Raw genomic sequence first — 57,671 nt, 5'->3', positions numbered from 1 at the left:
TCAAAATCGCCAAGGGGCAACTAGAGAAAGTAATCAAAATGGTTCATGAAGATGTATATTGCATTGATGTGCTTCACCAATCACAAGCAATTCAAAAAGCCTTAAAGGAAGTAGATCACCTCATGCTTGAAAACCATTTACAAAAATGTGCAGCAGATGCAATCAACAAAGGTAAAAAGGATGAAGCTCTAAAGGAAATAATGCAAGTTTTTAAGAAATATCAATGAAAGGAATTTTAATTATTGTTATTTTATTCTTTGCCATTACCGTATCAGGACTTTTGTACTTTGTGGTTAATAAAAACGGTACAAAAGCTCAAGAGAACTCAAAAACAAAAGTTCAAGAACGCAATCGAAGCACACAAGATCTTGTTGTTGCTCCGCAAACGCCAACAAATAAAGTAGTTATAAAAAGCGCAACTCTTAAGAAAGATGGATTTCTTGCGCTTCGTGAAATGCAAGGAGACACACTGAGTCAAATTGTTGAGATAAGTGCTTTCCTAAAAGCAGGAACACATACTGATGTAGAGATTCCGCTTGGCAACGTCGATATAAAGAATAAAGAATTAATTGTAATGGTTTATGAAGATCAGGAAAACGATCAGGTTTTTAATGATCTTGAAATTCCGGTAGTTAATGAGAAAGGCTCATTGATTGCAAGGTATGTAAGATCTGGTGAACCCCTTCCAGGAAATCTGGTTGAAGGAAACACATCAGATATGCCTGCACACAGTATGGAAGGAATGGTAACTGTAAAGTACACAGACAATGGATTTACACCAGATAAGATAGAAATTAATGAAGGAGGCATGGTTGAGTTTCAAAATGAAAGCAGTATGAATATGTGGGTTGCCTCAGCCAATCACCCGGGACATGAAAAGCTTCCAACATTTGATCAGTTTAGAGCGTTCACAAAAGGATCTGTCTATCGATATATATTCAAAAAGACAGGTGCATGGGAGTACCACGATCACTTAAATCCAAGTTCGGGAGGAGTAGTAGTCGTAAATTAAATCAAGAAATGTAGGAAATAATAACTTTTGCTATGCAATTATCTAAACACATATATATAATCGCCTCCTTTGTTTTCGTAATAATCGTGTTGGGATTGGCTTTTTTCTCAGATAGAATAGTACCCACCAGTAAGTCAACTGTTAGGCAAAATCAAGCGACAGAAAAACTGTATGTAGCACTAGAGGATGAGGGTGCAATCGCTATAATTGATACAAAAGATAACTCACTTCTTGGTAAGATCGATCTTACTTATAAGAATGGAGAGATGGAAGTCGGTTATTCAGCGCATAATGTGCAAGTAGCTCCAGATGGAAAAAGTGTTTGGGTAACGGCAAACTTTATGGGTCTTGGAGGACATGAAGAAGAAAATGATTCCACTGAAAATGATGAAACAGAAGAAGTAATTTCAGATCAAGTAATTGTGATTGATCCACAAAAAGACTCGATAGTAAAACGCATAGATATAGGAACTGACCAACATCTTGCGCATATTGTTGTAACCAGGGACGGGAAAACTGCTTTTACTACCGCACAGGAACCAGGACTAGTATATAAAATAAGCGGAATAACATACAAAGTTGAGAAAACCATCCCACTTACAAAAGACGCACAACCACATGGACTCCGTCTTTCTACTGATGATACAAAAGCATATGTTGCATTTATTGGCGGAAAAGGGATTGGTGTGGTTGATACCAGAACAAATGAAGTAACAACTATCCTGCTTTCCGGAAGCGCGGTACAAACAGCGGTTATTCCTAACACCAACTATATAGCCGCTTCTGTTTACGACACAAAGCAGATGGCATTTTATGATACAGACACAGGAGAGGTTTTCTATATAAGTTTACCATCTGAATCCGAAGGCGCAATACAGTCATATGCCACACCAGATGGTCGGTATTTGTATGTTGCAGATCAGGGCTATTACTTTGGCAAGCCAACTAGCGATTATGTATATGTCATCGATATTCAAGAAAAGCGTGTTACCAGTAATATTCAAGCGGGTGTTGCACCGCATGGTGTCGTTGTTTCACCTGATGGGAAAAGAGCATATATTACCAATCTTTTAAGTGATGATGTTTCAGTTATTGATACTGCCACTAATAAAGAGATTGCCAAAATAAAGGTTGGCAAAATGCCAAATGGTATTAGTTTGTGGTCAAATCAGTCGGGAGGAACACCCTAATATGGAAACAAAAACATTTCAGGTTAAGGGAATGCACTGCGCATCATGTGCAAATATCATTAAAAGAAAACTTGAAAAGCTCGATGGTGTTTCAACGTGCGCTGTTAATTTCGGTACAGAAAAGGCAGAAGTAGCATTTGACGCAACAAAAGTTGATTTGCCTCAAATGAATGAGCAAGTTAGTAAGCTTGGATATACGCTCAACGATACTGAAGTTGGCAAATCTTCCGAGTATCCACAAATTACTTCAGAAAATCAGGCGAAAGACCAGAAGCTTAAAGAACTTGAAGAAATGAGACAGAAAACAGCTTTTGTCATGCCGATTGCTGCAGTGGTTTTTCTTCTAATGCTTTGGGAAATTCTTGCACATAGTGTGGCATTCCTTCCCACCTTCCCTCTTTCGATGGATGCGTTCAACAGAGCATCATTTATACTGGCGACTCCTGTCATGTTTTGGATAGGAAGACCATTTATAAATGGTGTTGTACGTTTTATTAAATATAGAGCTGCAAATATGGATACATTGGTCGGAATTGGTACACTAGTTGCGTATTTCTATAGTAGTATCATGCTTCTTTTTCCTGAAATAAAGTCACTCTTAAACGCTCCTGAAGGACTATATTATGATGTTACCATTGTTGTTATCGGGTTCATCACATTAGGTAAATACCTTGAAGCAAAATCAAAACTAAAGACTGGTGAGGCAATTGAAAAACTCTTAGGACTTGCGGCAAAATTTGCAGTTGTAGTCCGTGATGGAGAAGAAATAGAGCTTCCAATTGGGCAGGTTGTTGTCGGAGACACCATAATTGTCAAACCAGGTCAAAAAATTCCGGTTGATGGAGAGATTAGTTCTGGTAAATCCTCAATTGATGAATCTATGATTACTGGTGAACCCATACCGGTAGATAAAACTGTTGGGGACACAGTAATTGGAGCCACAATTAACAAACATGGTGCGTTTCAGATGAGGGCAACCCAGGTTGGTGGGCAGACAGTACTATCCCAAATTATCAAAATGGTTGAGTCAGCACAGGGTTCTAAAGCACCGATAGAAAGAATAGCTGATCAAGTATCAGGAATATTTGTGCCGATTGTTCTGGTCTTTGCAGTAGTCATGCTTTTTCTATGGACTATTGTAGGTTCTCAATTTATGCCTTTTTCGCAAAGTCTCTCACTTGGCCTAATTAGTTTTGTCGGTATTCTTGTTATTGCCTGTCCGTGTGCGATGGGTCTTGCCACACCTACTGCTGTTATTGTTGGAGTTGGCAAAGCAGCACAGAATGGAATTCTTATCAAAAATGCAGAAAGTCTTGAAAAATTCCAGAGTGTTAACTTTGTTGTCATGGATAAAACAGGGACAATAACAAATGGAACGCCCTCAGTGACTGACATAAAGGTGACTTCGAATATAGCACAGAAAAAGATATTACAGCTGCTTGCGTCATTAGAGAAACAATCAGAACATCCATTAGCCCAGGCAGTAGTAGGAAGAGCTAAAGATGAGAGGATTAATTTCTTATCTGTTTCTAATTTTAAAGCGTTGGAAGGAAAAGGTCTTGAAGGAACGATTACTGGAACTCATTACTTTGCCGGAAATCTTAAACTAGCAGATGACCTGGGATTAACGGTAGACACTAATCATATCAAAAAATTAACTTCACAAGGAAAAACACCAGTAATTTTTGCAACTAAAAAAACAATTCTTGCGTATATTGCGATTGCCGATACTATTAAAGATGATGCGCAGGAAGCGGTAGCTGCCCTTCATAAGCTGGGTATCAAAGTTGCCATGTTAACAGGAGATAACAGACGTACTGCAGAGTACATTGCGAAACAGGTAGGAATCGATCGGGTGATTGCTGAAGTGCTCCCTGGGGATAAGGCTAATGAAGTCAAGAAGCTACAGGACGAAGGGTATAAAGTAGCAATGGTTGGAGATGGTATAAATGATGCGCCAGCTTTGGCAACTGCGGATGTAGGAGTTGCTATGGGAACAGGAACAGATGTAGCTATCGAATCTGCTGGTATTACCCTACTTGGCGGTCACATTTCCAAACTACCCAAAGCCATAAGGCTTGCTCGCACAACAATGAAAGTAATCAAACAGAACCTTTTCTGGGCCTTCTTTTATAATGTTGTAGGAATCCCAGTAGCAGCGGGAGCGCTATACCCATTCATTGGTATTATGCTTAATCCTGCAATCGCTGGTGCAGCAATGGCTTTTAGCAGTGTTTCAGTTGTAACCAATTCACTTCTCTTGAAAAGGTATAAAATATGAAAATGAATAAGATTATTTTAATAGGTTTCGTCTTGATAGCTATTGTTGGATTTTTCGTACTATTTCGACAGGAGGGCAATAATTCACCAAAGAAAGAAACTGAAAATGTATCAAAAGAGATAACTCAGGTTGATGAAATAACTCATGGACATGGTTTAGCGGTTGATGTTGCTGATCCAAGTAGAGTATATATTGCGACTCATCATGGTTTGCTCGTTCTGACCAATGATAAAGAGTTAAATAGAGTGGGAACTACTCAAGATGACTATATGGGATTTACCCCTCATCCGAGCGATCCTAAAGTGCTTTTTAGTAGTGGACACCCTAGCACAGGAGGTAATATTGGCTTTCAAAAATCCGTAGACGGGGGGTTCACTTGGAATAAAGTATCAGATGGTATACAAGGTCCGGCTGATTTCCATGCAATGACAATAAGCCCAGCAAATTCTAATCTTGTTTATGGTTGGTATAACGGTATGTTGCAGCGAAGCATAGATCAAGGTAAGACATGGGAAGTTGCATCAACTAGCACCTATCCAATTATTAATCTTGCTGCTGATCCTAAAGATGAGAGCATAGTCTATGCAGCAACTCCACAGGGGTTGATGATCAGTGTAAATAAAGGAGCTGATTGGAGTACATTATTGGATGGATTTGTATCGGTCGTGACTATTCATCCCCAGGATTCACAAAAGTTATTATCTTTTTCTGAAATGAATGGACTAGCTCGGAGTAATGATAGTGGTAAAAATTGGGAAAAATTGAGCGAAACATTTAATGATGAAACACCATTATTTATAGCTTTTAATAAACAAAGTCCTGAAATGTTATATACATTAACTGAGAAAAATAGTATTTATAAAAGTTTAGATGGTGGTAACTCATGGAACAAAGTTCGGTAATTGTTATTTATGAACCTAAGAAATATAGGAATTTTGGCTCTTTTAGTCATTATAGCTGTTGGAGGATTGATTCTGTGGCGAAAGACCAATTTCTCTTCTTCCAATCAACAAGCAAATAATTCTCAAAATATAGAGAAAAAAGAGTATAAAGTAAGGGAAGGAAAAGTAATAGTATTGGGAAGACAGAACAAGAAAGAAATAACCGCAATCGACTTATCTGCAAAAGAAGGAGAATTTACTATTAAATTTACTCCTCATAATATTACTCTGATACCTGATAAAAAACAAATTTGGCTAACAGCAACTGCACCTGAAGAACAGTTTCAAGCAATAAGTAAGGAAAGTCTCGAACATATTCATTTATTGATGACTTCCGATCAAATATTTGTTGTTGATACTCAGACACATAATGTTGCAAAGAGATTAAACATAGGCATGCAGTTAGGGTTGACTGACTTGATAATTTCACCAGATGGTAAATACGCTTATACTTCAGCAGAAACTGGTAACGCGATATATAAAATTAACACAAGTACCTATAAAGTTGATTTAATACAACTGCCTCCCGAAAGTAAACCTCACCAACTTGCTCTATCTGCTGAGGGAACAAAACTTTATGCGAGAAACCAGACAAATAATAAAATGTTTCTTATTTCAATAAGCACTAATGAAGTTAAAAACCAAAATAACAATGAAGAAACAAAAAGCCTTAGATGGTCGAGCCATTAAATAAGTTGTTATGAATAGAAAGTTAATAATTTTAGCTGTTATATTAATCTTTGGAATAGGAGCATTTATTCTATGGCAAAGACAAAGCTTCCCTGTCTCAAATCAGCAAATAGGCATTTCGCAAAATATAAATACAGAGCGTGATCAATTGCTAGAAAATGATAGTGACAAGGATCGATCCTTTATTGAGGGTTTACGAAAGAGAGAGTTTAATGGTGGAGAAATAAAAATTGAAGAAGTGCTTCCTAATGAATCTAACTTTACTCCATATATCATTTCTTACACATCTGATAACCTTAAGATTTATGCAGCTATGAATATACCCGAAGGGATCGGACCTTTTCCTGTAATTCTTCTCAATCACGGTTACTATGACACTCAAACGTTTCAGACTGGAGATGGAACAAATGGAATGGCAACTATACTGGCAAACAATGGCTACATAACTTTGGCATCAGACTATCGGGGACATGGAAAGTCTGAAGGACAAGGTGGAGGGCATCAACCGGAATACGCCATAGACGTACTCAATTTACTCGCATCGGTCAAGAATATTGAAAAAGGAGATGCAAACCGAGTAGGTATGTGGGGGCATAGTATGGGTGGAGAAACTTCATTGCGAACTGTTGAAGCTACTGATGCAATTAAAGCTTTAGTTCTCTGGGCACCAACACTTGGTGGTGGTCATTCTTCGGATAACTCTCTCATGAGTAATCTTACAAAGAATAAAACTCCAATAAGTCTTCATCAAGGCCTATCTGACACAGAAGTTGATCCTGAGACAAGTATTATACTTTCAGACGCATTAAAAAAAGAAGGAAAGCAACTTGAGTACTTTGAATATGAAGGACAAGATCATAACTTTAGGAATTTAGGGTGGGATTTAATCTCGGAGAGAACCTTGGACTTTTATAACAAGCATCTGAAGTAGTGATTATTAATCTAACCTGCTACAATATGTAGTATGAAACCTTCTCTTGGTGAGCTTGAGCAGCAGATAATGGATATTGTATGGGAGTGCAAAAATTGTTCAGCACGAGATGTACTTAATAAACTTGAGACAGATAAAAAGCTTGCATACACTACAGTTGCAACAATTCTACAAAGACTCTTCGATAAAGGTCTCCTAACTCGAAAAGAAAATACTGCTGGGCATATTTACTCTCCTAAGATTTCAAAAGGAAAATATACTAAAAATGTAGCTCAATCGTTCTTAAAGAACTTCATTAGCTCTTTTGGTGATACTGCAATCGCTTCATTTGCGGATAGTATTGATAAACTGCCGGAAAAAAAGAGAAAGTATTTTTTAGAAGTTCTTGACGAGTATGATAAAAATAAATAAAAATCTTGCCTTATTTTCAGGGTTATTTCTTTTATTGGGAACGCTTTTATTTTACACGCTTCAAAAGTTTTCTCCGCTTTTAGGTCACGTTACATATTACTGTCAGTCATTACTAATAGAGGCAAATATGGTTCCAATTCCCTATTATCTCAGTATTATTCCTTTTGCGTTCCTTTTTATTATTTTAACGATCTCAATCATAAAATTTTTGATTTTATATATCAAAGTACAATTTCTGAAATATAAATTAGGAGGTAATGTCTTTGCTAACCAAAAGATCGATAAACTTATCATGCACCTTGGGTTGCAAGATAAGGTAAGCTTAGTAAAATCAAGTAAACACTTCGCATTTTGTCTAGGAATCAGAACTACTAAAATTTACATATCAACTGGTTTATTATCTCAACTGTCAGTAAAAGAAGTTGAGGCAGTACTTCTGCATGAACAATACCACTTAGAGAACAGGGATACATTTACTATGATAGTTGCCTCAGTCGCTCATTCGCTCTTCCCCTTCTTCCCACTTGTAGGTGATCTCATCACAAAATACAGAATTGATCGGGAGATCGCTGCTGACCAATATGCCGTTAAAAGGCTGGGTAATCATTACGCACTTATATCCGCCCTCAAAAAACTACTTGCTTTCCCAACTGTTCAGTCAGTGCCTGTTGCTGCAATTGCCGATCATGATACTCTAGAGCCAAGAATTTACTCATTAGTGGATAAACCATTTGTTAAAAAACAGTTTAAATTAAAACATCTACTAATCACAGTATTTTCTTCACTTATTCTTGCAACAATCTTTGTTGTGCCGGTACACGCTAAAGAGCTTCATCACGAAGAACATGATGTTATGATGTTGTGCGCAGATGGGGCGTGTATGAATTCATGCGCAAGTGAAAAAAGTTTAAATAAGTTTTATTCTGAAATACCAAATACTGAAGTAAATCAACCAAACGCATCACAACCATATACCCCAACACATTAGTAGCCTCTAATATTTTTTACCCTTGACATTCCTAAAGTAATACTACTACAATATGTAGTAGGTAGTTATTAGCTATATTATGGCTGAACAAACAGAAAATAAATACATAACGTTACGAGTTCCAAAGTTGAATAAAACACAACTATTGTTGATAGCTGCTTTAATGGTTGCATCCTTCCTAATTGGGTCTCTTTGGACAAAGATGCAGTACTTAGAAAAAGGTGGGGCTTTAGCAAAAGGAGCAACTGCAAACGCACAAGGTGCAGCACAGCAAGTCCCGCCTCAACAAGCTCCTCCGGAGGACACCACTCCAAAACAAGTTTCAATTGATGATGATCCTGTACTTGGTGATAAAAATGCAAAGGTTACTCTAATAGACTTTACAGATTATGAATGTCCATTCTGTAAACGATATTATGATGAGACATTCTCACAAATTAAAAAAGAATACATCGATACAGGTAAAGTAAAGTATGTTGTTCGAGATTTACCATTAAGCTTCCACGCAAATGCTCATAAAGAAGCACAGGCTGCTGAGTGTGCAAGAGAACAAGGAGGAGATGAAGCATACTTCAAATACCATGATGCAATATTTACCAAAACAACCTCAAATGGAACAGGGCTAGCACTTGATCAGTTATCAGTTATCGCGAATGATCTAGGGCTAGATGGCTCAGTTTTGCAATCATGTCTTGACTCAGATAAATATAAAGCCGAGGTAGATAAAGATTTGGCAGATGCTGCAGCTGTAGGTGCAACTGGCACACCAACATTTTTTATAGGTAAATCAACTTCTGATGGGGTTATTACTGGTACGCCGCTTGTGGGTGCTATGCCGTTTGCAACATTTAAAGCAGAAATAGATAAACAATTACAATAAATTATGAACTTGTGGGCAATATTTTTAACAGGACTTTTTACAGGTGGTCTTACTTGCCTTGCTGTGCAAGGAGGTCTTCTAGCCACAACAATTGCGCAGCGTGAAGAAGAAAAATTAAAAGAAAAAACCAAAAATTCTGGTAACGCATTACCTATCATTTCTTTTCTCATTGCGAAGGTAATTGCTTATACCATTCTTGGCTTCTTGCTTGGCTGGCTTGGTTCAGTTGTTCAGTTATCACTTACAGCGAAAATTATAATGACGGTTGCAGTTGCAGTCTTTATGATCGGGACGGCATTGAATCTTTTAAATGTACACCCGATATTCAGATACTTTATTATCCAGCCACCTAAGTTTCTAACAAAACTCGTGAGGAACCAGTCAAAAAGTAATAGCATTTTTGCACCTGCTATGCTTGGAGCGTTTACTGTGTTTATTCCCTGCGGGACGACACAGGCAATGATGGCGTTAGCGATTGCATCCGGTAACCCAGTATATGGAGCTGCAATACTTGCTGCTTTTACACTGGGAACTTCTCCAGTCTTTTTTACACTTGGGTATCTCGCAACGAGGCTCGGGGATGCAATGCATAAACGGTTTTTAAAAGTAGCAGCGTATGCACTTATTCTTCTTGCTGTATATAATCTTAATGGAGCGATAGCATTAACTGGAAGTAATCTGACACTCGATAATGTGTGGTCAAATTTCTATTGCACATTCACCTTTTGCGAAGGAGATTTTTCTCCTACTGCTCAGGCAGCAGTTGCCGTAACTGATGCAACAATTACTATTGATAACAATGGATATAATCCCAACAACATAAATGTTAAGGCTGGTTCCAAAGTAACTCTACGGTTAGTAAATAATGGTGGAGGTGGATGTGCACAGGCGTTTACTCTACCGAAGTACAATATCCAAAAAATCGTCACAAATGGAAACACTGATACGGTCACCTTTACCGCACCAAATGAACCAGGCACACAAATACCGTTCATGTGCAGTATGGGAATGTATAGAGGAACAATTAACGTAATATAAAACATATGCAAAAAGTAAAACTAAATATATTTGGTATGCATTGTACAAGCTGCGCTATGAATATAGATGGTGAGCTTGAGGATACTGAAGGGGTTAAAGAAGCAAAAACAAACTATGCAAAGCAGCAAACTGAGGTTACCTTTGATCCAGAGAAAATTTCAATAGATAAGATTATTTCTATAATTAAAAAACTTGATGATAGCTATGATGCAGAAATCAGTAAGGATTATGACAACTGAGAAGAGAGTAATTGGTGGAATAGCACTTTTAACAATATCTATACTAATTGGTGGAGTTTTCTTTTTATCAAAAGGTAGCGAATCATCTGTCCCTCCTGACCAGGTAGTAGCAAACAACGGGTTGCACTGGCATCCAAAGCTTACGATTATTATTAAAGGTCTGAAACAAGAACTTCCAGCTAATATTGGACTTGGAGCAGTGCATCAAAAGATTCATACTCACGATACAGATGCAAAAGATGGTGTGGTACATATAGAAGCGCAGGGAGTAGTTACGAAAGATGATACAAAACTTGGCAATTTCTTTAAAATTTGGGGGGAGGACTTTAACTCAACAACAATTTTAGATAAGAAAAACGGTCAAGATGGAACAGTTAAAATGCTTGTCAATGGAAAGGAAAATACTGATTTTGAAAATTACATGATGAAGGAGGGTGATAATATTGAAATTCGTTATGAATAATATGCAAAAAGTTCTAGCCGCGATTATTATTGGGATTGTGCTTGTGGGGGCAGGAATATACTTGTATTCAAATACTCAGAAGCAAAGAGAAAGTTCGAGTAAGACAGGAGAATATTCAAAAGAGGTAAATAATTATCCTGAAGCAAAAGCATCAAGAGTTGTTGAGCTAAAAAATGGTGATACCTATGATTTGACAGCAAGCATAGTCAAAAAAAATATTAATGGCACTGAAGTCAAAATGCTTGCGTATAATGGCTCAATTCCTGGTCCTTTAATTAAAGTAGACCAAGGCTCAGAAATTACTCTCAATTTTAAAAATGACACTGATGTTGATACAGCACTCCACTCACACGGAGTAAGGCTTGATAATCAATTTGATGGCGTAGTGGACGTTACCCAAGAAGCAATTAAAGTCGGTGAATCATTTACTTATAAAATAAAGTTTCCTGATGAAGGAATATATTGGTATCATCCACATCTTCGAGAAGACTATGCTCAAGAGCTGGGGTTATATGGTAATTATGTTGTGACACCAAATCAGTCAGATTATTGGGCAGAGGTTGATCGGGAAGAAGCACTGTTTCTTGATGATATTCTCATTCAAAATGGCAAAATAGCCTCTTTTAGTAAATCAGGAGCAAATCACACCCTGATGGGAAGATATGGAAATACCATGCTTATTAATGGTGATGACAAGTACAAACTATCTATAAAACAAGGTGAACGAGTCCGCTTATATCTTACGAATGCTGCCAATACCAGAGTATTTAACTTTTCAATTCCAAACACTCGAATGAGATTAGTAGGTGCAGATAACGGGAAATATGAAAAAGAAGAATGGGTGGACACAGTTGTAATAGGACCATCTGAGCGCTCAATAGTTGAAATCTGGTTTGAACAGTCAGGAGATTTCCAGATAGTTAATAAAACACCTGAAAAGACGTATACACTGGGCACAGTAGCTGTTGCTACTACTCCAGTTACCACATCTTATCTTCTTGTTCCAAGAGTAAATCAAGATTTTATCAACTCTCTTACAGCCCTTCGACCACTCTTTACAAAGCCTGCAGATAAAACACTCAATATGACGTTATCAATGATGGGGAATATGATGCAGCAAAATGAAAATAATGAAGGTATGCATAATATGCATGGTGGATCAATGATGAGTAATGAAGAAATGCCATTAAATGACGGGACGGTTCAGAAGATTGAGTGGGAAGATGATATGGGTCAGATGAATGTGATGTCTGATACAAAAATGATTAACTGGAAACTTGTTGATACAGAAACTAGGCAGGAGAATATGGATATAAAATGGCAGTTTAAAAAAGGTGACAAAATAAAACTCAAACTTATCAATGATCCAAAAGCACCACATCCAATGCAGCACCCTATTCATGTTCATGGACAACGTTTCTTAGTACTTAATACCAATGGTGTACCTAATCAAAATTTAGTCTGGAAAGACACAGTTCTTATCCAAACTGGTGATACTGTAGAGCTACTTGTCGAGATGGATAATCCGGGTGACTGGGTGCTTCACTGTCATATACCTGAGCATATGGAAGCGGGAATGATGTCACAGTTTGAAGTAATCTAAATTGTGGAGGAGGTGTAAATAATCTGAATAATAAAAAACTCCAAACATCTTGGCCTGTTTGGATCGTAGTCTTGACAATGGGAGCTTTTCTATTTTTTCAAAGATCTATTGATGTTTCGGTACTATTACTATTAACAATAGTTCTTCTATGCCCGATTATGATGACGTTTACAATAGGTGAAAAGAGGTATAAGCCAAATATTAAAAGGAAAGAGATCAAGGTATGACGAGGGAACACGAACATAATGTCGAACCAATAAGAGGAAGCATTTTTGTTTTAACTCTAAAACTTGCACTTATACTGTTTATTATAGACTCTCTTTACAGCCTTATATTTTATCTCCTTAATTTAGGCTTTGGTATTCCTTTTGATTTCCATCACCACATTTCAGTAATGCTCTTTATCACACAAATAGGAAAGATCATATTAGAAATTTTTCTCATTACTTATGTGATTTTGCAGTGGGCCAATAATACCTATTTTCTTACAGATAAGCATTTAATACAAAGAACTGGAATACTTAGCACAGAAGAAGATGTATTTCATTTCGAAAACATTAGATCTATTACAACACACCAGTCTTTATTAGGAAAGATTTTTAACTACGGAGATGTTATATTAAAAACAAGTGCTTCAGGAGGGTATCAAGGTGAAGTTACCCTGACAGGAATCTCTAATCCATATAAATACGAAAACGCTCTCAAAAAATCCTTTTGACTGTGTACTACAATAAGTAGTACAAATATATTATGCAGCTGAGAAATAGTTATGAGTAACAAAACATATTCCTGTCCAATGCATCCTGAAGTCAGAAAAGACAAACCTGGTGTTTGTCCTAAATGTGGTATGGCACTTGTTGAAGTAAAGAATGATAAACATGGAATGCATGAAAGCCATATGAGTCATGAGCACACAATGAAACCCATTGATGATATGTCCTTTTGGGAAAAAATAAAGATGAGCATGACTATGACAATGGGTATGGATCACACAGGAAAAGCAGGACGTGAGATGGCAAAGCTCATGGAAGAGGATATACGAAATAAGTTCTTTTTCTCGTTCATTTTAACGATCCCTATCCTTGCATATTCAATGGGTAGAATGCTGTTTAATTGGAACCTACCCTCACCAATTCCCATTCCCTGGCTTCTCTTTTTGCTAACAACACCGGTTTTCTTTTATGGTGGCTGGTTATTCTTGTATTCTTCTTACTATGAATTGAAAACCCGACGGCTAGGAATGTCTGTGCTTATCGCGGTGGGTATAACAGCAGCGTATGGTTTCAGTGTGATACTCACCCTGCTTGGGAGTCATGAAACATTCTATGAAGCAGCAGCAATGCTTATTACATTCGTCCTCTTTGGACATTGGATGGAGATGAAATCACGTCGTGGTACGACAGACGCTCTCCAAGCTTTGTTTAATTTAGTTCCACCCCAGGCAAGACTCCTTAGAAATGGAAAAGAGGAGTTGGTTTCAACTTCTGAGGTAAAAATCGGAGATATATTAGTATTAAAACCTGGTGATAAAGTGCCTGTTGATGGTGAAATTATTGAAGGTGAAACGGCAATTGATGAATCCCTCGTTACAGGAGAATCTATACCTGTTGCTAAAAGTAGTGGAGATCAGGTTATTGGGGGATCTATCAATCAATCAGGGTCAGTTCAGTTCAAAGCAACAAAAGTAGGAGAAGATACTGCTCTTTCACAAATAGCAAAAATGGTTGAAACAGCACAGAACTCCAAAGCTCCTGGACAAAAAATCGCCGATAAATTCGCTGGTTATTTGGTAATTCTTGCCGTAGGAAGCGGTCTACTTACTTTTGCCGTCTGGTATTTTATAGCAGGACAGCCTTTACTCTTTGCACTTACTTTTGCAATATCTGCTGTCGTAATCGCCTGTCCTGATGCATTAGGACTTGCAACACCTACTGCTGTTGCAGTTGGGACAGGACTTGGAGCAAAGCACAACATTCTTATTAAAGATGCTCCCACTCTTGAGCAGGTATCAAAAATTCAAGCCGTCGTGCTTGATAAAACGGGAACGTTAACAGAGGGTAAGCCTAAAATTACAAGCATGAGTAGTGTTAAGGGCTTCAGTGATAAAGAGGCTTTGCAACTTATTGGAGCTGCAGAAGCAAAGTCGAGCCATCCACTTGCAAATGCAGTTCTTGAAGAAATGAAGAGTAAAAAGATTAAGCTTCCAACCAGAATTGAAAAATTTGAGAATCTTTCAGGTTTAGGAGTACGGGCAGTCATTGAAGGAAAAAAGGTATTAGTGGGTACGGTAAAGCTCATGAGAGAAAATAATGTTGATGTTACACCACTTGATACTAAAATACAGTCATTTTTAAAAAGTGGACAAACAATCATGGTTCTTGCCGTGAACGGACAAGTAAAAGCCGTTGTTGGTGCAGCTGACCCTATTAAAGAAAATGCCAAAAAAGCAGTTGATCGGATGAATGAGCTAGGTATCGAAACAGCTATGATTACAGGAGATAATGAAACCACAGCTCTTGCAGTAGCGAAAAAACTTGGAATAAAGCGAGTGTTTGCGGATGTAATGCCAGAGGATAAAGCTTCTTATGTTAAGAAATTACAAAAAGAAGGAAAATTTGTCGCAATGGTTGGAGATGGCGTGAATGATGCCCCAGCACTTGCTCAAGCAGATATAGGAATCGCTATTGGTGCGGGGACTGATGTTGCAATAGAAACTGCAAGGGTCGTTCTTATGAAGTCAGATCCGGCTGATGTTATCAGGGCGATTAGGCTTTCAAAAGCAACGGTAAGGAAAATGAAACAAAATCTCTTTTGGGCATCAATTTATAACGTCTTAGCTATACCTGTTGCTGCAGGTGTTCTATACCCTGCATTTAATATTTCACTAAGACCCGAAATTTCAGCACTCTTGATGAGTGTCTCTTCAATTATCGTTGCAACAAATGCAGTTCTATTGAAGAGGTCAGAAAAAGACCTTATAACTGTATAATTTAGATTAATCCTCATAGTATTTTGCGTCTGGACTTCCCTTAATTGTTGCGGTACCTTGTTCCCTGATATGAACTACCAGAATAACTTGTTACAGCAAGCAGTTCTACCGCAAGTACAGACCGTTGAATATTGTCTCTATGCCCGAAAATCAACTGAGGATGATGAACGGCAAGCCATGTCAATTGACTCTCAAATCAAAGAAATGAATGACATGGCGATAAAAGAAGGACTATTTATCAAAGAGATTCGCAAAGAAAGTCATTCAGCCAAACTTTCGGGGCAGCGACCAGTCTTTAATCAGCTCCTCAATGATCTTCGTAATGGAATGTTCACAGGGATTTTAACATGGGCTCCAGATAGATTATCAAGGAATGCAGGAGATTTAGGAATGCTTGTAGATATGATGGATGGCGGAAAACTCATCCACATTAAAACATTCACGCAAGCATTCTCAAACAGCCCAAGTGATAAGTTTTTACTTATGATCCTTTGCTCTCAAGCCAAACTTGAGAATGACCAGAAAGGAATAAATGTAAAAAGAGGTATCAGAGCGAAATGTAACATGGGATGGAGACCGGGAATGCCGCCAATCGGTTATTTCAATAGAGCCATGGCTGGCATAAAAGATATTATTCCTGATCCTGAAAGAGCACCATTTGTGACAGAAATGTTTGAAAGGGTTGCGAAAAATGGTGATAGCGGAAGAACTCTCAAGAAGTGGCTCGATTCTTGTTTAACAACCAGAGCAGGAAAGAAAGTAACACTCAGTCAAATTTACTTGATGCTTAAAAACCCGTTCTATTATGGAGAATTTGAGTATCCTATCGGAAGTGGTAATTGGTACAAAGGGTCACATAAACCACTAATTAGCAAAGAGCTATTTGATCAAGTACAAAAACAGCTTGTAGCTCCAAAGAAAGCAAAATGGGGTAGCAAAACCTTTACCTTCAAAGAACTGTTCAAATGTGCGAGTTGCGGTTCACTGGTTATTGGTGAAGATAGATACAGAAAGCGAAAATATGGAGAACCACGCTATCACATTTACTATCACTGTACGAGGCAGAAAAAGTATGGTTGCCCGGAACCATATCTCACAGAGGAAAAGCTAGTAAAGCAAATATTACGATACCTAAACTTCATGTATATGGCGCATCCGCAGATATTTACTTTTAAGTTATTTATAAAAGAAAGTATGGAATCTTACAAGAAAATGCGAGATGAGATTTTGTGGGCGCAAGACATTAACCCTGAAAACAAGCCTGTTCACTTTATGGATTATGCGAACTACATTTTCAGAAATGGAACGATGCTGGAAAAACGAGAAGTAACGAATATATTAAATCGGCAACTCTATATCCACAACGAAACTGTTACCTCAGTACCGTTAATTTAAAACTATTTCTATCGCTTCTTTTGCAACTTTTTCCAGGAAACAGCAACAACTCCAAGAATTAAAAGACCACCAGTTACTAACATAAAATTTATATTAGGATTTGAAGGCTGTCTTTCACTACCTTCGGAGGATGATAAGTCCTGAGTGTTCCCACTCGGTGAATATCCCGTACCTAAAACAGCTAAATCTTCAGAAGTAAGTGCATCGGATACTTCTTTATTTCCCATACAGGCATTTGTTTTAAGATTACCGGAGTCCATCTTAAGAAAAAGGAGATACTTTTTATCTTCCTCAAACGAAAAATCAACAGATGTTACTGCTCCTTGAGATTCTTGTCCGCTTACCTGAATCTGAGAAGGTCCACCATGACCTTTAAAATATAGTTCCACATTAACTATAGCTGAAGTATCAGAAATGCTTGCTACACGGCCTAACACAACTATATCTGCCTGTTCTTTGTATTCAGCAAGTGATGTAGGAGGAGCACAAGAGGCAAAAGCAGTGCGAGGGGAAAAAGAAAATAAAGAAGGAATTACAATTAAGAGGATCAATAGTACATTTCTGAGACGCATATAGTTATATAAGGATTATAGCAAAATGAGGGGTTAGAATCCTTATTCTCTGGGTTAAGTAGGACATATATGAATCCAGCCTTGATATTGGAATTTTAAGAGTATTTTGCCGGTCCGAATGTTTCCCGTCTTGAAGGGGCTTTTAGCAAGCCCCTTCAAGCTAAATAGAGAATACGGTCACCTAGGGGTGCCCGTCTTAGCTGCCCGGCAAGGATTCGAACCTCGATTATACGGTTCAGAGCCGCATGTCCTACCATTAGACGACCGGGCAATGGAGGATTAACTAAATCACCAACCAGATTATACTTCAAAATATGCTTTAGGTCATGCCTTGCATGACATGTCCTACCACTTGCGTGAGAATACTCACTGAGTTTCACTGAGACGACCGGGCAATGGAGGATTAACTAAATCACCAACCAGATTATACTTCAAAATATGCTTTAGGTCATGCCTTGCATGACATGTCCTACCACTTGCGTGAGAATACTCACTGAGTTTCACTGAGACGACCGGGCAATGGAGGATTAACTAAATCACCAACCAGATTATACTTCAAAATATGCTTTAGGTCATGCCTTGCATGACATGTCCTACCACTTGCGTGAGAATACTCACTGAGTTTCACTGAGACGACCGGGCATTGAAAGTTTTCAGAAGTATTATAACAAAATATCAAAAAGATGATGAAAAATCATCTGTAACCCGAGTATTTAGAGCATGTTGTATTTAAACACTGGCGTCCTAATATTGTAGTTTTAATTCCAGGTGTATCTGAACAGTAAGCAGTTCCATTGGGAACACTATTTTCAAGCTCTGCCCTCACACGCTGACCGATTTCTATACATCCATATTCGATAGGAACTACAACAGTTTTAATAACGACTTCTCTTGCCATGCAGAGAATTATATCAAAATATGTTAGAAAAGGCACATGCCAAACAAATACAAAAGAATCTAATAACTTACAGTTAGTTCTCCTTTTTCCACTTCATTTGAATAAATCGAATAGGGAATTTCGTTTAGTATTTTTTCCCTTTTTCCATCGCTACTCATTTCACTTCTTTCTAAAGTGACAATAAAATTTCCTTGTCCGACACGGTGGAGATACGAGATATTGTCAAGAGATCCTTCTTGTAATACTGTATTAACATCCAAATATTTTACATAGAAATTAGCATTTACTAAATTTGCCGGAAGGTTTTCTATTGTCACATTTACTCTATTATCTGTATTTGGATTACCAACTTGATAAGTTAATTCGTGTGATGAAGAATTTAAAAAATCTTCTATTTTTACTTTATCAATATCTTTTACTCGTTTGTATTCCAAATACCTATTTATATTAAAGGAGCGAAAATCTGGATTTTCATATTCGTTTTCCAGATCATTGATTTTATAAAATAAAATTGACATAGCTTGATAGCGGTCGCTTAAATTGTCACCCGATGCATTATCTGCCAAGATATTTTTGACTTGATAGGCAAATGAAGAGGAATCGGCAGAAAGCTGAGCGAGATAGACATAATCGACGCCCTGATGTGTTTTTGATTTTGAACAAAAATATATTAGCTTGTCAAAATTCACCAAGTTAATACATATTAAAGTTGCAAAAGTTACTACTACACTTAAACGGAGAAACTTTTCCTCTTTTGCTTTCTTTAAGTAAGAAATTACGTATATTACCAGTATGATGAATAACCACACTACAAGTGTATAACCGTAAAGTCTTTTTTGTGTGAAACCCCAATTATAGGTGTAATCATAAACACTTTTTAAAGCCATGACATTTAAGAAAAACATTTGCAGTATAAGTATGTACGAGGTTAGTTGATTCCATGTTTTTCTTGCTTTATCTGCATAGATCAAAAGAAATGAAACGAGTGAAACAAAACACAATTGCCCAAATATCTCTCTGGCATATTTGGAATTGGTATATCCCATGTCCAGTAAATCTTGGCTTGACGATAGGTATAATTTGATTTGAGTAGCAAAAAAGATACATAAAACAATGATGACGGTTACTTTGGGAATAATGAAACGGATGGTGGGTGTTAATTTAAACAAAAGGGTTTCTAGTATTTTTCCGCTTTTACTTGCAAAACGAACTGCCCTTGGCACGAAAATTACAAAAAATATTACAAGCAGTGTTCGAATTATATAGACAAATAAGTTATCGACAAAGATTAACTTTGTTAGGCGATTGTCAAATAGTTTCAGTACTAAGTTATTAAACATAGGATTTGCCATCATAAGCGCCGGGGTGATGATGAATAAGATGATTAAACTAAGAAGTACAGAAAAAAAGTATATATTGCGTTTGTCGTTTTTGGAAACAAATAAATTTACTTTGGTACTTAGTAAATTTATAAATACTACGAAAGGCGAAAGAAGTGTCGAGACAAGTGATTTAGGTTTTTTGTTTTCTAAAACCAACTCAGACATTGCATAAAGTAATGCCGACAAGTTTATAAAGGTTAGAAAACCATTTGAGCGAGACACCAATAAAACACTTAAAATCACGACCAATGCAAACAATAATTTAACTGATAAAGTTTTTTGATATTTGCCAAGAAATATCAAATACGAAACTAGCAATGCCGAAAGCGCAAATCCCAAGTAGGGGAAATATCTAAAATTGGTAATTAAGTAAGATAAAAGGACACTAACAAAAAAATATACAAAACCCATTTGGTTTAATTATATCAGGAGATGTAAAATTGAAATGTAATTTGAGACTGTGCATATAGTTAGCAGTTTTGAATGGTAGAAAGCACTGAGTGAATTATAATGTTGTCGGTTGGAAGTTGTGTGTTGGTAGTCAGTAATAGTATGCCCTTGTAGTTTAATGGATAGAATACGCCCCTCCGAAGGGTGAGATCCAGGTTCAAATCCCGGCAAGGGCACAGAATTATCTCGGAAAACCTCGAGGTATATCTTCGTCGTTGTCAGGATAAGAATCTTCATCTGTCACTGGATCGTTTTCTCTCAGGATTCTTTCATGTCTCTCGTCCTCATCACCTTCTTCTTCTTTTTGTGGTGGATCGACTTCATGTTTCATATGTCGAAAATATTACATGGATATGTCCGATTCAAAGAAGTGTAAATGGAGGCAATTACCTTTTCACAAACAAAATCGCATTTGGAATATTTCTACCTGGACCCGCCTTATATCCACTCGACCAAAGCGCGGTTGAACCACCACTGTCGAGATTCATCGCGTTTTCCATGCCCAGTGATTTCATTACGTGCGCACTTTCCGCAACCGTTACACCGCTAGCCACGCCGATATAAACCGTATTGCCTTTGTTTGCGACAAAACTTCTAGCCCCGCGACTTCCTTTTTTGGGATCATCATCACCGCCAAAGGTGATATTGCCATTCAATAAAGTCAGCGGATAATTAGAGATAACACCATCAACTGAGGTATCTCTGCCCCATTGCGAAGCGCTTGATACAAATCTGACGTAACCATTTCCAAAAATCACCGCCGGATTATTGCTGTAGACGTTGTTTCCTGAATTGAAGTAGTATTTATTCTTGTTCATGACAAGAAGGTCAAAAGTGTTTGTTTTTCCAGCACACGAAGGATAACTGGCGGGACAAAAGTAGGTACCATTTATACCCGCAAAGGCGCCGTTTCGCGATACATAATCAGCAAGGGAAAGTACGGGGCAATCGTTTCCGCAGTCACCTTCACTTGCCGTATCGACTATTACCCTTGTACTACCAATATCTGCCGCAACCATACTTACAACAAATGTACCAACATCTGTTGTAACACTTTGTCTACTGTATCCCGTGCCGGGAGGAGTGTTGCTTGATGCTATGTTTGCAGGAATTGTCGGCTGAGCAGCTGCAGCAATTTTTGCCTCAACCTCATCAATATTTTTGGTCAACTCTTTTAGTTTTTCATTTGCTTCACTGTATTTTCTCTCTGATAAAAGAGTGAGGGAGCTGGTGAAAAGATCATCAAGTTTGTCATCGGTTTCTGTTTTATCTTTTAATTTGAGCAAGTTCTCATAAACACTAACCGCGGTATCATAAGAAATCTCCATACTTTTTATAGTTGCATTTAGTTCCTCGTTTCTTTTTATTTGATCCTGGGTTTTTAGGTTTTCCAGTTCTTGGGAAATATTTTCCAGACTTACCTTGTAATCATTTTCATTTTGCAAAGATTTACTAAGTGAAGCTTTTATAGAATTACTATTTGTATAAGAAAAGTAATAGGAGGCACCAAGAAAAGTGACAATGAAAGACAAGAGTGCGATTGAGACTATTTTGAAATCTATTTTTCTGAGAATTGTGGGTTTTGGAAAAGTAATTCCTGGAAGTCTAGTAGTTTTCATTAGTTAAGACTAGCATATCGAAAGTTGGCTTGCTATTTTGGGTCGTGGTGGGTAATGCAAATAAGATTTATTGTGCATCTGGAAACATGAGGGCGTTGTATCTTGCCTCTTTTTTTTCTCTTCTTACGGACAACAGACCATCTTCTTTTTTTATAAAAACGATTGGTAGTTCAGGTCTTTTAGCTTTTTTTAAAAGCAACTGAAGTTGCATTGTCTGTTATCTCGACCCACTGAGGGCTGAGACTTGCTTTGGGAAATGGTTTCCAGTGCCTGACATCTCTACCGGTTTTAGGATCATGCGTATCTACTAAATACCACGCTTTTTCACCGCCACGTATATAGAGAGTGTTCCCAAGACCTAATTTGGCTTCCACTTTTGCTTCTGGTGCACAAAATTCAATATCTAATCGAGGACCAACGTCTGTTGGCGTGTTTACGGAAAATGCTCTATCAGCAATAATTCTTTTCTGTCCTGGGATTAAAAAGTTAGTATTTTGAATCACTTCTTCTGCCATATTGAGAATATTATATCTTAAATTTTATGAAATCCAAATTAAAAACCCTGTTTTAATTCCAGGGTTTTTAATTAATTATGTGTCTACTCTCTTTTTCTTTCTAGGGTGGTAGACCTCTTTTCATGATATTTATGTTTTGATCCGGATACTATATATGTTTTGGCTAGCCGCCTTAAGTTATTCCAGATCAATTCCTATATATTTATATTAGTAAGATTGTTAACAGCATGCTTGAGACTAATCTGTACACAAACAAACTAAATGTGAGGAAATTCTCTGAGTAATCTGAGCGAATTGCGTTACACTATTTTCGAGTCAAGAAATTTTATACTGTTTGACAAGTAGATATTTTCAGCACAATATAAATGTATGGACAAAAAGATCTTAAATGCGGTAGCCAAAAAGTTGGTTGCCGACGGGAAAGGAATTTTAGCTTCAGATTCAAGCGTCGGCTCAATGACAAGACGTCTCGAAAAAGTTGGTATCGAATCAACCAAAGAGACCAGGATGGCATTTAGGGATATTTTCATTACCTCGGAAGGTCTAGAAGATTACATCACAGGAGTAATTTTGTTTGATGAAACGATTAGAGAATATTCCGACGGGGGAGATTTGTTTACAAAAATCTTACTTGACAAAGGTGTCATGCCCGGAATAAAAGTTGATAAAAAAGCATGGCCAATGGCGAATTTTCCGGGTGAAATGTTGGCGGAAGGATTGGATGGATTACGCGACAGATTAATTGAATATAAGAATATGGGTGCGACATTTGCGAAGTGGCGGGCTGTAATTACTATTGGCGAGGGTATACCGACAGACACATGCATTAATTCTAATGCGGAAAGTTTAGCTCGCTATGCCGCACTTTGCCAAGAAGTGGACATTGTTCCGGTTGTTGAACCCGAGGTTGTTATGGATGGAAGTCACGACATGGAAAGGTGTGAATCAGTGACCTACTCCACACTTAAAAAAGTATTTACAAAACTTACGGAACATAGGATTTATTTAGGTGGGATGATATTAAAGCCGAATATGATACTTCCGGGAAAAGACAGTAAGCAAAAAATTGAAGATGATAAAGTTGCCGAAGCAACTTTCCGTGTATTAAACGAAGTAGTTCCGGATGAAGTACCAGGAGTTGTCTTTTTGTCTGGAGGGCAAAGTGCAGACGACGCAACAAGGCGTCTTAATTTAATTGCCCAAAGATCAGTTGAGGCACCTTGGGAAGTAAGTTTTTCGTTTGAACGAGCGCTTCAGGAAGATGCATTGAATGCGTGGGAAGGTAAGAAAGAAAATGTTGAGAAAGCGAAAGCGGAATTTATCAAGCGAGCGAAAAAAGTTTGCAGCGCAAGAAAAGGAGAACTATAAGCAAATCTAAAACACCTTCAATGCGTCTTTGATATAGAATTCTCCAACCTTCGTTCTTTTTATTTCGTATGCGACTGCACCGCAACCCAACATTTCACCCAATGTTTGGCAGATTGATCTGACATACGTACCGCTTTGGCATTTTACCCTATATTTAACGAGAACAAATTTGTCATTGCTATGTGTGGTAAGAAATGTGTTCCAAGTTTTGAGGATTTTATCTTGTCTGAAATCTCCGTCTACCATCTTGATTCTTTTAGTAACATTTTGGAGTAATTTTACTTGTGTTATTTCACGTATTTTCACGATCTTTAGCGAATGTATATTAACAACTTTAGTTGGAATATCAATTGTGTCTAGTAAATTCTCTCTTGCCCATTTGTAAAGCGGTTTTCCTTTAATCGTCTTTGACGAGTACACGGGATAAACTTGTCGATATGAACCAACTAATTTGCTTGAACATTTTCTAATATTCTTCAATAGGTCATCCGAGTAAATAACGTGTTTGTAATTAGTAATTAAGCCCAACAAATCGTAAGTATCGGTATTAATGCCCAGTAGTAGGTCAAATTCGTATTCTTTGTCCAAGTTTTGATACGTAGTTCGATTTTTGGTTTCAGGATGAATTAGTATTAAAAGTACTCCGTGAGCCATGGGATCAAGCCTACCCGCGTAACCGATTTTCAAGTTTTTGTATGTAGGTATAATTTCTTGTAATTTTTTAACTACCTCAAACGGTGTTTTCCCACGAGGTTTGTAAATATTAAGAACTTTTGGCATGTACTATTATATAATCAAATTATGTTTTTGTTGGTCGACAAAAGTAAGGGCGTTACCTCACACGATGTTGTGAACTCGGTTAGAAAGATTACCGGTGAAAAAAGAGTGGGGCATGCCGGTACACTTGACCCAAATGCGACTGGACTACTAATTATTGCTGTGGGTCGCGACTCGACAAAAAAATTAGACTCTCTTACCAATCATGCAAGTAAAACATACCTTGCGACACTTATGCTCGGCGAAGAAAGGGATTCCGACGATATTGAAGGGAGAGTTATCAATAAAATTGAGATAGACAAAATTAATATTCCAAGTAGTGCAAAAGTTGTGACCGTTTTAAATAGCTTCGTTGGGGAACAAAAACAAATACCACCTATTTTTTCTGCAATCAAAGTTAAAGGAAGAAAGTCTTATCAGTTGGCCAGAAAGGGAAATATAGTAGAACTTAAACCACGAACAATAATGATTCATTCTATTAAACTAATCGATTATGAGTTTCCCAAACTTATTATTGACTGTGATGTATCAAGCGGAACATATATTCGCGCCATAGCTCGAGATGTAGGACGAAAACTAAACATGTATGGTTACTTGGAAGATTTAAGAAGGACGAAAATCGGAGATTTCAAGGTGGATAATGCCGTAGATTTACATAAATTAAAGACTGACAATTGGATAAAGTATGCTATAGAATTATAAACTACCAACGTTGTTAAAGTTTGGAGTTAATTACTTAGCTAAGCGAGTTTAATTAGTGCGCCAAATTTAAAAACCGACATCCGCAAGATTATCAAAAATGGAATTACTATACCCAACATTACTTGGAATATTGCAAGGCTTTACTGAATTTTTCCCGGTTTCCTCGTCCGGTCATCTTGTGATTGCTCAACAAATAGTCCCGGGTTTCAGCCAGCCTGGAGTGCTATTTGATGTATTTTTACATGCCGGTACACTGCTTGCTGTTATCATTTATTTTTATAAAGATATTCTTAAACTTACTTTCAGGGATTATTTTTTCTTGGGGTGTGCAACTTTACCTGCTACTGTTGTCGGTTTTCTTTTTAGTGATTCGATTGAATTGCTGTTTGATAATGCAAAATTGGTAGGACTTATGTTAATGATTACAGCTTTTCTAAACTACCTAACGGATAAAAACATTAAGAAGCGGTCGATCGGTTTTGCGGATGTGAAAAATCCCATGAAAACATCTTTCGTTATCGGACTTTTTCAGGCAATTGCCATTACACCGGGCATATCTCGATCCGGATCTACCATTTTTGCAGGTACGAAATATGGTCTCAAAGCACAAGAAGCGGCGAAATTTAGCTTCCTACTATCAATTCCCGCCATTATCGGAGCCAACATTTTACAATTTGTGAAATATGGTAATGTTTCTGAGATTAACGTTATTACTTATTCGGCTGGTTTTTTGGCGGCTGTGATATCGGGTTACATAGCAATTGCTTGGGTGATAAAACTATTAGATACTAATAAATTCAGATATTTTTCTTATTACTGTTTATTTGTCGGTGTTTTAGTTGTTGTGTTTTTAGACTAAAGCGATAATTTTGGGGAGAAAGAGAGTAACTCCGACAATTATTGACATAAAAGCGGCAATTAATACCATCGCAGCGGATACGTCTTTTGCTGTTTTTGCTGCATTTTTAACTTCGGGACTAACAAGATCAACAATTGCCTCGAGCACTGTATTCATAAGTTCAAGTGTAATCACGTAAAAAATGGTAAATACCAAAAGAAGCCATTCTGTTTGTGATAGTTTTAGTACGATTCCGAAAAGCACTGCAAGTGTACCCATGACTGTATGTATTCTTAGATTTGGTTCGCTAATGTAGGCGGTTTTGATACCAGAAAATGCATATCGAAAACTTTTTTGAGTTGAATGTCGTAAGCCCATGGAATTATTATATATTAAACAAATGAAAATGGCAGACTGGGTGCTTTTGTCTTAATTTAGTAAATATATTCGGTGATTAATATAAACGAGGTATATTGTCCAAATCTAAAATACTTATTTAGCTAAAAGAATAAATGTAAGAGCCGTAAAAAGTCGTACGAAGCATGGTTGAAAATTATTCTAATTCAGTCGATTTTCCACAAGCACTTTTAAAAAGTTTTTATTTGTTGTAGTCTGATATAAATGCATAAAAACTTTCTGTTAATTTTAGCTTCTTCTACTTTACTAATTATCTTGTTTACACAACTATTTAATAAGCCAACCGTAAAACAAGCTCCGTATGAAATTCAACAAGCATGTGCACCTTTTGATATTTCCGGTATACCTGATCTGACAGGAGATGTTGCATATTTTGAAAATAAAAAAATTTCTGTCCCCGATGAAGTATTGGCGATGCGTGAGACTGCCGTTTTGGGTGTATCAAGCGAGGAGCGATGGATAGAAGTTGATTTATCGGAGCAAAAACTAATTGCTTGGGAAGGAAATACGCAATACATGCAAACACCGATATCCTCGGGTCTAAAATGGTGGAAGACACCAACCGGTGAATTTAGAATTTGGATAAAATTACGTGCTACAAAAATGGAAGGTGGAGAAGGTAGGTATTATTATAATTTGCCAAATGTTCCCTACGTTATGTTTTTTGAGAATGATAGTGTGCCCGGATGGAAAGGCTATGGAATTCACGGAGCTTATTGGCATAATGAATTTGGTACCCCGCGGTCTCATGGATGTGTAAATTTACCTGTTAGTGAAGCAGCTAAGCTGTATGATTGGGCTTCTCCCACGCTACCTTCGGGGAAGTGGTCGGTCAAATCTGACAAAGATAATCAGGGAACCAGAGTGGTAATTCACGAGTAAAATGAATCCTGCAGTTTTATCCAGTAACACAAATATTTATATTACTTTTTTTGCAAGCATCCTAATTTGGCTGATGTTTTTTGGATTGGCAATTTTGTGGGTAATTGATGGTAGGGTTAAAAAAGAACTCGTACTTCACACGGTTATCGCGGTTATGGTTGCGTGGGTAATAACCGAAATTATCAAAACCCTGTTTCCCACGCTTCGTCCTTACCAGGTAAACGGTATGCCTCCAATTACCATTAGTCTGTTTAAAACCAACGGGTCATTTCCCTCGTCGCATTCGGCTGTAGCTTTTTCGATCGCTGCCAGCGTTTATTTGCACAACAAAAAAATCGGTGCCCTTTTTGCACTATGTGCAGTTTTAGTGGGAATTGGCCGAGTAATTGGCAATGTACATTATCCATTTGATATAATTGCGGGAGCTGCAATTGGAATTATTGTTGCATACTCAATAAGCAAAATGCATGTTAATAATCTAATCGCAAAAAGGAAGACAAAAAAAAGACATCGCAGTTGAAAACTAGTTATTAATCAATAAAATCACCTTGACATTTGGCAGACCCGCTGATAGACTGCTAAGATATTACAAAATTATGGATGACAAAAAAATATTAATTGCACGTAATGTACCACTGGTTGCCGTACGTGGCACCGTAGTTTTTCCCCATACCGAACCCGTTTTATCCTTCGGACGTAAAAAAAGTTTAGCTGCTGTCAATGCAGCTTTCCAGGAAGATAAGGTGGTTGCCATCTTTGCTCAAAAGGACGCAAGAACTGTTGACCCGGATTTGGATGATCTTTTCCCGATTGGCACTATCGCGACAATTAACCAAATGATGACAACTGAAGGTGAAATTCATGCGGTCGTACGTGGTCAGGCACGGGTTAGATTAAATCAAGTAATTTCCTCTGAACCATATCTAGTCGGTAAGGTTATTGAAGTCGAAGACAACATTGAAGAAAATGCCGAAACTAAAGCCTTGACGAAAAAACTACGTGAATTGTTCAAACACTCGATTAATCTGGGGAAACAAGCAGAAATCATGACGGTAATGAAGCTTGTCTCCGGACCCGTATCGTCGATTGAACTTGTCGACCAGGTTGCTTTTTTACTTGAATTAAAAACTTCGGATAAACAAAAAATATTAGAGACTCTATCTCTCAAACAACGACTCGAAAAGGTGTTGGAATTTCTTGCACACGAAGTAAATGTGCTGGATTTGGAGAGATCAATTTCCGTTAAAACGCAAAAGAGATTCGAAAATCAAATGAGGAAAGCGATGCTCAGAGAGAAAAGAAAAACGATCGATGAAGAACTGGGTGAGGAAATTGAAGAAGGCTCGGAAGAAATAAAATTATATAAAAAGAAAATAAAAAAGGCGAACATGCCCAAAGACGTCAAAGACAGAACGGAAAAGGAACTAAAGAAATTAGAAAGATTATCGCCTCACAATCCCGAAACCGGGTATATAAGAAATTACTTGGATTGGTTAACGGATATGCCCTGGAATACGTTTTCTTCAAATAATGTATCGATAAAAAACGCAGTTAATGTTTTAGAAAATGAACATTACGGACTGAGGAAAGCAAAAGAAAGAATTATTGAATACTTAGCTGTTATGAAAGTAAAAGAACAAAGCGATAAAAGAAAGATGGCCAAGGAGGGTGGTTTCAAAAAGGACAAACCCAAGGAGTTTCAGCCGACAATATTATGTTTTATAGGCCCTCCGGGTGTTGGAAAAACCTCGATAGGCAAATCGATTGCGCACGCAATGGGACGTGAATTTGTAAGAGTATCCCTCGGAGGTGTGAGAGATGAGGCCGAAATTAGAGGACACAGAAGAACGTATGTCGGTGCTCTTCCCGGAAGAATTATACAAGGTATAAAAAACGCGGGGACAAAAAATCCTGTTTTTATGCTCGACGAGGTTGACAAACTTGGTGTTGACTTTAGAGGTGATCCAAGCAGTGCGCTTTTGGAAGCGCTTGATCCAGAACAAAACAGAGAATTTTCGGATCACTATTTGGAAGTACCTTATGATCTAAGTGATGTCATGTTCATTTGTACAGGGAACGTTCTCGATACGATCCCGGGACCGCTTCGAGACAGAATGGAAGTTATAAATTTCCCCGGTTATACCATTGATGAAAAGTTTGATATAGCAAAAGATTTCCTTATTCCCAAGCAACTTAGAGTACATGGTTTGGACGATAGAAATATTAAGATTGATTCAAAATCAATAAATGAAATTATTTCAAGCTATACCAGAGAAGCGGGTGTAAGGAATCTGGAACGAAATGTTGCCACAATTTGCAGAAAGATAGCTCGTTTGGTTGCCGAAAAGAAAAAATATCCCACCAAAATAACACCAACTGATGTACGTAAGTTTTTAGGTCCACAAAAATACAACTCACTGATTGCCGAAAAAAACAATGAGATCGGTATGTCAACGGGGCTTGCAGTAACCGCATCCGGTGGCGAAATATTGTTTATTGAAGTGTCATTGATGCCGGGTATTGGAAAACTTACTCTAACCGGGCAATTGGGTGATGTAATGAAAGAATCAGCAACCGCCGCATTTACCTGGGCAAAGGCAAATTGGAACATACTTGGACTTAAAGAGAATTTCGGAAGAAAAATCGATGTTCATATCCATGTACCCGAAGGAGCCGTTCCCAAGGATGGACCATCAGCCGGAATCGCGATGACAACAGCTTTGGTCTCAGCGCTTACCGGTATTGCTGTTAGAAGGTGGGTCGGGATGACCGGAGAAGTGACTCTAAGAGGTAGAGTTTTGGAAATTGGCGGTGTCAAAGAAAAAGTTATTGCAGGGCATCGTGCAGGTTTGAAAACTATCATCTTACCCAAGGACAACAAAAAAGATATGGAAGATGTACCCGACAAAGTTAAAAAAGACATTAAGTTTGTGTTTGCAGATAATCTTGATGATGTTTTGAAAATTGCACTTGTTAAATGGCCGATTGACGGAGTGGTGAGAAATAGTGCCATACAAAGGCCGACTTATTTAGCCGCAAATTAACCCTTCTTCTAAATAGTCTTCAAGCACTCACCGGTATCTTTGTTAAAAAGTGGTAAGGAATTTACCGGAAGATTGTGGGATGGATGTATAACAACAGTAGAGATTTGTCTTGTCCAGTAATGCTGACATGCCACTAAACTTTGCGAATGGTTATCATTACTTTCCATCCAGACATCGATATGATTTCTACCGCTTTCTTGTACATTGTTTACACAACCTTCACAAAGATCCTCAACTATTCCGTATTTTTGAAGAAGCGGAATATAAATTTTTGTTCCAATAGCAAGAAAACTGGGATCGGTTGCAATTGTCAGTGGATCATTAAATGTTCCTATGCCACTTGCCCAATTATGTAACGTTTGGCTATATCTGCTGTTTGGATACGCGATAGCATTCCCTGATGGGGTGTTGTCGGGCCATCCATAAAAGGTTATATATGCACTGATTTTTTCACCGCCCCAGTCGATTGTAGGTATTGGACTGGGTGATGGCGTTATGGTCGGTTGAGGTGTGGGACTGGGATTTACCGTAATTGTGGCTAAGTAAGAACTTGCGTTTGCATTGTTAACTTCACTTGGTTGCTTAGTAGAATATGTTGCAATAAACAAAAGCAGTACGATAGTTGCCGGAATTGTAAAAATTAGGAATAGAATTTCGTTTTTATAATTTTGCATATTACTAGCTTAACATTTTGTGATAAAAATTGTGTTTGTCTTATGCTCAAGGTAAAATATACTGGTGGTTGATACAAAAGTATGGAAACGGTTTATGTTTACCATTTTTACACATAATAAGTAACCGTTTACCATACACCTTGTTGTCATGTGTGTTTAGGGTGTGTTTTGATAATAGCCAATTTATTGGCCCCATCGTCTAGAGGCCTAGGACACTTGGTTCTCATCCAAGAAACCCCGGTTCAAATCCGGGTGGGGTCACCCTTCGACAAGCTCAGGGTTAACTACCCTTCTAATACTCAGGGTTAACTACCCTTCTAATACTCAGGGTTAACTACCCTTCTAATGCTCAGGATTTACTACTCTTCTTATAATCAGGGTTTCGCACAATAATGAAGTATGTGGTATGTGTATATACTTCTTTGCGATCAGAAAACCTACTATATTGGTTAGACTTTAGATATTAATAAGAGACTTGCGTCACACAAAGCAGAACAAAACATTGCCACAAAAAAGTTTTCTGAATTGAAACTAATTTACTTTGAGAAATATGAAACTAGAAAAGAGGCGGAAAATAGAGAGATTCAACTTAAAAAATGGTCAAGAGCAAAGAAGAAAGCATTAATAGAAGGAGATATTGATTTGCTAATAAAGCTTAGTAAATCTTGAGCTTGTTAAAGTACCCACTCGGGATAAATGGTGAGCTTGCCGAATCCATCCGGGTGGGGTCATAAATTTCTCATGGTTCAGCGCGACCCGTTGGTCTGCACCAAAAAGTCCGATAAAGATTGCCAATTTTTCTTTCGATATGTTCGAAATTCTGTTTTAGATCCTGCAATATATGAATTTATCCCAATGGGACACCGAATACAAAAAATACCGTTGTGTACTGTAAAGATTTGCTCTAGGCTAGAGAAAAATTGCTTCTAAATTTTTGTTTGATTTCTCGATATTGTTGGGATCATATACAAAACCTTGCCAACCAAACGCTTTGGCTGCATCAACATGCTTTGCTCCATTGTCTATGAAAAGGATCTCTTCTCCCTTAAATCCTGATCTCTCTTGAGCTAATTGGAAAATTTCCGTTTGAGGCTTTCTCACCTTTTCTATACTCGAATCAATAACAACATCCCAAGTAACATCTGGCACTAAACCGGCTTTGTAAATTTCATCCAGCATATTTGGATACATGTTAGTCAATAGTCCGACCTTGTATTTTTCTTTCACCTTTTCGATAACTGACCAGATTGATTCGTTTTTCTCAAATCTACTAACAAAGTCTTGAAGGAACGAGTAATTTGTAGGCAATTCTAAACCTAGTTTTTTTCGGAGTATGGGAACTAAGGTTTCAACATCTCTCCCAACACAAACTTCGGGTTCGTATTTATCAAAAATCTCGTTAAACTCTTCTGCTTGTTCGGGTTTAATACCCATTTCAGTTTTGAGTTCTTCCCATTTATTTGTTCCACTAAAATCCCTGATTACAACTCCGCCAACATCGAAATATACAAATTTAATCATTTTTCTTTTCGTCTTCAATAATATCCAACACTGGCCTCAAATGAAATTTAACCTGAGTGTTTTCAGATAGTTTTAGTTTAACCATGGGGAATGTTGGTTGGTTAATAGCATTTAAGTCCCAATCTAAGTTTGGATACTTCTTAATAAATGAATCGAAATCAGTATCTATAACAAATTCAGCATGTTCTAGCGCTGAAGGACAAACTTGAGCTTCTTTAGGGGCAACCAGCTCAACTGCTGGAATTTCCTTATTGTTATATATAAGTGGAGTATTGAGCTTAAAAATGCCTACTCTCCTGCCACCAACTACATTCTCAGATATCATTTCAGCAACTTTTTGTAGTTCTGGTTTCAAATTATCGTAGTCGTCATTTGACGAGCATTGGTAGCCAAAATGATCCAAATAATAACCAGAGACATCAATCTTCTCGGAGTGGATATCAGTAAACAATTTATCCAGAAATTCTTTATAGTTATCTAAAATCATATTAATCGTATTTTACTTTAATTCCCCCTTTACATAAAGGCGCTCTATACAAACATTTCCGCAAACTCTGACAAAGTCTAGACGTGAAATACCCGCTAGTTTTTCCTAGTTGAATCGGTGGGTATGTGAGCTAAAATGGCCTCATATCTCAAATTATCAGAGGTAGTTGTGGGGTGGTGAGAATCATATTATCTTCTCCCAACGATAGGTTAGTGTGTTAAATATTATTGGATAAATAGTGCGAGTTTTAATCTATTTAGGTGGGGTCACACGAGGCTGGATTATTAAGTTTTGTAGTTTTTTTCGTGTTATGGGGTTAAAAAAGTTCGACTCTCTGATGGGTTATTAAATCTTCTTTGTGTAAGGTTTTTATACCTATTCATTCAAATTTCAACACGCTTTGATGCTACAATGTGCTTAATGAAAAATATTAACTATATAAGTCAATGGAATGAATCCTCTAAATCGTATTCTAAATTACGACTTGGCGGGCTGGATCCGTACGAAGAACTAGTAAATTTTCCTTCTTGTTTAAAACTTTTGGGAAACATAAAAGGTAAAAGAATACTAGATGCTGGTAGTGGGACAGGAGAATTCAGCAATCTCTTAGCTGCGAGAGGTGCACAAGTAACAGGCATAGACGGAGCGGAGAAGTTGGTCTCAGATTAAAATACATTATCAAAATGTTGAATTTATAGTTGCAGATCTAAACAAGAGGTTACCATTTAATAATGGGACTTTTGACAAAATACTTTGCAAGTATGTATTTATGTTTATTGAAAAACCAGAAACACTATTAAAAGAATTTAAAAGAGTATTAAAAACAAATGGGGTATTAGTTGTATCAAACCCCCATCCAACTTATTGGTTCCATTTCTGGCTTGCAAGTTATTGGAATATAAACAAAAGAGAAGGTTTTTCTGATCTTAAAGGATATTTTAAAATAAAAAAGTTTTCGTTTTCAATTCAGGGAGATAAAAATCTCAGGTTCAGTTTTATCCATCGACCTTTAGACTACTATATCAATTTGTTTATAAAATCGGGATTTAATATAGATAAAATTGATGAGTCCCCAGCCACCAGAGAGTTTTTGAAAAAAAGATCCTAATACAATTACACGTTTAGTTCCTAAAGTAATAAATTTTAAATAGTCCATTAAGGACAAACAATAAAACACAAAAAAGAAGCTGTTTCCTGTATCTCTTTCTCAATATAATACACTAGTGTGTTTAATAAATTGAAGTAACAAAATAGTATTTATCTTAATAAGTGAAGTAGTGAAACAACGCTAACACTATAAGTTATATAATTTACATGTTAAAGTAACTAAGACCCATGAATGCTTTGAATCATGTATCAACCAATAATGAAATAATTCTTCGAGATCAACTCGCTCTTGAGAGAACAGCAATGGCAAACGAACGTACTTTGTTAGCTTACATAAAAACAATGGTGGGCTCAATGGCAGTAGGAGTAACGTTTTTGAAACTTTTTGAGGGCCCAGTATTTTACTTTGGGGGATTTGCTCTTATTTTCCTGGGGATTAGTTTATTAATTATCGGTTTTGCAAGATTTTTCAAAGTTGAACGGCTTCTGACGGAAATATTTAGTCCTGAAATTCATCAAAGTAGTCGGCGTAAAATTCATAATTACAATAAAAGGCACTTTATGTTGTTTCATGTACATAATACTTGAAGTACATATACTTTAATTCATTAAACAAGTATACCTACTACATCCCCCAAAAAAGCTTCTTAAGCTCTTCTTTTTTTCTTTCATCCAATTTTGCCTCCACTGCGTCGCGATAGATTTCTTGTTCATAAAAATTTGGTTGAAGTGCAACTTCCAAAAATTCATCGAAATTAACGGGCATCAGTTCAATTTTTTCACCCGAATCCAATTTGGGGGGTGCAACTTTTTTTAAATTTCTAGCAATAAAGATATAAACTGACCACTCAATTTTGCTAATTGGTTGTACTGATTTCCAAAAAATATATTCATCGGCTTCGTAACCGCTTTCTTCGAGTAATTCTCTTTTGGCGGCATCGATAATTTCTTCCCCTTTTTCAACTCTTCCGCCGGTAGCGCCAATAAACGGTTTTTTACCGGGTTGTTCTTGTTTGGTTAAAAGAATTTTACCGTCATGCATGATAGGGAAAACAATTACCGTATCTTGTCTTTTTAATTTTTCGTATGTTTCAATTGAACCGTCAAACATTTTTTGTTTCCACTGATATACATCAAATATTACGCCCTTAAAAACCCTCGAAGCGTTTTTCGGTAGCGGCTGTTTTGATTTGGGTTTGGGGATAACCATATACTTATTTTAAGTGTAACTTTTTTAGGATTTTAAGTCTTTTGTATTAGGATAACAATGGTGCAATACCGTTAATTTATTCTGCCCTGTTAAGTCGGGAGGAACTATTAAATTGCCATTAAATAACAAAAACTCACATCCGACTTTATATGCTATCTTAATCGCTTTTTCTAAATGACCCCACTGATCGTGATCGTTTTTTTTGCAATTGCATTTTTCATTTTGTCTCCTTAAAATATATATAATAGATCTTATTTACCAATAACCATTACCCACATAAAGAGTGTCTTTACCCTCAAGTATGTATTTAAAAAGTTCCCGAGAACTTATTGGGGCAATCATTCCTCCTGTATCTTTCTTGAGTTCGCCTTTAGAATTAGTCCAAGAAAACTTTCTATGCAACATAACGAAGTCGTGTTTTTTGTGAAGTCTTAATGATACTTCGTTGTTAAAATCGACTGATAAAAATCCTACTTCACACCTCTTGTTTGTTAGATAGTCCATTGCTTTTTGAGAAACTTTTCCAGCTATTCCTTTCCCCCAATAATTAGGATGGGTACAGATTCCATAACCTCCAAGTTTAATCCTTTTTTCCTCAAAGATTTGTTCTGTTTCGTGTATACCTGCCCACCCAACCAGTTTACCGTCCAAATATGCTAGTATATGCGCTGATTTATGATGATAAAAATCTTCCTCGTCTTCCTCGTCACTTACGTCCGGAAATGCTATTTTTTGTAAATAAGCAACATCTCGTTGTTGATCAGCAGTTAATTTTTCAACAACTAATAATTCGATATGATTTTTCATTTTTTGTCTGATCCATCAACTGATGAACGTGTATACTTAATCTCTAATAACCTTTCAATTAATGGAAATCTGGTATAAGGCTGTTTAAATCTATCTGATCCCATATGCCCTTCATCAGACCGAAGTATAAGAGTGCCTCCAGTTTTTCTCCACATATACAAACCCTCTTCATCGTCAATGGTCCAAGGATCGTTATCTGAATTAATGTAAATAATATCTTTTGCTGAGGATTTAATTTTCTTCCAATTGTACCTTGACTGTAATATTAGTTGTTTAGTTTTATGTTCTTTATCGTACCTTAATTTTCTTGCAAATCCAGCAACAATTACTGCCTTATGAATAGTAACATCAATATTTTCCAGAACACTTAACACCAAAGGACCACCTGCTGAATGGCCAATAACGACAGTGTCTCTTGTGTATTTTCCACTCAACGCAATAGGTAGCCATTTTGATATATCGGGGTTATTTGCATCCGGAAGTTGAGGAACCCATACATCGAAACCTAATTTTTCTAAATGCTCTTTGGTCTTTGGAAACCAATAAGATTTAGGTGTACACCCAGTTCCGTGAAATATTATTGCATTTTTCATTTTGTTTCTCCTTCCAGAAATCTTTTTTCACCCAGAATCGTAACTTTGCCATCAACAACAGTAATTACTTCTCCATTTTTCAGTAAACATATTTTTCCCCCGTTCCAATGTTTTTTAATTTCAGGAAGCATGCCATCTTCAAAATGAGGATAGATCTCAAAATCAACAAAACCAAAGCCTGGGAAAATACTAGCTCCGGGTTCGGATTCTCCCAAATACCACTCGGTTACTTTTAATGTTGAAGCTGTAATCATGCTTCCCGCACTTGATCCGACATACATGCTACCTTCTTCTAATAATTTAGGTAAATGTTTATCTAGTTCACATCTTCTAATCCAATACATGAGGTAACCACACGCACCTCCGTGAAACCATATAATATCTTTGCCCTTTAATATTTCGACAACACTTTTGTCTTTGTAATCTTCAAGTACGACGGGCGTTACTTTTGCACCTAACGTATTTACTAATTTCCAAGTTGAGCTTTCTTTCTCCCATTCTCCATATGGATTTTCACCGTTAGCGGCTGTGGGAATATAGGCAATAGATTTTCCTTCAAAACCACCAATGAATTCGTTCATTTTTTCAATGCTTTGGGGGTGTTTTGCTTCTGACGCCAAAAACAGTTTCATGCTATTTCAAAGTAAACCCTGCATCAACATAAATGACCTGCCCAGTCATTGCATCATTTTTTGCAAGGAACACAAATGCATCGGCGATTTCATGTTCCGTTACCCATCTTTTCAAATAAGTTTGTTCTATAAACATATCCGTTTGTTCCTTGGTCATTTTGTCGTAATTTCTAGTTTTGACAAAACCTGGAGCAACTGCGTTAACTTGAATTATTGGAGAAACCATTTTTGCCAGTGTTTTACTAAAACTATTTATACCGGATTTTGAAGCTGCATAAACTATTGACCTGCCACCGTGTTCAGCGCCTCTAATTGAGCTTGTGTTTAAGATCTTACCAAATCCTTGCTTCTGCATATACCCAATTGCAATTTGGGAGCAGAGCATAGGCCCGATTAAGTCAGTGTGAACTAGTTCAACAATATCTTCGTAAGACGCCTCGAGGTAGGGCACTTTGTCGTTAGGAATTGCAGCGTTGTTTATTAAAATATGAACTGTTCCATACTTTTTTTCAATCTTTTGAAATAATCGTTTTATATCGTCTGGTTTTGAAACATCAGCTTGAATTAATAAACCTTCAGAATATTTTTTCACATCTCTAAGTGTTTCTTCTCCACCTTTTTTATTGATATTGTAATTAACGACAACCCTTGCTCCTTCTTGAGCAAATCTGATAGCTGTGGTTCTCCCAATACCACTTGAGGAACCAGTAATAACTACGATTTTATCTTTCAATTCCATGTATAGTATTTTACTTTAATTAACACCATGAATAAAGGTGGATTATTAATATAGTATTGTTATTTCCACGAAAATGATTAGATATATATTTATCTAATTGTTTGTTATGCGGGCTCCTGGCATGCCGAGTTTAATGCCCTTTAGTAAACTAATGTTGTGGCTTTGTGCAAATTCTTTAATAATTTCTAAATCCGTGTGATAACAAAGCAATATTCCCGAATCTCCCTTAAATCCTCCCGCACCGCAAATTTTTGCCACACCGCCAATTTTTTCGATTTGACGAATTAAACTAGCAGTACTCGTAGAAACAACACCAAGTTTTTCAAGTAATATTTCATTTTCTCTTATCAGTTCCTTGATTTGATATTTTTTATTGCCCAAGAAAAATTCAAGGAAACATTTTGTTGTATCGGCAATATTATTTAGAAGTTTATGTGTCTGGCTTTTTTTTATTTTATATTTTTCTGAAACCAAATTTACCATGTCACCGGTTGATTCTTTGGGTGTACCGGTATTGAGTATTGAGAACTTCGGAAATGAACTATTGGGGGTCAGGCTTTTAAATATTTTAAAATTTTCAGACTCTTTTCTGTACCACAAAAAACCACCCCTTTGACATACTGCGGTGTCGGCACCGCTTGAGTTATTATGTTTTTGCTTTTCGAAAAGATAAGAAAGTCGTTCGACTTTGTCTTCTATTTCGTGTTTATCACTACTATAAATAAGCATCGATAAAGCTGTTGAGTAGGCGGCGGAGGACCCCATCCCGCAACCGATCGGAATATTGGATTGTATTGTTAATTTATGTTTATGTATAAATTGCTGATTGAAAATATAAGGAAGGCTGTCGGTACTTTGTAAATTGTCAATGCTTTTATATATTGTATGTAACAACCTATCGTCCAAGGCGGTGATACTAAGTGTTTTGTTAACCGCCGCTAAAAGTGCCGGATGTCCGTAAACGACTGCATGTTCTCCTGAGAGAATTATTTTTCCAGGCGAGGATGTGGTTTGCAGCGACATTCTCATATTATAAGACTTTTATCCATAGCTTGAATACTAAATACACTTAGTTGTTAATTTCAATGCCACGTGTTTTATTGCCGTAGATTAAGTACCTTGTCGGAAAATAAACTTTTGTCTGATAGGCATGAAAAATATTGGATAGTGACATATTACTATGCTCAAAATGAGTCATTGACATTGGCTTGATACCAAATCATTATTAATATATGAAGCGTATAAACGCGTTTATTGCTGGTGAATGGATAGTAAAGAATAAGTATTTAAAACTGGTTGCTCCCTTTCTATTAATTTTTTCACTTTTCATATCGGTTTGGGCTGTATCTCGCCCGAGTATGCTTAGACCGAAGGCTTCTTCTGTAAATATTTATTACCCGAGAATTGACACGACTTTATATAGTTCTGCAGTAAAGATTGATCCGAATAAGTCGACAACACTTGTTTCCTCAATTTCCAAAACTGCAAAATCCAAGGTAGTTGTTGGTTTTGATTTCCCGGGAAATGGAAACTATGAATCTGCTGTTTTTAGAATAAAACCACAAAAAACAGTTACTCCTGATGTAAATGTATATTTGTTAATGGGTGAGATAGGCGAGACGGATGTTAGTTTGAAAGTATTGGACACATATCCGACAAAATTAATTGGAAAAATGTCGAATTCGAAAAAATCGTCTGACGGATATTTGGAAATAAATGTCACCGAAACGGTAAATAGCGTTGATAATGTGAAGATATATTTTCTACTTGAAAACTTAGTTACGGGAACAAATACGTATTATTCACGAGAATCGTCTACTAAACCGCAGTTAGTGTTAAATTCTCCGACTTCGACAAGCACCGTCTTTACGCTTGTCAAAAACGGAAATGTAGTAGCAAGGCCGGGTGATTATGTACCACTCAAATCAAATATTGTTTCACCACAGGATACTATTAGTTATATCGAATTTCAGATAAATCCCGACTCCAGACTAAGTTATTTGGGGTTTATTAAAAAGAGTACGTGTATAGTAACTAATCATAATTGCTACCTAACTTTTCTGACTCCGCCAATTCTTGGTATTACGGCAAATCAAGCGACTAGTCCCTTGGAAATTGATGGCGATATGGTTGAGCTGTGGTATAAGGTTCCTGATAATGCAACAGTGGGTACTGTATATAACAACAATTTGGTAAGTGGAAGTTTACTGATCAATCCTTATACTGTTCCAATTACAGACGCAACAGTAAACGGTTCTAGTCAGATTTCTATCACAAACAATGTACCGTATTGCAATTTGCCTTATTCAGAAAGCCATAGAAGCCTTACGGTAAGCAATGCCGTAACAAATGTGCAAGCAAATATTCCGTATGCAGAAATTGATACAGGCGGGCCTACCGGACTGTTTGCTAAGATTGAAATTTATGGAGTGACAAATAACACGATCCCACCCACGTCGGCAAATACGATACATTACGGAACACTCGAAAACACGACTTATACACAGCTACAAACTGGTGCAAGTCAGCATTTAATACTCGCATTTCATGGACCAACAAGTCCTCAAGCAATTACTCATAATTTTGAACCACGAACTCTTTCTTTGATGATAGATGGTGAACAAAAAACAATTTATGTACCTCCCGTGCAAATATACAATAATTCCACACATGATGAATGGATGGCTTTTTATCCCACGACAGATGGTTCTTCGTATCATGCTAATAACGTTACATCGACGACACATCAGATTGATGTGTATCCGAGTACCGGAGTCAGTGCTTTGAACAAAGTTGCAACCTTATCGTTTGCCTATTCAATAGAATCGTTCAACAATGCGTGGCGCGCTAGAGAATGTGTGTTTGGTGATCAACCTGTATTCCCAACACCGTCAATTACGCCAACACTAACACCAGTACCACCCACCGCGACACCAGTACCACCAACTGCGACACCGGTACCACCCACCGCCACTCCTGCTTTTGGTTCATGTTATGGATTATGCCGAGAGACGACCGATTGCCGAGCTGGTTTAGTATGTTATCTTGGTAAAACCAGAACGGGAAGGTGTGGTCTTCCAAATCATGAATCGTGTAACGTTAATTCGACCTTTGAACTTTGTTGTCAATAATTTTTATTCTCGTTAAGTCTAAAACCACTGATTTCAATCAGTGGTTTTAGATCGAATCTTTAACATAAGACGGATACTACCGACTAAAGTCGGTAGAGAATCATTCCTAACAATATTTCTCATTTTGGGGTAGCGTTGTTTTTGTGACACCTTGGTAGTTTAATGGGGTTGAAAATAATATCCCCTTAGAGTTTGATTAAATATATATCCAAATTGATGTGGTTAACGTTGATGGATTTTTGTACATACTTCGTAAAAAAATTGTGCCTATAAGTGTGATTTACGCGAAGGAGTGAATAAACTCTTTTGAAACATCTTTCAGAAAAACACAGATTCTTGTGGCATGCCCATCTATTGTTCAACCTATATTTCTTAAGGTGCAAATTAAATGAACCATTGACATTAATTAAACGACAAATCATTATTAGTAATATATGAAGCGGTTAGGCGTATTTTTTTCTGGTGAATGGATTAACAAATCCAAATACCTGAAATTGGTTACGCCATTTCTTCTGATTTTTTCATTGTTTGTTTCAGTATGGATAGTATCTCGTCCAACAGATTTATCAACACGTGCCGCTCTGGCTGGCAAGTATAATCCCAAGTTTGATGTAACTTTATATAACAATCCACCTAAAATAAATTCCGGGACATCGACTACTTTGGTTGTATCATCAACAGCCTATGCGAAATCAAAAGTAGTCATCGGATTCGATGTGCCAACCGGTGACCAAAAAACTACAGCCGTACTTCGTCTTAAGCTAGTCAAATCAGATCTTGCAACTGTTAACGTATATGAATTAGGTGGGAGCGTGAAAGAAACAGACAATAATTTAAAGGTAATTGATTCCTATCCGGTAAAATTAATCGGAACTATTGATAACACTAAAAAGAGTGTCGACGGTTATGTTGAATTGGATGTATCCGAGGTTGTACAAAAAAATGATGCCTTTAGAGTGATCTTTTTACTTGAGACACTGTCAAACGGTAGTGCGACTTACTCTTCACGAGAGACAAAAACAGCTCCACAGTTAGTTTTAACTAAACAGCCTAATGCTACTGTACAGCTGGGAGTCAGGGGAGTTACGATCGCGCAAGGTGATCGGTTTCATATTCCTCTCTATATTACCGAGCCTGGAACTAGTGCCCATAGAGTTACAAGATTTGTCGACCATTTCAACATAAATACAAACGCATTTACTTACATGTCATATGCAGGTACAAAAAATTATATAAATGGTAGTATGCATTACAGTGTTACCCCTGAGGTGTCGAAAATTCTCACATCAGCTTATGTTGATTCTGGATATTTAAATCTTTACGATGTAGAGGCAGATCCAATCATTTATTACTTTCTCAATGCCAATAATGCAACTCCGGGAAGTTATCCTATAAGTTTGGATACAAATTTTTCTACAGGGTCTAGTCATTATTTAAAAGAAGCCAGTTGCAATGGAAGTGTTTGTAACGAGATTGATTTAGTAGATTACTCAGTCGTTTCACCGACAAATATTAGTGTGATAGCACCTCCTGCAGAAAACACATGTCATGCAACTGTTGCTTCACAAGTTTCTCTGGCATTGAATAATGTGGTAAACGTGTATCCTGTTAATCCTGCAAATTATCAGGGAGTTCGCATTTTCGTTGGTGGAAAAATGAGCGACAACAGCACCTTCCTTGAGGGTACTGATAAAGTATATGGAGATTATTATAACGGTGTTTATACCCCATTGATTACCAATGCATCGACAAACTATCTAACACTTAGTTTTAGAACTTACAATGATGGTGCTCATCCTGATCTCGTGTTGGATCCCAGTCAAGTTGTGATTCAAACTTCAAATACACAATACACCGTGAATGTGCCAAGAATTTCTATTGATAATTATCGTAACGCAATTATTACTTTTTATGTTGCCAGGGATGGTTCAACATACTACGCAAGTAATTTGAGATCTTACACAGACTTAAGTTATCCGCCGTATAATACTTATAATATTTATCAGCAACTGAATTTGGACATAAATTTGTCCCCGGCTGCTAATCCACAACCCTCCGCTATTCATACCTACAATCTTGGTGCGAAATGTAATGTTGCACCAAGTCCTATTACTCCTACTCCTACTCCAACCACTGTGCCTAATGCTGCACCATATTTCAATGCTGATCCAATTATATCCTCATACAATGGTACAGTTGGAAGTTTCTACTCATATTACTTAGTGCCTCATGTAATAGATGAGAATCCGTATACCGACATTTATAGTATTGTGTCTGGCCCAAGTTGGTTGACTTTGGATGGAAGCAGTAATGGATTGATGGTTTCTTCGTCGGTACCTTTGTCAGCTGTTGGCTTGAATACTTTTGTAGTAAAAGTGACCGATGAATTTGGACAGTTTGATACGGCAACATTCAGAGTAACAGTTGATGACAACCAAACCCCAACTCCAATCCCCCCAACGTTAACACCAGTACCGCCCACATTGACTCCAGTTCCCCCAACGTTAACACCGGTTCCGCCAACACCGCAACCGCAAGTCATATTGAATTCCGGCACTAATCAGAACTGCAACACCAGGTGTAATTCGATAGGACTGACGTGTACGTCTATTGGTACTGACTCCCTGGGAATAAATGGAAAGTACTACGATCGTACATCGCAAGGTTGTCAGTTACTCCCGCTGTCTGGCGGTATTGCTACGTGTACGCAAATCATGTACTCTGCCGGATCAAATACCTGCTCCGGAATTGTGGCGGACTGGACTAGATGTAAATGTGTAAATTAAATTTCTAAGTTATTTCTCCATTTAAAATCTTGTGTATTTAAATTTGTTCAAGTTAATTTACATAGTTGACAATTTATATGGTGTGTTGATAAATTTAATAGTTAGGAAAGATGAAAAAGATTTTGAAGAAAGATAACTTTTGGACTATTAATAATAGTCGTATATAAAAAGAGCCGATGGCTCTTTTTTTTTGAACTAAAACATGTCGAATAAAGTAAGCTGTAAACTGCCCACTCTGATAAAAATAAACTCCAGTATCAATTATGCAATTCATGATCATTATCGAAAAACAGGGCTTACATATGTAGATGTCCCCGAAATTGTGGGAATTACGGGAGCTTGCGAAAATGTCGATACACTATTTAAAGTTGGAAATAGACTAAACCTTCCATTGTTTTTTACACAGACAGGACAGTTATCATTGGAACAGTCGCTACAATATTTCCCCGGAGTTTATACGATAATCCACAGTGGTCGTGACGAAGAAACAGAAGACGTAAGGCATTTGAGGCAGTTTAGATTAGTGGAGGAGGAATTTGATTGCACGATAGCGGGAATGAGTTTGGCAAATTACAGTGAGAATAAAATGTTTACAACACTTTTATCGCATGTGGAGTCGGCTGTCAAAGCACTAGTATCAAATGTAGTTGCGTCGTGCTCTCACGAACTTGAGACTGTCTACAATCTGGATACTGGTTGGTTAAAGACAGTAACACAAAAACCCTTTTATCAAATTCCTTATTCGGAGGCGGTTATTTTACTTAAATGGTCAGGATTTACAAGTTTAGCTTTTGGCGATGATTTAAAAGCGGAACATGAGCAAAAAGTAGTCGATATATTAAACGGTAACCAGAAAGAAAGTGGGCGACAGATTCCGGTATTTATTACACATTATCCGAAAGAAATTAAATTTTTTAACATGAAAGTATCGCAGGACGATCCCAAGGTTGTCCTTAGCGCAGATCTAATTTTACCAAACGCCGGTGAAGCGGTCGGGTCTGCGGTGCGCGAACATGATGGGAAAAAACTCAAGGAAAGATTAATCACCTCAACAATGTTTGATCTTCACAAAAAAAGAGGCGGAACATATAGCGATTTTACCTGGTATTTGGAAGACATTATTATGGCGGGAAAAACAAAACCGCACGCGGGGTACGGAATTGGGAGTGAGAGGGTGATGCAATTTATCTTAAATGCAAAAGACATAAGGGAATGTTCGCTTTTTTCAATTCTCTCGCAACAGTCGGGTGATTGGGAAGAAAAGAATGGCTCAAATGGATTGAAACATTCAAAGCGTCAAAGTATCGTTAACACTTCTAAGGCATAAAGTAGTATTGTTTAAATTACTTTCGATATCCACGGATAATAAGATTAATTAGAAGATTAAGTTATACCCGATGTCGAGAAAAAGATAGGCAAGTAATCCGCCAACTAAAGACATCGCAAGTCCCCACATCATTACCAATCTAAAAACTCGTGTACGTTCAGTCTTTGAGTCAATCGCTGCAATACATAAAGCTCCAAGCGTGGATAGTGGACTAACGTCAACCATATGTGATCCTACGGCGACTGCAATAACCATTGGAACCATGTTGATAATGCCCATTTGCATTGCAAGTTTGGGAATCAATGGAATGAAGGCCGGCATTACCACTCCGGAAGATGAACTGTAAGCAGAAACAACTCCGGTGACTGTTGCCAAGACACCATTAACCATTTTGGGATTGGTATTTGTTGCAATAAACGTTGTTGCAATATCTAAACCGCCGGTTTTTTCAAGCAAACCAATTAGAATTGCAATTCCCGTTACCATTAAAATCGTACTCCAAGGAAGTTTTTTAAGCACTTTCTCTTCGTCGGCAAGATCAAAAATAAACATAAGTACCGCAATCGATACGGAAGCAATAAGAAGTTGTACTTTGAAAACTGTTACCAAAATAATTAATAAGGCGATAAACCCTAAAGTCATTTTTTGTCGTTTGTCTAATTTAGCGTTGTTGTTTGTTGTGTTTTCGTTCTCTGTTTCTTTAAATCCACGCCTTTTTGATCGTAATAGGAAAAAAGAATACGCGACTAATGCTGAGACGCTTTGTAATAAAGCTGCAGCGATAAACACGACCCAGATTAGTTGTTCGTCAATACTGATTTTATGCATTAAACCAATAGCAACAATACCCGTTGGCGAAAATGGAGAAAACGCTCCTGCATTTGCACCGGTGCAGATCATGATTGTGGTTATCAAAGATGAAACCTTGTATTGTTTTGCAAGTGGTAGGGCAAGTGGAGCAAGTAGAGCAACACTTGCGATATTTCCAGGACCAGCAGCCGAAATACCAAAAGCTAGAAGAAAAAAAAGAATCGGTAAAAGTAAGGTTCTCCCCCGTATCAAATTTATTGCTTTAAAAGTAAGCACGTGCATGCTTTTATTGCTTTGAGCAACCCCGAATATTATACCCATTGAAATGAGTAATAAAAATAAATAGATGGGGAAAGTTTTAATTAAATCATTGAGCGGCAGTTTTGCTACATACGTGCCAATAATTAAAGTAGCCAATAATGATAACAATCCGGGATTTAACCTTTGAATTACACAGCTTATTATTATTACGAACAACAAAGCCGCAAGCGACAATAGTGCGATTGACATGGTAAAACTCTAAAGCAAATAGAGATTTGATTATAAACCCGTTACCGTATTTTGTCATCTGTGACCAGATGTCACCTTGGTTGATTAATCGACTTAATTTAATATTTGGTTATTCTCGTTAAGTCTACAACCACTGATTTCAATCAGTGGTTGTAGATCGAATCCTTAATAGAAGACGGATGCTACCGACTATTGTCGGTAGAGGACGTCATTTGATGATTAGTTTTGTAACCGCATAGGTGTTTGTTGCATCAAATTAATTCCAATAAAGGCGAGCCAATAATTATCTGTAGATAAAAAACAATACTTCTTGAAGCTACCAAACATTTTGTGTATGTGAATCATCATAACTTTCTTGAATCATACGCCCAATGGAGTAGTGCTTGTCGTTGTCGCGGGCGGCATGACAAATTGTGTTTGGCGCAATTTTTCTTAAGCTGAGCGATATGGCGTTTAACGGCTTTCCATCTTTTGATTTGCCTATCGTCGTCTAAAGTTCTCCGGCCCATGTAATATCTGCAGTACCACTGAAACCAACCCCGTGGGTCATTTTTGTTTATCCAGCCCTTTCGTTGCCAAAATGCAAGTGATTGACTGGCATCGACTCCAAAGTAATTTAGTGAGATATCTTTTTTGTGAGGTGATAGTTTTGCTTTGATAAACCAATCTTGCGGAAATTCGTCTGTACAGTCGGTCATATATTTGCCCCCAAATACTCCTAGCTCCAACATGTCTTTGGGTGTCAATTCCGGTGTAAAATCGGGATCAAAATTTTTCCCAACAGGCTCGGTTAGATAATATGTGTAATTTTTTTGCATATTATCATTTACACTAACGGTTATTTTCATAATTTATTTTACAGTATTTATATATTTACAAAAAACTTACTAAAACCTTTGTGTGTTCACATGAGTACCTTAGTTAGATGTATCAGTTTGGACCAAACAGATGTGATCAAAATGTGCTATAATGTACTTGTTCATTGAGAAATTAGTTGGAAAGAATGTGATTTTTGTTGAGTTACCATGAGTGAAGTTAAACATTATAAGGTGGGTGATAAGCTGGTAGAATTTGGTCAAGTTTTTAGAATATTTAAAATTGAGAATAAAACTGATTCCGAAGGACAACCGATTCGCATTTTGCATTTTAGACCTTACTATAAATCGCCTGAGAACAAAGGCATGATTTGCTCCATTCCGGAAAACAGCATCGGACAAACGAATATCAGAGAACCTATGTCGCGGGATGATGCAAAAATGATAATGAAAAAACTTTCCGAAGCACTTGATGACCAAATTGCAACAGACATAGATACTGTAAAGCAAGCTTTGGGTGAAAATGATCCACATACTACGGTACGGATACTCAGGAGCCTTTGGATGGAGAAGGTAACAAGTGAGACGTTTAGTAAAAGTAAAAAAGATATGTTTGAATTGTCTACATCGAGACTTGTTGAGGAATTGGCGCTCGTTATTGACATAACACCTGAAAAAACGGACAGTAAAATACGCGCTGCACTTGAAAAATTAGCCGCGTAGTATTGACAAATACCATATATAGGTAGTAGAATACCTGCTATGCCCAAAGTTATTAATCAGACTAAATCCAAGCAAAATTTAATGATTTGCTTGGTTTAATAACAGAAGTAAAAAATTAACCCCCCTCTTATTATTCCAACATTAAGCATATGGATGCTTTGTAAGGTGGTATGAAGAGAAATATATGAATCAAAATAATCAAAATATACAATTGACCGACAAAGGTCTAAGTTCGCTTAAAAAAGAACTGAATGAATTAGTAAATCTCAAACGTCCAAAATTGGTCGAGAGATTGGCTGGTGCGCGTGCAGATGGTGATTTGAAAGAAAATAGTAACTATCACAGCGCACGGGAAGAGCTTGGGTTTTTAGACGGAAGAATCGAGGAATTAGAGTATGTGATAAAAAACGCAAGCATTATTGATGATTCGGCGATTACTAATGGAGTTGCTATTGGAACGAGCGTCAAACTTAAAGTTAACGAAAAAGAAGTGGTCTTTCATATCGTCGGAGAATGGGAAGCGGATCCGATGCAGAAAAAAATTTCTCACGCGTCTCCTCTTGGCCAAGCCTTGGTTGGTCGGAAAGTCGGAGAAAAAGTTGATGTTGATGCACCGGCAGGCAAAGTCGTCTATGAAGTTCTGGCAATTGATTAATTTTAGGCGGTTGACGCTAGATCATTTTTTATGTAAATTACCCTGAATGTTAAATATAATAAACTCACAATCTAAGGACAAGACATCTTCCTGACGGGAGTTTGTCTTTTTTGCGTTGAGAAACTCCCGAAAGGGAGTTTTTTTTATGGTTAAAACCTTTTACTATCATGGAAATATTAGTACGAAACACCGAGTTACAAAATGTAGTAACCAGTGCAACCACAATTACCGGATCAGGTGATTTGACGATGCATCGCATACCACACGATGCTTTAATGGCAATGACTGCGCAAGTATCCGACATGATTGTCGGTTATAACAATGTTAACCCCGGTGAAATGCTGCCAAAGTCGCCTGAAGCGTTATTGGATCAATTCAAAGCAGGAGAAACGGTCATGATGATAACGAAAGATCATCCTGGTGCCAGTGGCGAGTGGACAGTTCTATATCATGGAACGATGTATCCGGCATTAAATACTCGGGGAGTTGCTGAAATTGGCATGCAAGTTGTCGAGTTTGGATCTGCTATAACACACCCAAATTACCGGGGTTGCAGTATAGGATCACTGGGTGGAAAACAAATTAAACAAAAAGCTGGTCAAATGTGGGGAGAAATGTTGGGAATAGCGACAATAAAACAAGCTGTGACTGCATGGGCATTTAACAAAGGAGCCGAAATGGAACCACTTAATTTTTCCACACATCCCTATTTGTCTTATTTGACCTGTTCATGTATTAATTGTTCGGAAAGAGTGGGTTTAACATGCGGCTATCGAAGAAGGCATAACCAGTCGGATAAAGAAGGCTTAGAGCATGTTTTAGATCGGAGTCAGGGTCCAAGAAGAATACCATGTACCTTAATTGCTACCAATACCATCAAAGCAGAGTGTTTTGAGGAAAGGTGTCGCCAATTGCATGCGTCACAAGGGAGAGTGCCTATCGAACCGGGAGAAAGCAGTATCTCACTAGATGCTTTTGGAAAAATCGGGGAATTCTTTGGAAATTTAATAAACTAATATGAATAAAATTATTGATACTTTTTGCGACTTGGTACGGATTGATAGCCCGTCGGGTCACGAAGAGGAAATACGAAAATATATTACCAACAGATTAACCAAACTCGATGTGAATTTCAGGGTTGATGAGGAGGGTAATGTGTTTGCAAAAATCGGTGAAGGTCGTAAACCGGTGGTGCTTTCATGTCATATGGATACGGTGGAACCCGGACGCGGTATTAAACCGGTAGTTAATAACGGCATTATTACAAGTGGTGGAAAAACGATATTGGGTGCGGATAACAAAGTGTGTATCGCAGCGATTTTAGAGACCCTTGATAATTTGCAGCTCAACCATCGACCACTTGAGTTGGTTTTTAGTGTCAGGGAAGAAACGGATAGTGGAATAAGTAAGTTTGATTTTCGTCAATTACACGCTACAAGCGGAATTGTTGCCGACAGCTCTTCCGAATTGGGTACTATAATTACTGCCTCACCTTGGATTACTGATTTAAAAATGGAGTTTGTCGGAAAACTGGCACATTCATCTATTCCAGAGAAAGGAAGAAATGTGCTTATTCCGACTATTGATGCTTTGTCGTTAATGACCATTGGAAGAGTCGACAAATTAACTACGTGTAATATCGGACTAATAAAAGGAGGAACCGCAACAAATACTATACCCGGAAGTATTAGTATTGAAGGTGAAATACGAAGCTTTTCATTCGCGACATTTAACGAGACATTGGTAAAAACCCGCAATGTTTTCGAAGCACAAGTAAGCAGTGGTGTCAAATTAATATATGAGGAAAAACCATATAGTGAAGGGTATCGTTTAGCCAAAAACGATAGGTGTTTGGGAGATGTAAAAAAAGCATTTGCTAAACTGGGAATAAAACCGAAATACAAAAATTCGTTTGGTGGTAGTGATGCTAACGCCTTTATTAAAAATGGTATAAAAGTAATTAATATTGGCGATGGAAGCAAAGATGCGCATACAACAAGCGAATCAGTAGAGATAAGTAAACTAATTCAACTGGGTGAATTGTATAATGCTTATGTTTCCATAAACACATAAGTTTGTTAAACTAGAAGCATCCTAAATAATAAATGAAAAATAGTAGATTAGAAGAAATTAGATCAATAAAACTTGCAAAAGTAGCTAAATTGCGTGAGATGGGCATTGATCCTTATCCGGCAAGCGCTAAGAAAGATTTTTCGAATTCTTATATATTAAATAACTACTCGAAGTTTGAAGGCAAAGAAATTTCGCTTGCGGGGCGATTGGTTGGATTGCGTGAGCATGGAAATATTGCCTTTGGTCATATTCAGGATGAAACGGGAAAATTGCAAGTATTTGTACAAAAAAAGACATTACATGAAACATCTCGTGAAAAACAAAACTTAGGTTTTACCGATTTTATAAAGTTGACTGATGTCGGAGACTTTTTGGAGGTTAATGGTGTGGTCGGGAAAACAGTCCGCGGTGAAATATCGCTAATACCTAGCGAAATAAAAATATTGACCAAATCAGTACGGCCTCTTCCCGAAAAATGGCACGGCATCAAAGATGAAGAATTGCGATATAGGCAAAGATATATCGATTTATTGGTTAACGACGACCTGAAGGATCTGTTTAGAAAAAAAGCCATGTTTTGGCAGAGTATCAGAAACTTCATGATCGATAAAGGTTTTCTTGAGGTCGAGACTCCGGTTTTGGAAAATACCGCAGGCGGTGCCGATGCTAATCCGTTTGTAACCCACCATGCCGCTTTTGATATCAATCTTTATTTAAGGATTTCTATGGGAGAACTGTGGCAAAAAAGATTGATGGTCGCCGGCTTTGAAAAAACATTCGAGATAGGTAGACAATTTAGAAACGAAGGATTAAGCCGTGAGCATCTTCAGGATTATACGCAAATGGAATTTTACTGGGCTTATGCCAGTTATGTTGATTCGATGCAACTTGTCGAAGAAATGTATAAGTACGTTGCGCAAAAAGTTTTTGGTAGTCTTAAATTTAAAATAAATGGATTTTCGATTAATTTGGATACCAAATGGGAAAAAATCGATTATGTAGATTCAATCAAGGCAAAGATGGGGATTGATGTATCGGTGGCAAGCATAGATGATCTCAAAAACAAGCTTAACGAATTAAAGATTAGATTTGAAAAAAGTGATACACAGGGGAGATTAATTGATTTATTGTGGAAACAGGTAAGAAAAGAAATTGGCGGTCCTGTTTTTCTCGTTGGGCATCCGGTTTTAGTGTCGCCCTTATCAAAGCGATTGGAAGATCGACCTGAATTTACCCAAAGGTATCAGATAATATTAGCTGGAAGTGAGATGGGGAATGGCTATAGTGAGTTAAACGATCCGGTTGACCAACAAGAAAGATTTAAGGCGCAGCAAGGCATGCGCGATGAAGGCGACAAAGAAGCGCAGATGCATGATTATGATTTCGTGCAAGCACTCGAATTTGGTATGCCTCCTGTTACCGGTTTTGGTGTTAGTGAGAGATTGTTTTCATTTCTAGCCGATTTACCTGTCCGTGAAGCAGTTCTTTTTCCTTTGCTCAAACCCGAAAGCATTAAGAAAGTAAAAAAACAAGAGAAATGACGAGAGATCAAGCAATAAATTTACTTCATAAGCATATTACAAACATTAACTTGCGTAGACATTGCTATGCTGTGGAAGCCGTCATGCGTTCTCTTGCTAAAAGATTTGGTGAAGATGAGGATATATGGGGTTTGGCGGGACTGATTCACGATGTTGATTATGAAGAAACAAAAGAAACTGCAAAAAAAGAACATACAATAAGAGCTCTGAAATGGCTTGATGAACTGGAAGCTCACTCGGATGTTAAATCGGCAGTCGCTGAGCATGCATGGAATTATGTAGACGGTGCTCCTCAACCAAGTACACGTATGGCATGGAGTTTGTATACATGTGATGAACTTACCGGGTTAATCGTTGCGGTTGCTCTGGTTAAACCCGAGAAGAAACTATCAGCCGTCACTGTTGGGTCAATTCAAAGTAAATGGAAACAAAAAGCATTTGCAGCCGGAGTTGATAGACAGCAGATAAAAATGTGTGAGGAAAGACTCGGTATTGCACTGGAGGAATTTATCGAGATCGCATTAACTTCAATGCAAAATATCCATGAAGATTTGGGCCTGTGATGGGTTAGTTTTTATTCTCATATGATCAAGATTCTACATAGAAGTCTGTGGATATTTGTAAACCGCGAGTTTAGTTTGTTATATAAGGTATGGGGACAAAAACCATAGGTAAAGAAAAAAAGTTTATGGTTATTTATGGTTAAACAGGTATTACTGTAACTTCTACTGACAATCTACCCCAATCTTCATTTGCTTCAACAGTTAATGTTGTTCCATGTGTGAGACATGACACTTTGTCACCTTGCTGAGCACCGTTTGTTATCGGAACTATATGGGAATTCAACCCATTTTTTCCAGGACACACGGCGTAAAACTCAGTTTGCATTGGTTCTTCTTTTCGTTCCCTCATAGAGTGAATGAAATCATATACGAAAGATTAGACAAGTATTTAAAGGCAACAAAATTGTCATTATATATTTATAACAAAGAAAAGTTATTATGTAAAATTTCACTGTTTGACACAACAGTCAATCTTACATAAAATACTCACATAATAGCATTGATGTTGGCCCGATACTGTCGGATTCCACCAACGGAGCTTGTCGGGGTAATAACCGACACGGGTTAGCCCGTAACAGCGTTAATAAAGTAGACTTGAAATTAACTTTTCAAGCAAAGTTGAGCTGGCACCTCCCCATCATACGGGGGCACAACACCTTACCTGATTGGAAGGTGTTTTTTTATTTCTGAACCAAAAAGTGTGAAATAACAAAACACTCTTACGTAAAGGTATACAGGAATTAATCATTAAAAATATGGCAAAAATATTAGTGGCAAGACACGCTGAAAGTATTGCAAACACAAAAGGGATTTATCAAGGCCAGACTTATAACACTGGGCTTTCTCCGCTTGGCAAAAAACAAGCAAAAGCACTTGCGGAAAGTTTGACACGGGATATAGACCAAATAATATCCAGTCCATTAAAACGAACCATGGAAACCGCACGAATCGTTTCCCAAAAAATCGGCGTTGAAGTTGTCTATGAACACGCAATAATCGAAACCAATCACGGCGAATGGGAGGGAAAAAACATTAAATGGATCAAAAACAATTATCCCGAGGTATTTGATTTATGGCAAAATATGCCATCAAAAGCTGTTTTTCCCTTTGGTGAGAAGTTTGTTGAAACAGCAGGTAGAGTGAGAAATTATATTATGGGTAAAACGTGGCAGGGAAATTCTTTGCTAATTACTCACGATAACATTGTGCGTGTCATGGTATGTATGGCCGAAAAAAGGCCAATTGACGATTTATGGAAATTTAAACTTGATCCTGCTGCTGTGACCGAATTTGATATCGTTGGAGTAAATGGCAGTAAAGAACTAAAACTCGTCAAGTTAAACGACACTGAGCATTTGACCAAACTGCGTTCCGATTTAAGTTCACATGCTTTGTGATGTTATAATAAGCGAAAATAAAATATGCTAGATATTAAATTTATTAGAGAAAATAAAGACTTAGTTAAAAAAGGTACTGCTGATAAGCAGATGGATGCGTCCTTGGTTGACAAAGTTTTAGCCCTGGATGAAAAGCGTAGAAATATACTTAAGGAAATTGAAGTTCTTCGTGCCGATAGGAATAAAATTGCCAAAGAGAAAAATATTAAAAAAGGCAAAGAAATTAAAGAAAAATTAAAACTAATCGAACCGGATCTTGAAAGGGCCGAAAGGGAGTTTAATGATGCACTTAATCTGATACCCAATCCCGCTTCCAGTGATGTAAAGGTGGGTAAGGGTGAGGAGGAAAATGAAGTAATTAAAAAATGGGGAGAAATTCCAAAATTTGATTTTGAACCTAAAGATCATTTAGAGTTGGGTGAAAAACTCGGGATACTCAGTCTCGAGGATGGCGCAAAAGTTGCAGGATCTCAGTTTTATTATCTTTATGGTGATGGTGCAATGCTCGAATTGGCGCTCGTACAATACGTTTTCGAGAAATTAAGAAAAGAAGGGTTTACTCCTGTTATTACTCCGGATTTGGCTAAATCAAGATTTTATTTAGGAACTGGATACGCTCCGCGTGGCGATGAAGCTCAAACTTATATGATTGAAGGAGAAGACTTGGGTCTTATTGCAACTGCTGAGGTTACATTGGCAGGTAAACATGCAGACGAAATTATTCCCGCAAACAAATTACCGATCAAATATATCGGTTATTCGCATTGTTTCAGGCAAGAGGCAGGAGCGTATGGCAAGTATTCGAGAGGAATGTATCGGGTACATCAATTTACAAAAGCTGAGATGTTTATTTACTGTGAACCTAAAGAGTCAAATAAGATGCACGATTACTTATTGGCTATGGAAGAAGCAATCTACCAAGAATTGGGTTTGCCATATCGAGTTTTGAAACAATGCACTGGAGATCTGGGGGCTATGGCTGCCAGGAAATATGATATAGAAGCCTGGATGCCGGGAAGAAACGATTATGGCGAAGTAACCTCCACATCAAACTGTACCGATTATCAGGCAAGAAATTTAAATATTAAATATCAGGCAAAGGGAGGCAAAAATGAATATGTACATATGTTAAATGGCACAGCAATTGCAACCTCGCGTACGCCAATTGCAATAATTGAAAACAATCAGCAAAAGGACGGAAGCGTTCTAATCCCCAAAGCGCTTCAGAAATGGATGGGGAAGGAGAGGATTAAATGACATGACTCCTGATCGCCCATATAAAGATAGACTGAACGCCGCGTTAAAGTTGGCAGAAAGTAAACAAAGAAAAGGAAGTAGTGGAAATATTGTCGTAACAGGCCCCGGAGTAGGCGAGTCTACAATTATTCGATATGATACGGATATTACAAGCAAGATAGTAGTAACAAAGCCTGAAGGTTTGAATAAGAATTAGAATAAATGATATAATACCCTATAATTAATTCTCCAATATTATTGCGGATTATTTATTATGGGAAAAGAGTATAAATGTAAGTCTTTCATAGGAGGTGGCTGTGCTTGGCAGCAAATGCTTGATCATAAAAATGCATTAGCCAAACCTGAAGAAAATATTTTGACCAACCTCTTGGGACCGCTGGGTAGACAACTTGTTTTCACACGAATGTTAAATCTGGAGATTGAAGCAAGAAAATGTACTAATTGTCCTCATAAAATAGGTAACCGTTAAATCTTTTGCAGTCTGTATTCTAGTTTCTCGTTTCCCGGAAGTAAAATTACTCTATCACCTGGCTTAACTTGTTCAGACAGCATCGCCTGGGAAATCAAATCAGCGATTGTCATATTTACCACTCTGTTCATCGGCCTTGCTCCGTAAGTTGGATGGTATCCGTCGATAGCCACTTTTTGCGGTAGACTTTCGTGAAGCTCGACAAAAATGTTTTTCTCAGCCATGCGACTTTTTAAAATATTTAACTTTATACTTGCTACTTTGGTTAATTCTTCGTACGTCAAAGGTTGGTAGACAACGACGCCATCGAAGCGGTTAATGAATTCGGGTGAAAAAATTCTTTCTCTGATTATATAATCTAATACCTGTTCGTTTAATTCATCACCGGTTGTACCTTGTGCAATAAGTTGGTTTATCAAATCCGATCCGGCATTTGATGTTGAAATGACAAAGGTATTGCGACAATCTACTTTTCTTCCAAAAGCATCTACGATGTACCCTTCATCTATGAGCGGAAGAAGAACATTGAATACTTCTTTTGAGGCTTTTTCCAATTCATCAAATAAAATCATTCCCGCGGGTTTGTTTCTAATTGCAGTCGTTAATATTCCGGGTTGATTCATCTGCAATGAACCGATTAATTTAATAAGTCCTTCCATGCCGATATATTCCCCCATATCAAAACGCATAATGTCATCGTGACCGTAGTAGACATTCGATAAAACTTTTGCGGTTTCTGTTTTTCCCACACCTGTTGGACCAAGAAACAAAAAGGTTCCGATTGGTTTGTTGCCGGTTGAGACATCCATGGCGCGTGATCTAAGACTTTGGGAAATCATTCTAATTGCACTGTCCTGACCTATTAATTTTTCTTTCAAATGGCTTTCCATGTTTGCCAATTTATGTTTATGTTGAGAGGTTAATGCGATGGTTGGTATGCCGGTTTTTTCAGATGTAACCGTGATAACATCTTCGCTCGTGACAATTTTTGAATTGTTTTGTTTAGTGTACAAAACACTTGCTTCTAATAATTCCAGAGCTTTTTGTGGGAACGGAGAATAGCTGGAAAAATTATCGGCTGTTATTACCATTTTCCTCAATACGGGAATCGGAATCGTAACACCTTGAGTGCTTTCTAATTCCGCAGCCCGATCAATAAGTACCTGGGTTGCAAATTCCGGGCTTAAGGGTTCCAGGTCAACTTTCTCAAAATAATTCATAAGTCGATAATTCCTTGATAAATATTTCTCGTATTCCTCAGGTGTAGATATGGCAATTAACACAATATTTTTTTTGGATAAATACTCTTCGAAAACATCGGTATAATCG

The 57,671-nt window shown here is 37.5% G+C and carries 61 protein-coding genes and 3 tRNA genes (2 of these 64 running past the window's edge); 42 read left to right on the top strand and 22 right to left on the bottom strand.

Annotated elements, in window-relative coordinates; translation table 11 throughout:
- From IPM62_05450 to IPM62_05370, 17 genes are all read left to right on the top strand, one after another.
- Window positions 1-227, top strand: partial view of a metal-sensing transcriptional repressor gene (locus IPM62_05450; protein ID QQS38796.1) — the 3' portion only. Its footprint begins 46 nt before the window's first position; the window shows 227 of its 273 coding nt (coding positions 47-273); its start codon lies off the left edge, out of view; its stop codon occupies window positions 225-227.
- Window positions 224-1,012 (top strand): hypothetical protein, encoded by a 789-nt coding sequence (locus IPM62_05445; protein QQS38795.1) that lies wholly within the window; start codon window positions 224-226, stop codon window positions 1,010-1,012. The genes IPM62_05450 and IPM62_05445 overlap by 4 nt, the downstream gene beginning before the upstream one ends.
- 32 nt (window positions 1,013-1,044) lie before the next feature.
- The gene (locus IPM62_05440; GenBank protein ID QQS38794.1) at window positions 1,045-2,202 is read left to right on the top strand and encodes a YncE family protein; all 1,158 of its coding nucleotides are present in this window, start codon (window positions 1,045-1,047) and stop codon (window positions 2,200-2,202) included.
- Window position 2,203: 1 nt separating this feature from the next.
- Complete coding sequence (locus IPM62_05435; GenBank protein ID QQS38793.1) at window positions 2,204-4,483, top strand: copper-translocating P-type ATPase; 2,280 nt, start codon at window positions 2,204-2,206, stop codon at window positions 4,481-4,483.
- A 2-nt stretch (window positions 4,484-4,485) separates the two neighbouring features.
- The gene (locus tag IPM62_05430; protein QQS38792.1) at window positions 4,486-5,385 is read left to right on the top strand and encodes a hypothetical protein; all 900 of its coding nucleotides are present in this window, start codon (window positions 4,486-4,488) and stop codon (window positions 5,383-5,385) included.
- A 9-nt stretch (window positions 5,386-5,394) separates the two neighbouring features.
- Window positions 5,395-6,114 carry a hypothetical protein gene (locus tag IPM62_05425; GenBank protein QQS38791.1) on the top strand — a complete coding sequence of 240 codons (720 nt, stop codon included), beginning with the start codon at window positions 5,395-5,397 and terminating at the stop codon, window positions 6,112-6,114.
- A gap of 10 nt (window positions 6,115-6,124) precedes the next feature.
- A complete protein-coding gene (locus IPM62_05420) occupies window positions 6,125-7,045 on the top strand; it encodes an alpha/beta fold hydrolase (GenBank protein QQS38790.1) in 921 nt (306 codons plus the stop codon).
- Window positions 7,046-7,078: 33 nt separating this feature from the next.
- Window positions 7,079-7,456 (top strand): BlaI/MecI/CopY family transcriptional regulator, encoded by a 378-nt coding sequence (locus tag IPM62_05415; protein QQS38789.1) that lies wholly within the window; start codon window positions 7,079-7,081, stop codon window positions 7,454-7,456.
- Entirely contained in the window at window positions 7,440-8,444 is a 1,005-nt protein-coding gene (locus tag IPM62_05410; protein ID QQS38788.1) for a M56 family metallopeptidase, read from the top strand. Before IPM62_05415 ends, IPM62_05410 begins: the two co-directional genes overlap by 17 nt.
- Before the next feature lie 79 nt (window positions 8,445-8,523).
- Window positions 8,524-9,324: a DsbA family protein gene (locus tag IPM62_05405; protein QQS38787.1), complete on the top strand. Its 801-nt coding sequence runs from the start codon at window positions 8,524-8,526 to the stop codon at window positions 9,322-9,324.
- A 3-nt stretch (window positions 9,325-9,327) separates the two neighbouring features.
- Window positions 9,328-10,362 (top strand): sulfite exporter TauE/SafE family protein, encoded by a 1,035-nt coding sequence (locus IPM62_05400; protein ID QQS38786.1) that lies wholly within the window; start codon window positions 9,328-9,330, stop codon window positions 10,360-10,362.
- A gap of 5 nt (window positions 10,363-10,367) precedes the next feature.
- Window positions 10,368-10,601, top strand: a complete 234-nt coding sequence (locus tag IPM62_05395) for a heavy-metal-associated domain-containing protein (GenBank protein ID QQS38785.1) — start codon at window positions 10,368-10,370, stop codon at window positions 10,599-10,601.
- A complete protein-coding gene (locus IPM62_05390) occupies window positions 10,591-11,064 on the top strand; it encodes a hypothetical protein (protein ID QQS38784.1) in 474 nt (157 codons plus the stop codon). The genes IPM62_05395 and IPM62_05390 overlap by 11 nt, the downstream gene beginning before the upstream one ends.
- Window positions 11,057-12,667, top strand: a complete 1,611-nt coding sequence (locus tag IPM62_05385) for a multicopper oxidase family protein (GenBank protein QQS38783.1) — start codon at window positions 11,057-11,059, stop codon at window positions 12,665-12,667. Before IPM62_05390 ends, IPM62_05385 begins: the two co-directional genes overlap by 8 nt.
- Window positions 12,668-12,890: 223 nt before the next feature.
- Window positions 12,891-13,385, top strand: coding sequence for a PH domain-containing protein (locus tag IPM62_05380; protein ID QQS38782.1), 495 nt, complete (start codon window positions 12,891-12,893; stop codon window positions 13,383-13,385).
- Window positions 13,386-13,463: 78 nt separating this feature from the next.
- Complete coding sequence (locus IPM62_05375) at window positions 13,464-15,656, top strand: copper-translocating P-type ATPase (GenBank protein ID QQS39591.1); 2,193 nt, start codon at window positions 13,464-13,466, stop codon at window positions 15,654-15,656.
- 69 nt (window positions 15,657-15,725) lie between these two features.
- On the top strand, window positions 15,726-17,051 hold the full coding sequence (locus tag IPM62_05370) for a recombinase family protein (GenBank protein QQS38781.1): 1,326 nt from the start codon (window positions 15,726-15,728) through the stop codon (window positions 17,049-17,051).
- An 8-nt stretch (window positions 17,052-17,059) separates the two neighbouring features.
- Here IPM62_05370 and IPM62_05365 read toward each other — a convergent pair whose 3' ends face one another.
- The 4 genes from IPM62_05365 to IPM62_05350 form a co-directional block, all read right to left on the bottom strand.
- Window positions 17,060-17,623 (bottom strand): hypothetical protein, encoded by a 564-nt coding sequence (locus IPM62_05365; protein ID QQS38780.1) that lies wholly within the window; start codon window positions 17,621-17,623, stop codon window positions 17,060-17,062.
- Between the two features lie 200 nt (window positions 17,624-17,823).
- Window positions 17,824-17,894, bottom strand: a tRNA-Gln gene (locus tag IPM62_05360).
- Window positions 17,895-18,317: 423 nt separating this feature from the next.
- On the bottom strand, window positions 18,318-18,521 hold the full coding sequence (locus IPM62_05355) for a hypothetical protein (GenBank protein QQS38779.1): 204 nt from the start codon (window positions 18,519-18,521) through the stop codon (window positions 18,318-18,320).
- 59 nt (window positions 18,522-18,580) lie between these two features.
- Window positions 18,581-20,314, bottom strand: a complete 1,734-nt coding sequence (locus IPM62_05350; protein QQS38778.1) for a DUF4173 domain-containing protein — start codon at window positions 20,312-20,314, stop codon at window positions 18,581-18,583.
- Window positions 20,315-20,457: 143 nt separating this feature from the next.
- Between IPM62_05350 and IPM62_05345 the strand changes: the two genes are divergently transcribed.
- Window positions 20,458-20,529: transfer RNA gene (locus tag IPM62_05345), tRNA-Arg, on the top strand.
- 5 nt (window positions 20,530-20,534) lie between these two features.
- On the opposite strand, the gene IPM62_05340 is transcribed toward IPM62_05345, so the two are convergent.
- The 3 genes from IPM62_05340 to IPM62_05330 all read right to left on the bottom strand — a co-directional run bounded on the left by IPM62_05340 (window position 20,535) and on the right by IPM62_05330 (window position 22,487).
- Window positions 20,535-20,684 carry a hypothetical protein gene (locus IPM62_05340; GenBank protein ID QQS38777.1) on the bottom strand — a complete coding sequence of 50 codons (150 nt, stop codon included), beginning with the start codon at window positions 20,682-20,684 and terminating at the stop codon, window positions 20,535-20,537.
- Window positions 20,685-20,739: 55 nt separating this feature from the next.
- Window positions 20,740-21,972 carry a phosphodiester glycosidase family protein gene (locus tag IPM62_05335; protein ID QQS38776.1) on the bottom strand — a complete coding sequence of 411 codons (1,233 nt, stop codon included), beginning with the start codon at window positions 21,970-21,972 and terminating at the stop codon, window positions 20,740-20,742.
- 179 nt (window positions 21,973-22,151) lie between these two features.
- The gene (locus IPM62_05330) at window positions 22,152-22,487 is read right to left on the bottom strand and encodes a hypothetical protein (protein ID QQS38775.1); all 336 of its coding nucleotides are present in this window, start codon (window positions 22,485-22,487) and stop codon (window positions 22,152-22,154) included.
- A 369-nt stretch (window positions 22,488-22,856) separates the two neighbouring features.
- On the opposite strand from IPM62_05330, the gene IPM62_05325 reads away from it, so the two are divergent.
- Entirely contained in the window at window positions 22,857-23,855 is a 999-nt protein-coding gene (locus IPM62_05325; protein QQS38774.1) for a fructose-bisphosphate aldolase class I, read from the top strand.
- Between the two features lie 6 nt (window positions 23,856-23,861).
- Here IPM62_05325 and IPM62_05320 read toward each other — a convergent pair whose 3' ends face one another.
- Window positions 23,862-24,635: a hypothetical protein gene (locus tag IPM62_05320; GenBank protein ID QQS38773.1), complete on the bottom strand. Its 774-nt coding sequence runs from the start codon at window positions 24,633-24,635 to the stop codon at window positions 23,862-23,864.
- Window positions 24,636-24,656: 21 nt separating this feature from the next.
- Between IPM62_05320 and truB the strand changes: the two genes are divergently transcribed.
- Both truB and IPM62_05310 read left to right on the top strand, forming a co-directional pair.
- A complete protein-coding gene (gene truB / locus IPM62_05315) occupies window positions 24,657-25,334 on the top strand; it encodes a tRNA pseudouridine(55) synthase TruB (protein QQS38772.1) in 678 nt (225 codons plus the stop codon).
- 97 nt (window positions 25,335-25,431) lie between these two features.
- Window positions 25,432-26,193: an undecaprenyl-diphosphate phosphatase gene (locus tag IPM62_05310; protein QQS38771.1), complete on the top strand. Its 762-nt coding sequence runs from the start codon at window positions 25,432-25,434 to the stop codon at window positions 26,191-26,193.
- Here the strand turns inward: IPM62_05310 and IPM62_05305 are convergent.
- Entirely contained in the window at window positions 26,185-26,550 is a 366-nt protein-coding gene (locus tag IPM62_05305; GenBank protein QQS38770.1) for a diacylglycerol kinase family protein, read from the bottom strand. The genes IPM62_05310 and IPM62_05305 overlap by 9 nt on opposite strands.
- Before the next feature lie 243 nt (window positions 26,551-26,793).
- Between IPM62_05305 and IPM62_05300 the strand changes: the two genes are divergently transcribed.
- The 3 genes from IPM62_05300 (at window position 26,794) to lon (ending at window position 30,515) form a co-directional block, all read left to right on the top strand.
- Window positions 26,794-27,471 (top strand): L,D-transpeptidase, encoded by a 678-nt coding sequence (locus IPM62_05300; protein QQS38769.1) that lies wholly within the window; start codon window positions 26,794-26,796, stop codon window positions 27,469-27,471.
- Window position 27,472: 1 nt separating this feature from the next.
- The gene (locus IPM62_05295; protein ID QQS38768.1) at window positions 27,473-27,991 is read left to right on the top strand and encodes a phosphatase PAP2 family protein; all 519 of its coding nucleotides are present in this window, start codon (window positions 27,473-27,475) and stop codon (window positions 27,989-27,991) included.
- A 76-nt stretch (window positions 27,992-28,067) separates the two neighbouring features.
- Complete coding sequence (lon, locus tag IPM62_05290; protein ID QQS38767.1) at window positions 28,068-30,515, top strand: endopeptidase La; 2,448 nt, start codon at window positions 28,068-28,070, stop codon at window positions 30,513-30,515.
- Between the two features lie 8 nt (window positions 30,516-30,523).
- On the opposite strand, the gene IPM62_05285 is transcribed toward lon, so the two are convergent.
- Window positions 30,524-31,189 carry a hypothetical protein gene (locus IPM62_05285; protein QQS38766.1) on the bottom strand — a complete coding sequence of 222 codons (666 nt, stop codon included), beginning with the start codon at window positions 31,187-31,189 and terminating at the stop codon, window positions 30,524-30,526.
- A 188-nt stretch (window positions 31,190-31,377) separates the two neighbouring features.
- Between IPM62_05285 and IPM62_05280 the strand changes: the two genes are divergently transcribed.
- Both IPM62_05280 and IPM62_05275 read left to right on the top strand, forming a co-directional pair.
- Window positions 31,378-31,450: transfer RNA gene (locus tag IPM62_05280), tRNA-Glu, on the top strand.
- 201 nt (window positions 31,451-31,651) lie between these two features.
- Entirely contained in the window at window positions 31,652-31,858 is a 207-nt protein-coding gene (locus IPM62_05275) for a GIY-YIG nuclease family protein (protein ID QQS39590.1), read from the top strand.
- 240 nt (window positions 31,859-32,098) lie between these two features.
- Here IPM62_05275 and IPM62_05270 read toward each other — a convergent pair whose 3' ends face one another.
- Both IPM62_05270 and IPM62_05265 read right to left on the bottom strand, forming a co-directional pair.
- Window positions 32,099-32,710, bottom strand: a complete 612-nt coding sequence (locus IPM62_05270; GenBank protein ID QQS38765.1) for an HAD-IA family hydrolase — start codon at window positions 32,708-32,710, stop codon at window positions 32,099-32,101.
- Window positions 32,703-33,197 (bottom strand): VOC family protein, encoded by a 495-nt coding sequence (locus IPM62_05265; GenBank protein ID QQS38764.1) that lies wholly within the window; start codon window positions 33,195-33,197, stop codon window positions 32,703-32,705. The genes IPM62_05270 and IPM62_05265 overlap by 8 nt, the downstream gene beginning before the upstream one ends.
- A 420-nt stretch (window positions 33,198-33,617) precedes the next feature.
- Between IPM62_05265 and IPM62_05260 the strand changes: the two genes are divergently transcribed.
- The 3 genes from IPM62_05260 (at window position 33,618) to IPM62_05250 (ending at window position 34,892) form a co-directional block, all read left to right on the top strand.
- Window positions 33,618-33,866, top strand: a complete 249-nt coding sequence (locus IPM62_05260) for a methyltransferase domain-containing protein (GenBank protein QQS38763.1) — start codon at window positions 33,618-33,620, stop codon at window positions 33,864-33,866.
- Window positions 33,862-34,305 carry a class I SAM-dependent methyltransferase gene (locus tag IPM62_05255; protein QQS39589.1) on the top strand — a complete coding sequence of 148 codons (444 nt, stop codon included), beginning with the start codon at window positions 33,862-33,864 and terminating at the stop codon, window positions 34,303-34,305. Before IPM62_05260 ends, IPM62_05255 begins: the two co-directional genes overlap by 5 nt.
- 227 nt (window positions 34,306-34,532) lie before the next feature.
- Entirely contained in the window at window positions 34,533-34,892 is a 360-nt protein-coding gene (locus IPM62_05250) for a DUF202 domain-containing protein (protein ID QQS38762.1), read from the top strand.
- 37 nt (window positions 34,893-34,929) lie between these two features.
- Here the strand turns inward: IPM62_05250 and IPM62_05245 are convergent, their stop codons facing one another.
- The 6 genes from IPM62_05245 to IPM62_05220 all read right to left on the bottom strand — a co-directional run bounded on the left by IPM62_05245 (window position 34,930) and on the right by IPM62_05220 (window position 39,308).
- The gene (locus IPM62_05245) at window positions 34,930-35,514 is read right to left on the bottom strand and encodes an NUDIX hydrolase (protein QQS38761.1); all 585 of its coding nucleotides are present in this window, start codon (window positions 35,512-35,514) and stop codon (window positions 34,930-34,932) included.
- A gap of 255 nt (window positions 35,515-35,769) precedes the next feature.
- A complete protein-coding gene (locus IPM62_05240; protein ID QQS38760.1) occupies window positions 35,770-36,321 on the bottom strand; it encodes a GNAT family N-acetyltransferase in 552 nt (183 codons plus the stop codon).
- Window positions 36,318-36,914 (bottom strand): alpha/beta hydrolase, encoded by a 597-nt coding sequence (locus IPM62_05235; GenBank protein QQS38759.1) that lies wholly within the window; start codon window positions 36,912-36,914, stop codon window positions 36,318-36,320. Before IPM62_05235 ends, IPM62_05240 begins: the two co-directional genes overlap by 4 nt.
- Complete coding sequence (locus tag IPM62_05230; protein ID QQS38758.1) at window positions 36,911-37,546, bottom strand: Type 1 glutamine amidotransferase-like domain-containing protein; 636 nt, start codon at window positions 37,544-37,546, stop codon at window positions 36,911-36,913. The genes IPM62_05235 and IPM62_05230 overlap by 4 nt, the downstream gene beginning before the upstream one ends.
- A 1-nt stretch (window position 37,547) precedes the next feature.
- On the bottom strand, window positions 37,548-38,285 hold the full coding sequence (locus IPM62_05225; protein ID QQS38757.1) for an SDR family oxidoreductase: 738 nt from the start codon (window positions 38,283-38,285) through the stop codon (window positions 37,548-37,550).
- A gap of 93 nt (window positions 38,286-38,378) precedes the next feature.
- Window positions 38,379-39,308, bottom strand: a complete 930-nt coding sequence (locus tag IPM62_05220) for a hypothetical protein (GenBank protein QQS38756.1) — start codon at window positions 39,306-39,308, stop codon at window positions 38,379-38,381.
- Between the two features lie 209 nt (window positions 39,309-39,517).
- Between IPM62_05220 and IPM62_05215 the strand changes: the two genes are divergently transcribed.
- From IPM62_05215 to IPM62_05205, 3 genes are all read left to right on the top strand, one after another.
- On the top strand, window positions 39,518-41,416 hold the full coding sequence (locus tag IPM62_05215; protein QQS39597.1) for a hypothetical protein: 1,899 nt from the start codon (window positions 39,518-39,520) through the stop codon (window positions 41,414-41,416).
- A 434-nt stretch (window positions 41,417-41,850) separates the two neighbouring features.
- Window positions 41,851-44,202 carry a hypothetical protein gene (locus IPM62_05210; protein ID QQS38755.1) on the top strand — a complete coding sequence of 784 codons (2,352 nt, stop codon included), beginning with the start codon at window positions 41,851-41,853 and terminating at the stop codon, window positions 44,200-44,202.
- 202 nt (window positions 44,203-44,404) lie between these two features.
- Window positions 44,405-45,529, top strand: coding sequence for a hypothetical protein (locus IPM62_05205; GenBank protein ID QQS38754.1), 1,125 nt, complete (start codon window positions 44,405-44,407; stop codon window positions 45,527-45,529).
- A gap of 48 nt (window positions 45,530-45,577) precedes the next feature.
- On the opposite strand, the gene IPM62_05200 is transcribed toward IPM62_05205, so the two are convergent.
- Window positions 45,578-46,849 (bottom strand): hypothetical protein, encoded by a 1,272-nt coding sequence (locus IPM62_05200; protein QQS38753.1) that lies wholly within the window; start codon window positions 46,847-46,849, stop codon window positions 45,578-45,580.
- A 344-nt stretch (window positions 46,850-47,193) separates the two neighbouring features.
- Window positions 47,194-47,697, bottom strand: a complete 504-nt coding sequence (locus IPM62_05195) for a hypothetical protein (protein ID QQS38752.1) — start codon at window positions 47,695-47,697, stop codon at window positions 47,194-47,196.
- Between the two features lie 177 nt (window positions 47,698-47,874).
- Between IPM62_05195 and IPM62_05190 the strand changes: the two genes are divergently transcribed.
- The 6 genes from IPM62_05190 (at window position 47,875) to IPM62_05165 (ending at window position 53,219) form a co-directional block, all read left to right on the top strand.
- On the top strand, window positions 47,875-48,387 hold the full coding sequence (locus IPM62_05190; protein QQS38751.1) for a hypothetical protein: 513 nt from the start codon (window positions 47,875-47,877) through the stop codon (window positions 48,385-48,387).
- Window positions 48,388-48,571: 184 nt separating this feature from the next.
- A complete protein-coding gene (gene greA / locus IPM62_05185) occupies window positions 48,572-49,042 on the top strand; it encodes a transcription elongation factor GreA (GenBank protein QQS38750.1) in 471 nt (156 codons plus the stop codon).
- A gap of 167 nt (window positions 49,043-49,209) precedes the next feature.
- Window positions 49,210-50,058, top strand: a complete 849-nt coding sequence (locus IPM62_05180) for a hypothetical protein (GenBank protein ID QQS38749.1) — start codon at window positions 49,210-49,212, stop codon at window positions 50,056-50,058.
- 1 nt (window position 50,059) lies between these two features.
- Window positions 50,060-51,115, top strand: coding sequence for a M20/M25/M40 family metallo-hydrolase (locus tag IPM62_05175; GenBank protein QQS38748.1), 1,056 nt, complete (start codon window positions 50,060-50,062; stop codon window positions 51,113-51,115).
- A gap of 32 nt (window positions 51,116-51,147) precedes the next feature.
- Complete coding sequence (gene lysS / locus IPM62_05170) at window positions 51,148-52,656, top strand: lysine--tRNA ligase (protein QQS38747.1); 1,509 nt, start codon at window positions 51,148-51,150, stop codon at window positions 52,654-52,656.
- Window positions 52,653-53,219 (top strand): HDIG domain-containing protein, encoded by a 567-nt coding sequence (locus IPM62_05165; GenBank protein QQS38746.1) that lies wholly within the window; start codon window positions 52,653-52,655, stop codon window positions 53,217-53,219. The genes lysS and IPM62_05165 overlap by 4 nt, the downstream gene beginning before the upstream one ends.
- Window positions 53,220-53,358: 139 nt before the next feature.
- Here the strand turns inward: IPM62_05165 and IPM62_05160 are convergent, their stop codons facing one another.
- Window positions 53,359-53,568, bottom strand: coding sequence for a hypothetical protein (locus IPM62_05160; protein ID QQS38745.1), 210 nt, complete (start codon window positions 53,566-53,568; stop codon window positions 53,359-53,361).
- Between the two features lie 406 nt (window positions 53,569-53,974).
- Between IPM62_05160 and IPM62_05155 the strand changes: the two genes are divergently transcribed.
- Genes IPM62_05155 through IPM62_05140 form a run of 4 tightly spaced genes read left to right on the top strand, consistent with a single transcriptional unit; the run spans window position 53,975 to window position 56,342 of the window.
- Window positions 53,975-54,616, top strand: a complete 642-nt coding sequence (locus IPM62_05155) for a histidine phosphatase family protein (protein ID QQS38744.1) — start codon at window positions 53,975-53,977, stop codon at window positions 54,614-54,616.
- Between the two features lie 24 nt (window positions 54,617-54,640).
- A complete protein-coding gene (gene serS / locus IPM62_05150; protein ID QQS38743.1) occupies window positions 54,641-55,873 on the top strand; it encodes a serine--tRNA ligase in 1,233 nt (410 codons plus the stop codon).
- 1 nt (window position 55,874) lies between these two features.
- Window positions 55,875-56,069, top strand: a complete 195-nt coding sequence (locus tag IPM62_05145) for a hypothetical protein (GenBank protein QQS38742.1) — start codon at window positions 55,875-55,877, stop codon at window positions 56,067-56,069.
- 57 nt (window positions 56,070-56,126) lie between these two features.
- A complete protein-coding gene (locus IPM62_05140) occupies window positions 56,127-56,342 on the top strand; it encodes a hypothetical protein (protein QQS38741.1) in 216 nt (71 codons plus the stop codon).
- On the opposite strand, the gene IPM62_05135 is transcribed toward IPM62_05140, so the two are convergent.
- Window positions 56,339-57,671, bottom strand: the 3' portion of a protein-coding gene (locus IPM62_05135) for an ATP-dependent Clp protease ATP-binding subunit (GenBank protein QQS38740.1). The gene runs 1,100 nt beyond the window's last position; 1,333 of the gene's 2,433 nt are visible here — the last part of the coding sequence; its start codon lies beyond the right edge, outside the window; its stop codon occupies window positions 56,339-56,341. The two genes, IPM62_05140 and IPM62_05135, sit on opposite strands and share 4 nt — an antisense overlap.

This window comes from Candidatus Woesebacteria bacterium (assembly GCA_016700095.1).
Taxonomy (GTDB): Bacteria; Patescibacteriota; Microgenomatia; order UBA8517; family UBA8517.
Note: the sequence above shows the minus strand (reverse complement) of the source record. Positions and strands in the feature narration are given on the sequence as shown.

What these genes read in the sequence shown, in the direction of transcription:
- IPM62_05445 (QQS38795.1), top strand. Translation starts at nt 224, where the DNA reads ATGAAAGGAATTTTAATTATTGTTATTTTATTCTTTGCCATTACCGTA.
- IPM62_05440 (QQS38794.1), top strand. Translation starts at nt 1,045, where the DNA reads ATGCAATTATCTAAACACATATATATAATCGCCTCCTTTGTTTTCGTA.
- IPM62_05435 (QQS38793.1), top strand. Translation starts at nt 2,204, where the DNA reads ATGGAAACAAAAACATTTCAGGTTAAGGGAATGCACTGCGCATCATGT.
- IPM62_05430 (QQS38792.1), top strand. Translation starts at nt 4,486, where the DNA reads ATGAATAAGATTATTTTAATAGGTTTCGTCTTGATAGCTATTGTTGGA.
- IPM62_05425 (QQS38791.1), top strand. Translation starts at nt 5,395, where the DNA reads ATGAACCTAAGAAATATAGGAATTTTGGCTCTTTTAGTCATTATAGCT.
- IPM62_05420 (QQS38790.1), top strand. Translation starts at nt 6,125, where the DNA reads ATGAATAGAAAGTTAATAATTTTAGCTGTTATATTAATCTTTGGAATA.
- IPM62_05415 (QQS38789.1), top strand. Translation starts at nt 7,079, where the DNA reads ATGAAACCTTCTCTTGGTGAGCTTGAGCAGCAGATAATGGATATTGTA.
- IPM62_05410 (QQS38788.1), top strand. Translation starts at nt 7,440, where the DNA reads ATGATAAAAATAAATAAAAATCTTGCCTTATTTTCAGGGTTATTTCTT.
- IPM62_05405 (QQS38787.1), top strand. Translation starts at nt 8,524, where the DNA reads ATGGCTGAACAAACAGAAAATAAATACATAACGTTACGAGTTCCAAAG.
- IPM62_05400 (QQS38786.1), top strand. Translation starts at nt 9,328, where the DNA reads ATGAACTTGTGGGCAATATTTTTAACAGGACTTTTTACAGGTGGTCTT.
- IPM62_05395 (QQS38785.1), top strand. Translation starts at nt 10,368, where the DNA reads ATGCAAAAAGTAAAACTAAATATATTTGGTATGCATTGTACAAGCTGC.
- IPM62_05390 (QQS38784.1), top strand. Translation starts at nt 10,591, where the DNA reads ATGACAACTGAGAAGAGAGTAATTGGTGGAATAGCACTTTTAACAATA.
- IPM62_05385 (QQS38783.1), top strand. Translation starts at nt 11,057, where the DNA reads ATGAATAATATGCAAAAAGTTCTAGCCGCGATTATTATTGGGATTGTG.
- IPM62_05380 (QQS38782.1), top strand. Translation starts at nt 12,891, where the DNA reads ATGACGAGGGAACACGAACATAATGTCGAACCAATAAGAGGAAGCATT.
- IPM62_05375 (QQS39591.1), top strand. Translation starts at nt 13,464, where the DNA reads ATGCATCCTGAAGTCAGAAAAGACAAACCTGGTGTTTGTCCTAAATGT.
- IPM62_05370 (QQS38781.1), top strand. Translation starts at nt 15,726, where the DNA reads ATGAACTACCAGAATAACTTGTTACAGCAAGCAGTTCTACCGCAAGTA.
- IPM62_05365 (QQS38780.1), bottom strand. Translation starts at nt 17,623, where the DNA reads ATGCGTCTCAGAAATGTACTATTGATCCTCTTAATTGTAATTCCTTCT.
- IPM62_05355 (QQS38779.1), bottom strand. Translation starts at nt 18,521, where the DNA reads ATGGCAAGAGAAGTCGTTATTAAAACTGTTGTAGTTCCTATCGAATAT.
- IPM62_05350 (QQS38778.1), bottom strand. Translation starts at nt 20,314, where the DNA reads ATGGGTTTTGTATATTTTTTTGTTAGTGTCCTTTTATCTTACTTAATT.
- IPM62_05340 (QQS38777.1), bottom strand. Translation starts at nt 20,684, where the DNA reads ATGAAACATGAAGTCGATCCACCACAAAAAGAAGAAGAAGGTGATGAG.
- IPM62_05335 (QQS38776.1), bottom strand. Translation starts at nt 21,972, where the DNA reads ATGAAAACTACTAGACTTCCAGGAATTACTTTTCCAAAACCCACAATT.
- IPM62_05330 (QQS38775.1), bottom strand. Translation starts at nt 22,487, where the DNA reads ATGGCAGAAGAAGTGATTCAAAATACTAACTTTTTAATCCCAGGACAG.
- IPM62_05325 (QQS38774.1), top strand. Translation starts at nt 22,857, where the DNA reads ATGGACAAAAAGATCTTAAATGCGGTAGCCAAAAAGTTGGTTGCCGAC.
- IPM62_05320 (QQS38773.1), bottom strand. Translation starts at nt 24,635, where the DNA reads ATGCCAAAAGTTCTTAATATTTACAAACCTCGTGGGAAAACACCGTTT.
- truB (QQS38772.1), top strand. Translation starts at nt 24,657, where the DNA reads ATGTTTTTGTTGGTCGACAAAAGTAAGGGCGTTACCTCACACGATGTT.
- IPM62_05310 (QQS38771.1), top strand. Translation starts at nt 25,432, where the DNA reads ATGGAATTACTATACCCAACATTACTTGGAATATTGCAAGGCTTTACT.
- IPM62_05305 (QQS38770.1), bottom strand. Translation starts at nt 26,550, where the DNA reads ATGGGCTTACGACATTCAACTCAAAAAAGTTTTCGATATGCATTTTCT.
- IPM62_05300 (QQS38769.1), top strand. Translation starts at nt 26,794, where the DNA reads ATGCATAAAAACTTTCTGTTAATTTTAGCTTCTTCTACTTTACTAATT.
- IPM62_05295 (QQS38768.1), top strand. Translation starts at nt 27,473, where the DNA reads ATGAATCCTGCAGTTTTATCCAGTAACACAAATATTTATATTACTTTT.
- lon (QQS38767.1), top strand. Translation starts at nt 28,068, where the DNA reads ATGGATGACAAAAAAATATTAATTGCACGTAATGTACCACTGGTTGCC.
- IPM62_05285 (QQS38766.1), bottom strand. Translation starts at nt 31,189, where the DNA reads ATGCAAAATTATAAAAACGAAATTCTATTCCTAATTTTTACAATTCCG.
- IPM62_05270 (QQS38765.1), bottom strand. Translation starts at nt 32,710, where the DNA reads ATGATTAAATTTGTATATTTCGATGTTGGCGGAGTTGTAATCAGGGAT.
- IPM62_05265 (QQS38764.1), bottom strand. Translation starts at nt 33,197, where the DNA reads ATGATTTTAGATAACTATAAAGAATTTCTGGATAAATTGTTTACTGAT.
- IPM62_05260 (QQS38763.1), top strand. Translation starts at nt 33,618, where the DNA reads ATGAAAAATATTAACTATATAAGTCAATGGAATGAATCCTCTAAATCG.
- IPM62_05250 (QQS38762.1), top strand. Translation starts at nt 34,533, where the DNA reads ATGAATGCTTTGAATCATGTATCAACCAATAATGAAATAATTCTTCGA.
- IPM62_05245 (QQS38761.1), bottom strand. Translation starts at nt 35,514, where the DNA reads ATGGTTATCCCCAAACCCAAATCAAAACAGCCGCTACCGAAAAACGCT.
- IPM62_05240 (QQS38760.1), bottom strand. Translation starts at nt 36,321, where the DNA reads ATGAAAAATCATATCGAATTATTAGTTGTTGAAAAATTAACTGCTGAT.
- IPM62_05235 (QQS38759.1), bottom strand. Translation starts at nt 36,914, where the DNA reads ATGAAAAATGCAATAATATTTCACGGAACTGGGTGTACACCTAAATCT.
- IPM62_05230 (QQS38758.1), bottom strand. Translation starts at nt 37,546, where the DNA reads ATGAAACTGTTTTTGGCGTCAGAAGCAAAACACCCCCAAAGCATTGAA.
- IPM62_05225 (QQS38757.1), bottom strand. Translation starts at nt 38,285, where the DNA reads ATGGAATTGAAAGATAAAATCGTAGTTATTACTGGTTCCTCAAGTGGT.
- IPM62_05220 (QQS38756.1), bottom strand. Translation starts at nt 39,308, where the DNA reads ATGTCGCTGCAAACCACATCCTCGCCTGGAAAAATAATTCTCTCAGGA.
- IPM62_05215 (QQS39597.1), top strand. Translation starts at nt 39,518, where the DNA reads ATGAAGCGTATAAACGCGTTTATTGCTGGTGAATGGATAGTAAAGAAT.
- IPM62_05210 (QQS38755.1), top strand. Translation starts at nt 41,851, where the DNA reads ATGAAGCGGTTAGGCGTATTTTTTTCTGGTGAATGGATTAACAAATCC.
- IPM62_05205 (QQS38754.1), top strand. Translation starts at nt 44,405, where the DNA reads ATGTCGAATAAAGTAAGCTGTAAACTGCCCACTCTGATAAAAATAAAC.
- IPM62_05200 (QQS38753.1), bottom strand. Translation starts at nt 46,849, where the DNA reads ATGTCAATCGCACTATTGTCGCTTGCGGCTTTGTTGTTCGTAATAATA.
- IPM62_05195 (QQS38752.1), bottom strand. Translation starts at nt 47,697, where the DNA reads ATGAAAATAACCGTTAGTGTAAATGATAATATGCAAAAAAATTACACA.
- IPM62_05190 (QQS38751.1), top strand. Translation starts at nt 47,875, where the DNA reads ATGAGTGAAGTTAAACATTATAAGGTGGGTGATAAGCTGGTAGAATTT.
- greA (QQS38750.1), top strand. Translation starts at nt 48,572, where the DNA reads ATGAATCAAAATAATCAAAATATACAATTGACCGACAAAGGTCTAAGT.
- IPM62_05180 (QQS38749.1), top strand. Translation starts at nt 49,210, where the DNA reads ATGGAAATATTAGTACGAAACACCGAGTTACAAAATGTAGTAACCAGT.
- IPM62_05175 (QQS38748.1), top strand. Translation starts at nt 50,060, where the DNA reads ATGAATAAAATTATTGATACTTTTTGCGACTTGGTACGGATTGATAGC.
- lysS (QQS38747.1), top strand. Translation starts at nt 51,148, where the DNA reads ATGAAAAATAGTAGATTAGAAGAAATTAGATCAATAAAACTTGCAAAA.
- IPM62_05165 (QQS38746.1), top strand. Translation starts at nt 52,653, where the DNA reads ATGACGAGAGATCAAGCAATAAATTTACTTCATAAGCATATTACAAAC.
- IPM62_05160 (QQS38745.1), bottom strand. Translation starts at nt 53,568, where the DNA reads ATGAGGGAACGAAAAGAAGAACCAATGCAAACTGAGTTTTACGCCGTG.
- IPM62_05155 (QQS38744.1), top strand. Translation starts at nt 53,975, where the DNA reads ATGGCAAAAATATTAGTGGCAAGACACGCTGAAAGTATTGCAAACACA.
- serS (QQS38743.1), top strand. Translation starts at nt 54,641, where the DNA reads ATGCTAGATATTAAATTTATTAGAGAAAATAAAGACTTAGTTAAAAAA.
- IPM62_05145 (QQS38742.1), top strand. Translation starts at nt 55,875, where the DNA reads ATGACTCCTGATCGCCCATATAAAGATAGACTGAACGCCGCGTTAAAG.
- IPM62_05140 (QQS38741.1), top strand. Translation starts at nt 56,127, where the DNA reads ATGGGAAAAGAGTATAAATGTAAGTCTTTCATAGGAGGTGGCTGTGCT.